This window comes from Allochromatium vinosum DSM 180 (assembly GCF_000025485.1).
GTDB lineage: Bacteria > Pseudomonadota > Gammaproteobacteria > Chromatiales > Chromatiaceae > Thermochromatium > Thermochromatium vinosum.
The window spans coordinates 1,942,623-1,997,123 of record NC_013851.1; the positions used below are offsets into that span (position 1 = coordinate 1,942,623).

The following is a 54,501-nucleotide window of genomic DNA, read 5'->3' on the forward strand; positions in this document are numbered from 1 at the left end:
GGTCGTCGACATGGATGCGATTGAACACCTGCCCCGGCTTGAGGATGCGCCGGGCGCGGCCGGATTCGAGCGCATCGATCACGCTGCGTCCTGCGGGACCATAGATACCCGGTAGCCGGAAGATGTGCGTCGGCGACGCCGTCCGCGCTCCGAGATCCAGCCAGACGCTCTCGGCCTCCAGGCGACGCTGATTCTCCAGCGTGGCCGGGTTGGGCGTGCGTGTCTCGTCGATCCAGTCGCCGCCGCAGTCGCCGTAGACACCTGTCGTGGAGAGATAGCCGATCCAGGCCAGAGACCCGCCGCGCGCCTCCAGAGTCTTTCCGTGCAGACGCCACGCCGGATCGCCATCCGCCTCGGGAGGGATGGAGACCAGCAGATGCGTCGCCCCGGCCAGGGCCTCCCTGACCTCCGGACTCGATTGGTGGCCGTCGAACACCAGGGCCTGGATGCCCTGCGTGCGCAGGGCCTGGGCCTTCCCGGCATCGCGGCAGGTGCCCGCCACGCGCCAGCCGTGCGCGATGGCCGCCTGCGCCAGACGGGTGCCTGTGTAGCCGAGACCGAAGCAGAACAGCGATGGAGTCGGCATGTTGCGAAGGCCTGTGCTCATTGATCGGTCGTGAGTGCGTCCCGCAGCGCCAGGAACCGCTCGACCTGCTTGGGAATGAGCCGGCGCTGTGCGTCGCGCCCGAGATAGACCTTGAACATGCAGTCACCCTGACGGTTGTAGAACTGCACCGAATGGGTGTCGCATTGGAACAGCTTGCGCGAGACGAACACGATGAGATCGCAGTTGGCGGCCTTGAGATGTCCGCCGACCGGCTGGCCGTGCAGGTTGTAGTAACCCTGAGACACATGCCCCCCTGGCAGCGGCCCCCGGACCTCCAGGATGACGTCGCCGGTGTTGATCACCAGGGTCAGCTCGCCCCAGCTCGAGAGCTCGAGCATCACGGCCTCGAAATGACCGCCATCGATCGAACGGGCCTCGCTCTCCGGCAGCCAGTAAATTACATCCCGTGTCTTCACCCCATGTTCCCTGGCGAGATCCTCCAGCACGGCGCCTGGATTGCTCTGTAGTGACGCACGGATGGCGTCGCTCTGTGTTTCGGTGAGTGTCATGCGGGGTTCCTCAGGCAAGTGCGGCGGGCCGTTCCACGGGAGCGGCGCCGTCGCGAAGACGTTGATCCAGCCATTCGAGCAGATTCTGGGTCAGGGTCACCTGCCAGAACCGGCCCGCCAGGGTGAGTTCGAGCCAGCGTCCGTCCCGTGTCAGCAATCCGGCGCCCTGCCATTGATCGAGCAGCGGTCCGGCGACCTGCTCCAGGTCGAGTCCGGTCGTCGTCGCAAGCCGGTCGGCGAGTGCCCACTGGTCCAGCCGGCCGCGCTCCAGACCGCCCTTGATGCCATCGAGCAACCCATGGTGGGGCGACAGACGCATGAGACCGCCGAGCAGCGGCCGGCCCGGACGCACGTACTCGGCATACTCGGCCACGTCGGCCAGGATGCGGTAGGAATGACCGCCCAGACAGCCGCCGGCGCCGGCGCCGAAGGCCAGACACTGGGCGCCGGCCTTGATCTCCAGGTTGTAGAGGTTGCGCTCGCGGGTGCTGCGGCGCCAATGACTCGACGACAGCGGCTCCCAGCGTGCCTCGTCCATCAACTCCGCCCCACGCGCATAGAAGGCGCCGTGCGACTCGACTGCCGCCGGCTCGAGCTTGCCGGCACGCGCCGCGATCGCCAGCGGTGTCTGTGGCATGAGCTTGAGCGCATAGAGGTCCAGGCCGTCCAGACCCAGACCGATGGCGGTGCGCACGTCCTCCTCCCAGACCTCGGGTGTCTGACCCGGCAGTCCATAGATGAGATCGACGATCACGGCACCCCGGTCGGCCGCCACCAGATCCTCGAGCCGCCGGAGCAGCGTCCCGCGCTCGGTCCTGCGACCCAGACGCCGGCGCACGTCCTGGTCGAAACTCTGCACGCCGATCGACAGACGATTGACTCCGGCGTCGAAGAGCGCCTGTGCTTTGTCCGGTTCCAGATCACGCGCCCGACCCTCGACCGTGATCTCGCAATCAGGCGCCAGCGGCAGATGCTCGCGTGCGGCCGTGATCACGCGTGCCAGTTCGCGGGTCGACAGCAGCGTCGGCGTGCCGCCGCCGACATAGACGGCCTGGATCGGTCCCTCGGCCTGATAGGGTCGGTCCCGGTCGCGCTTCAGATGCTCCACCAGCGCCTCCGCATAGACGGCTCCAGCCGACTCATGCCAGGTGTTCTGGTAGAAACCGCAGAAGAGGCAGTGACTCTCACAGAAGGGGATGTGCAGATAGGCGACCGACTTTCCCGAGCGTGCGGCGGACGTCATCTCGGTCCAGGTGCGCGACCACTCCGACTCAGGCACCGGCGACAGGCCCACGAAGGGATGGACGGCGCGGCGCCCGGCGAAGGCGTTGGCCAGGGGATCGGTTCCCTCTTGGGCGTGGAAAGCCTCAATGGGCTTCCAGGGGCGTGGTTCCATGGGACGGCTGGCGCTCATCTGTAGTCGAGACCCTTGTTTAATTGCTCCTGCGCTTGAAGCCTCTCATCCGACGCTGCGAGCACCTGCTGGAACTGCTCCTCGGTCAGGATGTCGCGGAAGCGTCGGAAGGCGTCGATGCGCAGGCTGGCAAGCTCGCGCTTGAGCACGCTCAATTCGTCGAGCTCGGCTTGCAGGGTCTGGCTGTCCTGGCCCTGCTTCAGCACCGCGCGTCGCACCTGGTTCTGCAACTCCCAGGCGCGCTGCATGCGCGGATGGATCTCAGGCGGAAAGACCGCGCCCAGTTCCCTTTCGAACCGCTCGCGCTGCTTCGGAGTGATACCGAACCGCTCCGGATTCTTACGCACCGCGGCCATGGGATGTGGCAACTCCACCAGTTCGCTGACCCTGAATCGAACCGCCGCCGGTTCCTCGGCCTGGAGCGGGGCGACTGGCAGGGTGGTGGTGAGAACGAGAAGAGTCGCAATCAGTGGCTTGCGCATGATGGAGTGAGCCCTGGGTAAGTGACTGGGAAGGCGGCACCAGGAGCAGCGATCGATCCGGCGCCAAGGGTGTCATTATCATACGATCATGCGAATCGATATCATTTGATATCGAATGACCTTCCCTACCTGGATCGAGGGCAGGTCTGAACGGCTATGACCGATATCGAAGCAAGGTGCTCAATTCGCCGATAGTCGAGTGCTCAGGTCTTCGCCCAGACGGTTAGGGCACGCGCGGCACGAACCAAAAAAACCGCCGAGCACCAAACCTATGACCAACAGCGGCGGAACGAAACCGGTCATCAGCGCCTGCCCCCAGTGCGCCCAGCGCTGGATGGCGGATGGCTGAAGACGTATTGAAGTCATGGAAAGCTCCTGTGTCATCGCGAGAGGGGCTGACGGCCGGATCAGGACTGCCAACCCTGATCGCCCTGCTGTTCGCGTAGGCGCTGCACATCGGCCAGGCAACGCCAATGACGCGCCAGCCGACGGTAGGCGCACAGCTGCTCGGCTTCACGACAATCGTCAGGGTGCAGGCACAGGGCTTCGATATAGCACAAGATGGTCTCGGCCAGCGCAACCGAGCGCTCGCGCACGTATTGATGGATGAGCTCGGCGAGCCGGCGGCGCAGTTGCGACGCCTCCAGGTGCGTGAGGTCACCGAGTTCCAGATGATGCATCATGGCAGACATGGCGTGTTTCTCCCGGGATGAACGGTTGATGAAACATCCGGCGTGGCGATCCGATCTGGAGTGGCTGGCGGACTCTAAGTGATAACGATTCTTATTTTAAATCAAAAATACACCCTGTCAATTTATTTTCCAGGACTGGGCCGCGGCCTTCGGAGCCTGGTGGAAGTGATTCCATCCTGTCGCTCCGAGATCCGCAGTTGCAGTCGCCATCGATCTGCTATAAATTAAGAATCATTCGCATTAAATATCGAAACCGGAGCCGTGGTCGGACAACGGCTCACGGCCACGGCCGCCGACCGTTCCAACCCAAACCGACCCGAGGAGCCAGACACCATGTTCATCGCCATGAACCGCTTTCGCATCAACCGGGGTTTCGAGTCCGACTTCGAGCGCCTCTGGCGCGAACGCGAGTCCTATCTCTCGGAACTCCAGGGTTTCATCGCCTTTCGGCTACTCAAGGGGCCGGACGACGGTCAATGTACCCTCTATGCCTCGCACACGAGCTGGGCGAGCCGCGCCAATTTCGAGGCCTGGACCCAGTCGGAGCACTTCCGCAAGGCGCACGCCCAGGCCAAAGCGCCCCAGGGCACCTATGCCGGACCTCCGGTGTTCGAGGGCTTCGAGGTCGTCCTGGAGGAACTGAAGGATGCGTCCTGAACCCCTGACGACACAGCCCAGTCCCTGGAACCTGCTGTTGCTCACGCTGATCCTGACACTGGCGCCGGGCGCAATCCCGGCCGCCGAGCGGCTGGTCTCGGTGGACGGTGCGCTCACCGAGATCGTCTATGCGCTCGGACAGGGCGCGCGGCTGGTGGGCGTGGACACCACCAGTCTCTATCCGCCCGAGACCCGGACACTGGCGAGCGTCGGCTACAAGCGCGCCCTCTCGGCCGAGGGTCTGCTGAGTCTGTCACCCGATCTGGTGCTGGCGACCGAGGACGCCGGACCGCCCGAGGTGCTGAATCAGATCCGTGCCGCCGGGGTCGAGGTGCGCCGGATCCCGGACCAGGCGACCCTCGACGGACTGCGCGCGAAGATCCGCGCGGTCGCGACGGTGCTCGATGCCCCCGAGGCGGGTGAGGCGCTGATCGCCCGCATCGAACTCCAGCTCGCACAGCTCGAACAGGCGCTCGGCCGGATCGAGGACCGGCCCAGGGTGCTCTTCCTCATGGTCGTCGGCTCCGGCATCGCCCATTCCGCCGGACGGGGCGCCCCTGTCGATACCCTGATCCGGCTCGCCGGCGGCGAGAACGTGCTGCACGAGACGGTCGAGGACTACAAGCCGCTGAGTCCGGAAGCCGCACTCGCCGCCGTACCGGACGTCATCCTGGTCTCCGACCACGGCCTGAAGGATCTGAACGGCATCGATGGCGTGCTCGGCCGCGCCGGTCTGGCCGCCACGCCCGCCGGTCAGGCCCGACGGGTGATCGCGCTCGACCGCACCCTGCTCTTCCACTTCGGCCCGCGGATCGCCGAGGCGGCCGGGGAGCTGGCGCGCCGGCTCGGTACCCTGAACGACAACCGGCTCGTGGAGACCCGTGAATAGCACCGCCCTCACCGCGACCGCGATCGCCGGCCTGCAGCGCCGCGCGCATCGGCAGCGCTGGACCCTGGCAGCACTGCTCGCGTTCATGCTCAGCGTCACGCTGCTGTCGATCGCGATCGGCCCGGTCACCATCCCGCCGAGCGAGGTGCTGCGGGTGATGGCCGCGAGCCTGGGCCTGCCGGTCGGCGAGGTCCAGCCCCAGCACGTCGCGGTCATCGAGACCATCCGTCTGCCGCGCACCCTGCTCGGGCTGCTGGTCGGAGCCGCGCTCGCCGTGGCCGGCGCGTCCATGCAGGGGCTCTTCCGCAACCCGCTGGCCGATCCGGGACTCATCGGGGTCTCGGCCGGCTCGGCGCTGGCGGCCGTCTCGATCATCGTGCTCGGCGGTCAGGGGCTGACCGTCCTCACCACGGCACTGGGCGCCTTCACCCTGCCGCTGGCGGCCTTCGGCGGCGGGCTGATCACCACCCTGGTGGTCTACCGGCTCGCCAGCCGCGACGGACAGACTTCGGTCACCACCCTGCTGCTCGCCGGCATCGCCATCAACGCCCTCTGCGGCGCCGGGACCGGACTTCTGACCTATCTGGCCGACGATCAGCAGTTGCGCAACCTCACCTTCTGGAGCCTGGGCAGCCTGGGCGGGGCGACCTGGAGCCAGGTCGGCAGTCTGGCCCTGCTGGTCACTCTGCCCCTCTTCGCGCTGCCGCTGCTGGCGCGCACGCTCAACGCCCTGCTGCTCGGTGAGGCCGAGGCAGGACATCTGGGGATTTCGGTCCAGCGCATGCAGCGTCTCATCGTCGCCCTGGCCGCCCTGGCGGTGGGCGCGGCGGTAGCGGTGAGCGGTCTGATCGGCTTCATCGGGCTGGTGGTGCCGCACCTGCTGCGCCTGGCCCTGGGCCCGGATCACCGGATTCTGCTGCCCGGCGCGGCCCTGCTCGGTGGCAGTCTGCTGCTGCTGGCCGATCTGCTCGCGCGCACTCTGGTGACGCCCGCCGAGCTGCCGATCGGCATCCTCACGGCCCTGCTCGGCGGACCCTTCTTCCTGGTTCTCCTGATGCGTCAGCGCGGGGTGGCGGCATGAGCCTGGACGTCGAGGATCTGCGGGTCCGGCGCGGCGGGCGCACCCTGATCGACGGAGTCAGTCTCCGCCTGCATCCGGGCGAGGTGCTGGTGATCCTGGGGGCGAACGGGGCGGGCAAATCGACCCTGTTGCGCTGTCTGAGCGGCGAGCTTCAGCCCGACGCGGGCGAGATCCGCCTCAATGGTCGTCCGCTGGCGCACTGGACGTCGGGCGACTGCGCCAGACGACGTGCCATCCTGCCGCAGCAGAGTGCCCTGAACTTCCCCTTCACCGCGCTCGAGGTCGCCGCCATGGGACGCCTCCCCCACGGTGGTCCGGGGCCGGGCGACGCCCGGATCGCGGCGGCGGCACTGGCGGCGGCCGAGGTGCAGCATCTGGCCGAGCGGCGCTATACCACGCTCTCCGGCGGCGAGCGCCAGCGGGTGCACCTGGCACGCATCCTGGCCCAGCTCTGGACGCCGCTGCCCAACGACGAGCCGCGCTATCTGCTGCTCGACGAGCCGACGGCGAGTCTCGACCTAGCCCATCAGCACGCCACCCTCGCCCTGGCGCGGCGCTGGACCGACAGGCACATCGGGGTGCTGGTGGTGCTGCATGATCTGAATCTGGCCGCCCAGTACGGCGACCGGATCGCACTCATGAAGGACGGGCGCCTGCTGGCCGTGGACCGCCCGCAGGTCGTCCTGAAGCCGACGCCGATCGAGCATGTCTTCGGTCTGCCGGTGCGGGTCATCCCGCATCCGGAACTGGACTGTCCGCTGGTGATCGCGCGTGAGCCGCGGCCGGCGGCGCCGGCCCGATCATCATGACCGCCTGAATCACTCAACAACGACAGCCAGCCAATCTCCGCCCACGCGGGGATCAGCGAGCGGCCCGGACGACGCTACAGAGGTACGCATCCATGTCCATCCGTTCGCCACGACACACAGCCGGACTCGGCCGGCTCCCGATCGGTCTGGCGCTGCTCGCGCCGGTCGGCTCGCTTCCGGCTCAGGAGACCACGGGTGTCAGTCTGCCCGCCATCGAGGTGACGGCCGCCCGAACCGAGCGCGACGCCTTCGAGATCCCCGAATCCGTGAGCCTGCTCGACCGCCCGGCGATCGAGCGTGAGCAGCCGACGAACCTTGGGGATCTGCTGGAGGATCTGCCCAATGTGGCCATCGGCGGCGGCCCGCGCGGACAGGGCCAGACGGTCAACATCCGCGGCCTCTCCGATGAGCGCATTCTGTTTCTGATCGATGGGGCACGGCAGAACTTCGCGCGCGGCCACAGCACCCGGATCTTCATCGAGCCGGATCTGCTCAGGCAGGTCGAGGTGCTGCGCGGGCCGGCCTCGGCCCTTTGGGGCAGCGGCGCCATGGGCGGCGTGGTGGCGCTCGGCACGCTGGACGCGGCCGATCTGCTGCGCGAGGATCAGACGTTCGGCGGGCGGGTCAGGCTCGGCTATCAGGGCGCCAGTGACCAGTGGCTGACCAATGCCGGGATCTATGGCGTCACGGCGGACGGGCGCTTGGACTATCTGGTCGATCTGGCCTATCGGGACGCGGGCGACGTGCGGCTCGGCGATGGAACCGATCTGACCCACTCGGGTTTCGAGCGCGTGTCCGGCCTGGCCAAGGGCACCTGGAGTCCGGACGGGATCAACAGTTTCGGCCTGTCCGTCATGGCCTTCGATCAGGACGGCGCCATCCCGTCCAACCCCCAGACCGAGGCGACCGACGACACTCTGGTCGACAACAGCACGCGACAGCAGAACCTGACCCTGAGCTATCGGCACGAGGATCCGGACCAGACCTATCTGCGCCCCTCCGCCCTCTTCTACCGCAACACCACGGACATCGAGGAACGGCGGCGATCCGACGGACGCCTGGACGAGACCCGTCTGGAGACGCTCGGACTCGACCTGCGCAACAGCACGAACCTCGGCGACCCGGAGCGTATCGGCCATGTCCTGACCTATGGCCTCGACTACTACCAGGACCAGGTAGACGGAGAGCGCAACGGCCGGCCGCGCGACACCTATCCGGACGGCGAAACCCGCGTCCTGGGTCTCTATCTCCAGGACGAGATCCGCCTCGCCAGACGCTGGACCCTGACGCCCGGTCTGCGCTGGGACAGCTTCCGCAGCCAGGCCGAGGCTGCGGGCCTGGAGACCAACGAGGACGAGGCCTTCTCCGCCAAGCTCGGTCTGGACGTGGCGGCGACCGACTGGCTGTCCTTCCAGGCGAGCTACAACGAAGCCTTCCGCGCCCCGAATGCAACCGAGCTGTTCGTCTCCGGTACCCACTTCACCTGCGGACGCACCTGCGCCAACCTCTTCGTCCCCAACCCGGATCTGAAGCCTGAAAAGGCCCACAACACCGAGATCGGCCTGCGCTTGCGCGAGCAGGATCTCTTCACGACGGGTGATGAGGGCCGCTTCCAGGTGCGCGCCTTCCGCAACGACGTGACCGACTTCATCGACCAGATCGTCAATTTCACGATGCGCCCCGTGGAGGGCAACAGCGGCAGCGGCGGCATCACCGGCTTCCGTAACGTGCGCGATGCGAAGCTGGAGGGCTTCGAGCTGGAAGCCGATTACGAGGCCAGGCACTGGTGGGCGGGCATCGCCTATGCCCGGACGCGCGGCGAGGACGACCGAACGGGCGAGCCACTCGCCAGCGTTCAGCCCGACACCTGGACCCTGAAGGCCGGGCTGCGCTTTCCGGCTCAGGGTGTGCGCGTCGGCTGGACCGGACGCTTTGTCGCGGCGCAGAACGCGGTACCCGAGGACGGCACCCCGTCCGACAGCTATGCGATCCACGATCTCTGGCTGACCTGGAAGCCAGCGGACAGACTCGCCGGACTCAGCCTGGAACTGGGTGTCGACAACCTGCTCGACGAGGATTACCAGCCCTACCTCTCGTCCCTCAAGGCGCCGGGACGCAACATCAAGGCGATGGTGAACTATCGGTTCTAGGGGCCGGCGGCAAAACGCATAGCCTCTGGTCAGACAACCTAGATACAATTTAAAATAAAACAAGAATCATTGTTATTAGCCAGTCCGCCCCCGTCGATCTTCCGGTGATAACCCCGGCGGAGCGTGAACAGCCATTCACCCTGACTGCTCAACCCTCGGGAGGTGCATGGCTCATGCCTCACAGCAACACACTATCGATTCGCGACCTCACCCAGACCCATTCCAGCGGTCTGCTTCCGTGCTGGTTCTCGATCGGCTCTCTGAGCTGGCTCGCGGTGGCGGCCCTCTGTGTTCAGGTCGTCCGGACGCTCGTCCTCGAAGCCGGTGAACCACCCGCTCAGGCGTTCATCACGGATGCCGACTGGCTGGAACAGACCGCTCCCGCCTCGGTCGAGAGCGGCTGGATCCATCTCAGGGTGCAGCCCGAGGAGCACACGCTCCAGGGCCTCATGATCCTGATTGGTACCCGAGCCGAAAACGGCCTCCTGCACGCCGTCCTGCCGCCGGGAGTCGAGCGCGTGAAGACGAGCGTCCAGTGCCGCGAGACGCCGAGCCGGATCGAGGGCAATCGTCTCGTCATCCAGGTGGGTGAGTGCCCCGTGCAGGGCTGCATCGTCGATATCGATTGGACGCTGGACATAGAGACCTGGAACCCGGACGCCTCGACGTCCTGGGTCGATTCCAACGGCTACCGGCTGCGCGCGGCGGATGTCATGCCGCGTCTGGGCCTGGACATCCATCGAATCGCCCACTCACCGGATCGGCCATATCCAGGTCAGGAGCCGATCCTTCCGCCCTCCAGCCCTGCACTGGAGAACAACTGGCGCTGGATCGTTCGCCTTGATGGCGTTGAGACCGAGCAGACGGTTCGCCGCGGCAAGATCCGCGCGCCACTGGATTTCGCGGATGCCTGGATGCCAAGGATCGAGCACGCCGAGTTGGAGGCACTCGAAACCCTTCGCGAGTCAGGCCGACAATGGCTCTCCAGCCTTTGAACGCGCAATCATTGGTGATCCACGCTCGAACTTATAATGAGAACGCCTTTTATGACGCATCCATCACTGAGTCAACATGCCTCGACAGGTGCTTTCCGCATGCACATGATTCATCGCGTCGGACGTCTATGCATGGCCTTCACGGCCATGACCGTTGCGCCATCAGCGCTGGCGGATCTCGTTCTGGCCCAGAAGAGCGGCTGTACCGTCTGTCATAGTGTGGAGGCCGCGATCGTCGGCCCAGCCTACAAAGACGTGGCCGCCAAGTACAGGGGCGACGCCGCCGCCCAGGATCGGCTCGTCGCCAAGGTGATGGCCGGCGGAGTCGGCAACTGGGGCCAGGTGCCGATGCCACCGAATGCGCATGTCCCGGCCGCCGACATCAAGGCGCTGGTGACCTGGATTCTCGGCCTCTGACATGCTCAGCCCGTCTTACTGCTGTGGGCTATATCCTGATCAGTGAGCACCTGCTGCGGCCAGTTGCTGGAGGCCTATGTCGCCAACCGCTCACGTCGCAAGATCCGCCGTATGCACGCGATCTGCATCGATCTCCATCAAGGAGGCATGGGTACTGGTCGATGGCACCATTGAGCACGGCACGGCCGAGCTGAGCGAGTGTGAGCGAGAAGGTCTAGCTGGCGCGCGTCGCGGCCCTGGTCAAGGACAGCGAGTATCTGGAACAGACCGTTGGCGCGACTGGCGCATAACGCGCCCTTGTGCCAAATAGAATGCAAAACAGTGCCAAAGCGTTTGCCAAGCTACAGCGGGTCGGGCAGACGGTCACGCTCGATCGCGGGACGGCGTACCCACAGGCGCGGGCGGCGCGGGTCTATCCGCTGTAATTGGCGTTAGTGCCAAATCATCCGCAAAATCGAGTAACGCGCTCTTGTGCCAAATAGAATGCAAAACAGTGCCAAAGCGTTTGCCAAGCTACACCTAGCCGAGTATGCGGCGCGGATCGAGTCGCGCGAGTCTGCCGCACATTTTCCGGCACACCTCAAGGTGATCGGTGGCGGAAAACGGGGCTAGGATCTTGATTTTATTGGAGCTGGCGGACGGATTCGAACCGACGACCTGCTGATTACAAATCACGAATTCGCTGTTACGCTCCCTTGCGATGGGTTACGATAGAGTGCGCTAGATTAGTGACTTAGGCGCGCTCGGTTTACGCTCCGTTGCCTTTCGATGCTACCTGATACCCGCTCTCGTGGTGACTCTATGGTGACTCAAGCCGACCGCCTGACTGGGTGACTCACCGGACAGAGGATCGGCGTATGGGACTGACAAAGAAGACAATCGACGCCCTGAGTTATCAGGGAGCCGGGAACGAGCGGTTCGTCGTCTGGGATGATGACCCGCCCGGATTCGGACTGAGGATCTACCCGAGCGGACGCAAGGCGTTCGTACTCTCCTACCGCTCCCAAGGCCGCAAGCGCCTGATGACCATCGGCACCTATGGCGTGCTGACTCTGGATCAGGCCCGCATCCAGGCCCGCGCCGAACTGGCCAAGGTCGAGACCCAGGGCGCCGACCCGCTCGCCGTGCGCCAGCGACAGGCCCAGGGCGAGACTTTCCGCGATCTCTGCCAGACCTACATGGAGCGCCACGGGCAAGCCAAGAAGAGCGGCACCGACGACCAGCGGCGCATCGATCGCCACCTGTTGCCCCTGTGGGGATCGCTCAAGGTTCCGGCCGTCACCCGCGCGGACGTGGCGGCGCTGCACTCCAAGATCGGCAAGGCCCACCCCTATGAGGCCAATCGCGTCCTGGCGCTGTTGTCGAAGATGTTCGATCTGGCGCGGCGCTGGGGCTTTGTGCCCGAGGGTCATCCCAACCCGGCCCGCGACATCGACCGCTTCAAGGAAGCCAAGCGGGATCGCTGGGTGACGCCCGAGGAACTGCCGCGTCTGGCCCAGGCGATCAATGAGGAACCCAATCAATCGGCTCGGTTCGGTCTGTGGCTGTATCTGCTGACCGGCGCGCGGAAGAGCGAGTTACTGCGTGCGCGCTGGGATGATGTGGATTGGACGCGCGCGGAACTGCGCATTCCAGACACCAAGGCCGGGCGCGTTCACTACATCCCCTTGAGTGCCGCCGCCCTGGCGCTGCTGCGCGAGATCCCGCGCGTAGCGGGCAACCCCCATATCCTGCCCGGCAAGCTGGACGGCGCGCATTTGGTCAACATCAATAAGCCATGGGATCGCGTTCGCCGGGCGGCCGGTGTCGAGGACGTGCGCGTCCATGACCTGCGTCGAACGGTCGGCTCCTGGCTGGCCCAGGCCGGGAACTCGCTGCACCTGATCGGGCGCGTTCTGAATCACTCCAACCAATCGACGACAGCCATCTATGCGCGCTTCGGCGAGGATTCAGTTCGCGCGGCCCTGGAGCAGCACGGCGCCCGGATCATCGGCGCGGCTGGACTGACCCCATCGGCGGACGTGACCGAGATCAAGACCCGCCGCACGGCTTGAAACACCCCACAGACGAGGATGCCGCCATGCCCGAGCTACACCCGCAATTTCTGACCGACTCGGACGGCAAGCCGATGTCGGTTCTGCTGCCCTTCGCCGAGTACGAGGCGCTGATGGAATACCTGGAGGATATGGAGGACATCGCAGACGCCCGCCAAGCGAGGGATGAGCCGACGATCCCTTGGGAAACGGTCAAGGCCGAAATGGGGCTGTGATGACCTATCGAGTCGAAATCAAGCGCCCGGCACGCAAGGCGCTACTGGCGCTGCCTCAAGCGTATCGGTCGCGGATCGCCGAGGCCATCGAGGCACTGGCCAACGATCCACGCCGATCGGGGACGCGCAAGCTGGCGGGGAGTGAGTCTCTGTACCGGCTGCGTGTCGGTGACTATCGCGTCATCTATGAGATCCAGGATGAGTGCCTGATCGTCGTGGTCGTCAAGGTCGGCCATCGGCGCGAGGTCTACCGCGAGCACTGACACCCCAAAACGAGCGAACCCCGAGCGACCGCACGCCGTCTCGGGGTTCTCGCCATCCACTGACACACCTGTTGGACCGATCAGATGGCTGATGACGAGTCTATCACCAAGCGCCGCCCACCGGGCAGACCGCGACTATACGAGGATGTGCTGTCTGATGCCGAGCGCGCACGGCGCTACCGGCAGAAGAAAAAAGCCAAGACTCAAAGCGCCGACGCCATCCCCCCTTTATCCGATGCCGAGCACCGCGCCATCAAGCGGCACGCCAAGGACCACGGACTCAGCGAGACCGCCCTAGTTGCCGCCATCGTGCGCCAAGCTCTTCAATCACCCTCTCTTTTGCGCCAAGCACTGAGCAATCAACAGGGGCTAAATCTATAGCCGCAAGTTTCGTGACACATGGAATGCGTCACGAAACCGGCCAAGGTCGCCGGATCACGGTCGTTTTTCACCCTCTGCCCGCTGACCATCCCGCCCCAAACCCGCCGTCAACCCAAAAAGTCCCTTTCCAGATCAGTCCCATAGCGTGCTCTAGCGCATAAGGATTTCCACTCAAGAATGTCGTGACACTACGATTCCAGCGTCTTTCAACACGTCAAGACGCGAGAATCGCCATGTCATTCGAAGAAGCTCAGTCCCCCATCACCCCGCTGGCGTATCGCCCCAGCGAGGCCGCCAAGCTGATCAATATCAGTCGTTCCCTGCTCTATCGCCTGATGGCCGAGGGTGAAATCCCGACTTTTATGGTTGCCGGCTGTCGCCTGATCAGTCGTCGCGCCATTGAGGAATACATCAGCACCCGCGAACAGACCGGCCAGCAGGCCGCGTAAGGGGGCATCGTGGCTGAAACCATTCGCCGCTTACTGACCGAGAAACAGGCCGCCGACAAGCTGGCGCTCAGTCAACGCACCCTGCAAGCCTGGAGGCGTACCGGCGAGGGACCGCCGTTTGTGAAGCTGGGAGGCACCGCTGTTCGCTACGTCGACAGCGACCTGGATGCCTGGATCAATGAACAGATCCGCCGTTCAACCAGTGATAGCGGTCACGAGGCCGCTTGACCGGAGTAGAGAGAGATGTCCGCAAGATCGAGGAAGATCCGCGCCGAACGGCGCGAGAAAATGGCCATGCGCTGGCCAGATACGAAGAAGCTCGCCGGGAGTAGGGGCCACGGCGAGCTTGCAAAGGATTCGAGAACCGGCTTAGTCTGTAAAAAGGACGACCCGCCTTTAGCAGAGGGGGCGTCGTCCCAGGGAGTTAGCAGCTCCCTGAGTTAAGGTCCGTCCGGTAAAGACACAGGACCAACGACGCCGAGCACGATTGTACCTAAGCCGGGGTGCGCCTGCACGCCTGCGCGCCCGTCCGCTCGCGTCCTCCCTCCTGTCTTGGCCGGTCGGTTTCTCATCACCCTGATCGAGAACCGATCCATGAAGCCTGAAACTTTCACCGCTGGCGAACAGCCCAGCACCAGCTACGAAACCCTCCTGAAGCCCTACGGCACACCGGCTGAAGTGCTGGCCCTGGTGCGCATGGGCGGGATGCTCTCCTTCAACGGCGACCGCCTGACCAACTTCGCGTGGTCCATCGCTGAGCTGGCCGAGCTGGGCGGCGCCTTCAACGACGCCATGCAATCGGCCGACTGCCCGGCCCATATCAACAGCGGGACGCTTGGCGCGCTCCTGGTCAGCATCCAGGCGTCCAGCCACGCCATACAGCGCATCCTGGACGAAGCCCTTGAGATCGGCGATCTGGCCGGGATTCGGCGGGGGAAGGCAATGAGAGCACGCCCCAAGGAGGGGGCGGTTCCCGCCGCTCCTGCTGCCGATCTCGCGTCCCGTCTGGCGTCTGCCGCTGCTCAAGCCGTCCGCAAGACCAACGTCCAGACCGGGACCATTCCAGGCCGCACGCGCTCTGGTGAGTTCCGCGTCCGGTTCGACGATGGTCGGGCGGCTGTCTACCGCATCCATCTTGAGCTTGTTCGGGAGGTCCGATGAACGCCCCAACTCCCCAGGGGGCCACGGCTCCCGTTGTCGATCCTGATCGGCTGCCAGCCGAGGTCCGTGCTTCGATCCAGGCCCAGGCGCCCGCGTTCGAGCTGGAGCCGCCTGAGCCGGATAAGGCACCCGACAAGGATCATATCCAGACCATGCTGGATCGCGGCTGGAAGAAATCAGCCGTCGCAAGAGAGATCAGCGTTCACCCGGCCCAGATTTCGAGGGTATTGAAGGGCGAGCAGTCGCTTTCGTCAGAGCCTCGTCGTCGTCTGCTGGAGCTGGTCACGGCTGGTTCCGCGCCGAATGACCCGCCAGTGCCCGATACCAGCGTCGAGCCGATCCGCTGCGCTGCAACCATGGATCTGTTCGAGTCGGCTGAGTCTCCAATTGGAGACCCGGCCCCGTTCGACCTCGCCGAGGCCATCGCCCAGGGCGCCGAGATCACCGCGCGGGCTGGCGAACTGGAGGCCGATTCGGATCTTCAGACCGATCTCGAACGGCTGGCCGAATATGAGCACCAGCACCAGCCGGTCGAGTTGGCGTGCTTCTCCCCCGACGAGGGGAAAACCGCCGATGCACCCCTCGCCGAGGTCCAGGCGCCCGAGTCGATTCGGGATCGACTTGGCGAAGAACCGGCCCGCTTCCCAATCGCGCTGGCCGATACCGTCACCGGCCCCATCACCCGCCGTCGCGAAGTGACCTGGAGCGAACTGGCCAAGCGGCTCAAGAGCGTCGAGGTCGGGGCCAAGGATGGTCCGCTGTGGCTCGCTGGCGACCATGCCCCCGGCCCGCGCGGCAATGAGCACGTCCGCTCAGTCTCCGTGCTGGCGCTGGATGTGGAGGCCAAGACCGCGCGGAACCCCGAGACCGGCATCAAGACCGTCATCGGCCCGGAGCCGCCCACGCTTCAGGAAATGGCCGCCGAGATCGAGCTGTGCGGTTGGCGCGCGATCCTGCACACGACGCACAGCCACCTGGACCCCGGCATCCAACCGCCCGGCGTGGCCCATCATCGATACCGGCTGGTGCTGGCATTGGATCGCCCGCTCCAGCCCGGCGAGCTGGATGTGTTCGGGCGCCATGTGGCCAGTGTGCTGGGGATCAGTGATTGCTTCGATCCTTCGACACTGAAGCCGAGCCAACCGCTCTATCTTCCCCGCGCTCCCCAAGAGCGGCTGATCTATTTCGGGCATGTCGCCATCGAGGGCGACCCGCTGCCCGTCGAGTCCCTGCTGAATGCGGCGCGCGCCGCACAGGACGCCCTCCGCGCCGCTGCCGGTAAACGCCAAGGCCCACAGACCGCCAGCGTCATCGATACCTTCAACGCGGCCCACGATGTCCGGGAGCTGCTGCGTCATCACGGGTACATCCCGAAGCGCGGAAACCGCTGGATGCACCCGGAATCCACCACCGGCATGGCTGGCGTGCGGCTGCTGCCCGAGTCCGACCCGCCGCGCGTCTTCTCCAGTCACGGCTGCTGTCCGCTCAATGATGGCCATGCACACGATGCCTTCTCGGTCTGGTGCATCCTGGCGCATGGTGGCGACACCAAGGCCGCTGTTCGAGAGGCCGCCCGGCTGCTGGGGGTGGAGGGCGAACGCCACACGCGCCAGACCACGGGCGAACGGGGCGAAAAGGGCGAAAACCCAAGCGGGGCGCGGGCTGGCGCCGAGGTGAATCGGGGCGAACGCGGGGCGAAAAGGGGCGAATCAAGGGCGAATCTGACCGACGATCAAAAGCGCGCGGCGCTGTCCCGAGCCGCCCGGCTGCTGGTGTCCGAAGTCTCGCCGATGGTCGAGTACCCCATTGACGCACTCGGGCCGCTCGCCGAGCCGACCCGCGCCCTGGCCGATGGCGTACAGATCCGTGAGGCGATGGCGGGGCAGTCGCTCCTGGCGGTTGCCGCGATGCTCGCGCAGTCGGTCGCCAACGTGCGGACCATCGAATCGGTCAAGCCGGTGTCGCTCTATCTGCTGACGATCGGCGAGAGCGGAGACGGCAAATCATCCGGCGATGCTGTCGCCCAATCAGCTATCCAGGCTCGCCAGCGTGCCGAGGCCCGTGAATACCTAGAGCAGGTCCGGGACGCCCAGGCCAAGGGCAAGAGCCGGACCAAAGACGAAGATCCCGAGGAACTGCCGCCCGAGCCGTACCGGATCGCCCGAGATGGCACCGTCGAGGGCATCCGCCGCTCATTCGCCCAAGGCGTGCCGAGCCAAGGCGTGTTTTCGTCTGAGGCCGCCGCGATGCTGTCGGGCTACGGCATGAACGCCGACAACCGCGCCAAGACCGCCGCCACCTTCAACGCCCTTTGGGACGATGGCGAGCTGTCGGTATCGCGAGGCACCACCGGACGCTTGCAGCTCTATGATCGGCGCCTGTCGATTCACTGGCTGCTGCAACCGGAGGCCGCTCACGAAGTCATGAGCGACCCCTTGCTGTCCGGCATCGGGTTCTGGCCGCGCTTCCTGATCGCCTGGCCCGAACCATCCGCACCGCGCGTGGCGCGTCCCTGGCGTGCCGACCAATGCCCCGAGATCGGCGCGTTCTGGCGGGCCTGCACCCGCCTGCTGGACCGCCCGATGGGGGACGACTGTTCAGACCTGCCTGTCCTGGATCTGACCGACGAGGCCATGCAGTTGGCCTGCGGGTACTTCGAGCGCCTGGAGCAGGCCGCCAAGGGCAAGCCCGCCCCGCTACGGGAGATCAAGCCCTATGCCGTGCGCTCGACCGAGCAAGCCTTGCGGGTCGCGGGTGTGCTGTCGGTCTTCGAGGGACTGGACCGCGTGGACGCTGCCGCCATGCGTAACGGGATCGCCCTGGCCGCCTATGCCCTGGAGACATGGCGCGGAGTGTTCGGGGACCGCGATGTCCGCACCGCCCGGCAACTGGCGTTGACGCTTTACCGCTGGCTCCTGGAGCAACCCGAAGCATCGGCGAGCCTGACCGCGATCTCTCGCATCGGCCCCAAGGCCACGCGCCCGAAGGATCGGCGAGATACCGCGCTGGCCGTGCTCGAACATGCGGGACTGGTGACGAGTGCCGGTTACACCTGGAGCGTGGAGGTGCCGGAATGAGCGTCCAGGCACTCATTGCCGATCTGCTGGTGCCCGTTTCGCCCCCGCCAAGGGCGAGCAAAGCGACAAGCACCCGAGGCGAACGGGGCGAAAAGGGCGAAAACCCGCGTCCTGTCTGGTCTGGCGCGAGGGCGAACATGGGCGAAAGTGGGGCGAATCCAGGACGCCATCGCGCAATGATTACACGATTACCACCGAGCCATTCGCCCCAAATTCGCCCCAAATTCGCCCCTATTCGCCCCTATTCGCCCCTGATTCGCCCGCATTCGCCCCGCCGCGAACCCGCGCCATTGCTGAAGATTCGCCCAATTCGCCCCGTTCGCCCAAGGTCCATGGCACTTTGCATTCGCCCGCCAGCATCAAGGACTTGGAGCGCCAAGGTGCTGAGAGTCACCGGAAGATCCAGGCCGCACTGCTGGACGCTCGCATCCGCGCCAGCGCCGAGACCATCGGCAACGCCCTGGAGTCGAGTCTGATCGAGGGATCGGAAGCCCTGGCCAAGATCCGGCCCGCCGCCGACCCGGCACCGTTGGCGACAGCCAGCTATGGCGAGGTGGTGGCCTGGATGGACTCGACCGGCGAGACCGACGCGCAGACCCGACGCGAGATCCTGGTCAGCTACGGCTTTGACCCTGACTTCCAGTATCCAGACTCGGGGCGCCGCACCTGTCGCCAGTGCGCGAACCTGGACGCCGATGGCGGATGTCGGGCCGCGCGTCGGGGGCAGATACCGAACACCAGCCGGTTCTACACCTACCCGCCCGGTATCGACGCGCCTCATCGCTGTGTGGGCTACCTGCCTGGACCGGATGACCTGGACAAGCGCCCTGGTCGCGAGCGGTTCGACTGGCCGACCGCCGAGACGGAGCCGGACACCGGCATCGAGACCACCGCCAAGGCTGTCTGTGCCCGCTGTGCCCACTGGACGCCAGACCGGATCAATCCCCCTGGTGGTCTCGGACACTGCACCATCGCCGCGCCTGCCTCCAAGCGCCCCGGCTCACTCTGGCCGTGGCCCGATGCCGAAATTCACTGCACCCGATTTCAGGAGATCACCCCATGCTGATCAGCAACATCTATGGCCGTCTGGCCGCCGATCCGACCGAGAAGACCACGAAGACCGGAAAGCCGATGGCCCTGGCGTCCGTGGCTGTGGATGTCACCGGCCAGCGCGCCGAGGATGGCGACTCGGAAACGCTGTGGGTCTCGCTGATGGCCTTCGGGCACCAGTGCGAGGCGCTGCTGAGAGCCGAGAAAGGGCAGATGGTCGCCGCCATCGGCAAGCTGACCCGGAGCCGCTACACCGGCCGGGATGACATCGAGCGCGAGTCCTGGACGCTGCTCGCCGAGAGCGTCGTCACCGCCAAGAGTGCGCGCCCTGGTACCCGTAAGCGCCAAGATCCGCCGCCGCCCGATCGGCGAGCGCCAGCGCGTGACTTTGATGATGCGATCGACTTCTGAGGCGTCGAGGGTCGGATTCTGAATCCGGCCCTTTCCCGTCACCCGTAACGGAAATCACCATGCACCCGACACCCAAACGCCGTGGCCGCCCATCGAGCGGGACCGCACTCTCTGGAGCCGAGCGCCAACGCCGATACCGCGAACGGCAGAAATCACGTCACAGTGACGCGAATTCACCCGCCTCGATTCCCGTCACCCGTAACGAAAAACCCGGCAACCCCGAACACCGTCGCCTGTTCGCCATCCCACACCCCAAGCCCAGCGACTCGACCGCCCTGGCCGTGCCGACACTGCCCGAGGCGCGCACCGTCACCGGGGATCGCGAAGTGGATGCCGTGCTCTGGCTGCGCGATCTCTGCAAGCTCGCGCGAGAGGTCGGCGTCCTGGACCGCGCGCTTGAGGCCGCGAGCCGGATCAAGACGCCGATGGAGGAACTGGAGCGGCGCTATACCGACTGGCTCAAGGGCCAGCTTGGAGCGCATCCGCTGGCCGTGGCGCTGTCGCGAATCGGCGAGATCGAGGGCCATGTCACCAAGGCCCGGCAGCGCATCCGGCTGCACGCCGAAGGGCTGGCCATCTTCGGCAGCTATGAGGCAGCCATGAGCGACACCGCGCCCGAGCGGATGCTGGCTGAGAGCGCCGTCCTGCCCGAGGACTTCGACGGCTGGTCGCGCCTTGGGATGGATGCCCTGGCCGAGGTCTTCGCCCGATCAGTCAACCCGGCCACGCTCGCCGAGTGCGCGTCCGAGCTGCGCTATTGGGACTGGCTCTACCAGATCCGTGCCCGGATGGTCGAGACCGAGCGCCCCGAAGCCTACGTTGGCGATGATGAACCCGTGGTGACGGCCCGCCGCGAGTATGTCGAGGGTTTGCTGACCGTGCTGATACCCGTCGATCGACAGGAAGCCATCCACCTCGCCGACGCGCTCAAGGCCGGACTGGTGGACATCGGCAGCACCGACGATGGCACCCGGCGCGCGGAGATCCTGGATCACCTGCTGAGAACCACACCATGATCCCGAGCATGACCGACGAACAGGAACAGGGATAGGGACGATCCCCGATCCTGTCGGGGATGGTCGATCGAGGCTGCATCAATCGTGGCGGGGTTCTATACTGCCCTTGCAGCCTAACCGCCGATGCCGGGACCGAAACCGCACCGGCTGGTAGCGGCGGGGTCCGGCCAAATAAGTCGCCCGTCGCACACATGGCTGCACCAGCGACCCGACCGCCTGCCGCACGACTGAAAGGGCACAGGCCGGTATCCGGTGCTTGGGGGTAAACAGCCCCTCACCGGGATTCGGGTCGCGAAGCCCCGCCACTGCGCGGGGTTTTCTTTGTCTGCTGATCCCGAGCGCGTGATCGCCCGCCTCAAACGCGACGCTGCCACCGACCCGAAGGCCGAGGCCCTGCTCGACACCCTGCGGGGTCACAGCGGATGTGACTCCTGTTCGTATCGTCTCTGATACTTGACGCCCTTTGTATCTGATACTAGGTTTGAGATGCCTTCAACCTGTATCGGATACAGCCATGCCCAAGCCGAACACCCGCATGACCGCCATGAGACAGCGCGCCCTGGAAGCCTTCAACAATGGCCCGGTACTGCAAGACCTATCCGGCTTCTCGACGACAGCACTTTGGGAAGTGGCCCGCGTGCAGCTCAAGCGCGGCAACCCCTATTCGCTGGCTGTGGTCCTGGTGGAACTACACCGCCGCTGCCCGCCAGTCGCGGGAGGGCGCCCGATCTCATTGGCTTACCATGTATCGGATACACCGGCACCCGTTCCAGCGTCTGTATCTGAGGCAGCACGCGACACCATGCCGGTTGTATCGGATACGCCCCCCTCTCGCCCTGGAGCCGAGCGCCCCGCCGCCCAAGGCCAAGGACTATCCGGGCTGGCTCAAGGCCAAGGCCGTGGCCATGCACCGCTCTGGTGAGACCCGAGAGACCATCCGCGCCATGCTCATCGAGCAGTTCGGGAGGGCGCCGGACATTACCAACTGGAGCAAGACGGTTCGCCGCTGGGAAGCGAGCAACCAGACCGCTCCTGGTTCGTGATGGCCCAAGTCTGGACCATCTCCACTGACCCAATCCCGTTGGGTCAGTCCTGGCGTTACGAATAACGCGCCCCACGGCGGGGCGCTGCTTATAGGCGGCCCCACGACCGCCAAGGGTGCCGTTTGAAACGCGGCCCTTGACCTTGACGCCCACCTTGACCCGGCCATCCCGCTCTCAAGCCCCACCTCCGTCCCGAATCCAGCCCCGGCCGTAAAACGGTTTCGGCGGGGTTTTCCGGGGGTTTTCCGGGGGTTTTGCCGGGGTTTTTCGGGGGTTTTCGCTGGTGCTGCCGATGTCGTGACAACAGCATCAGGCCATGCCCAACGATGCCCCGCCCGGATTCTTCACCTGCCTGCGCCAGCCCGGAGGACTGACGATCTCGGCGGCCACCTGCGCCCAGCTCTACCGGCGCGGGCTGGCCGCTGATCCAGGGGCGGCTGTTCACTGTCGTGGCTGCCCGATCGGGGCCGAGCACGCCGGGCGGGCGTTGCCGGACGCGGACGCGACGCGGAACCTCTCATGCTGCTGGTGCGGGAAATCGCTGGGTGAGGCCGGGCGCCTGGTGCTGGGGCAAACACTGTGCCGCTCCTGTCATGCCCGGCTCGGAGAGTACGCACGCCAGCGGTACCGCCGCCGTTCACCAACCGGCGTGGCGCACCGGCTGCACGTGTTCATTGTTCAAGTCGAGGAAACCGCCGATGACCCTGACCCTGGTTGCGCCCAGCCCTGAAGCCGCCATCGCCCTGGCCCGGCGCCTGTATCCCGATCGGTGCCTCGTCGGCGAGCCGGTCGCCGTCTCGCCAGCCGGACCCGAGGACGCGCGCCGCTTCACCGAGACGGTGAAGACGCTTACCCCCGTGCGTCGAACCCCGCATTCCTGGAGCCTTCAAGCCACACGCCACGCCACGCCGTCTATGAATCGGAGTCATTCATGAGTACCCAAGTCCCCAAGCCGAAACCCGTGATCCTGTTCTTCAAGCCGCCCCAGTCGGCGCGCACGAAGAAGACGCCCACGCCCCCACCCCCACACGGAACCCAACGCCATGGCAACCCCACCGCTGCTTGAGAAAGCCCGCACCCAGGCCGAAACCGCCCATCACCGGCTGTGCGAGGCGCTGCTGTCCGGCGAAGACACCACCGCCGCCCGTCGCGCCCTGATCGAAGCGGAGGCCCGGCTCGCCGAACTGAGCCGCGAGAGCACCCGCACCGGCCCGGACCCTGAGATCGAGGCCGCGATTCAGGCCGAAGCCGCCGCCCTGGTCGCTGAGACCGCCGAGGCGATCGCGGCGCGCGTCAATGCCTTCTCGCCCTATCCGCGCCCCGAGCCGGTCGAGCTGCCGCTCTCGCTGGCCGTCGCCCTGGTGCGCGCCCGGCACCAGCACGCCCTGGTCGAGGCCGATCTGACTGAGCACCGCGCCAAGGAGCAGCGCATCCAGACCCGGCTGGATGATCTCGCCGCCCGTCGCGCGGGGCTGATGGCCCGGCGCCTGGACGGCGATGAGCGCCCCGAGGACGCCGCCGAGCTGGCGCTCATCGAGGCCGACGCGCGCGCCCTGGAGCAGATGCTCGCCGCGCATCGCGCCACACGCCCGACCGAGCCGCGCCATGATCTGCATCACCGCGAAGCGCACTGGCGCCAGACCTGCAACGAGGCAGAGGGCCACGCCCTGCGCGCCCTGGCCGAGCGGTTGCAGCAACACACGATCACCCTGGCTGAGCGTCTGGTGGACTTCAACCGGGAGATCCGCGTCGCGCCTGGCGGCATCGGCTACCGGATGCGTGTCGAGGCGCGTTGGCGTGAGGCCGCCGGTCAAGGAGTCTGGTGAGATGAGCGTCCAGGCCACCATCACACTGGATCGGGGCGGACGCCCGCCGAGCATTCAGCGACAGGCCCGCGCGCTGCTGCGTCGGCATGGAGCGGTCTGGCTCAAGGAAGCTGAGCGGCAGGCCAGCTTGGGCGACCTGTCGGCGATGCGTTTGGTGGTGGATCTGGCCGTCTGGAATCCGAACGATGAAGCCCGCCAAGCCCCGCGTCCCCGTTGACGCTCTGACCCGTCGCGCCATTGCGGCGCGCTTGCAGCGACCGCCCAAGGCCGATGAACAGCGCTGGGTCGATGCGCTCTGCGCGTCCTACCGGAGGCACTTCGGCGAGGAACCCGACCGCGAGGAAGTCCGCCGCCTGTTTTGGGAGGTCAAGCTCGGTCTTGATGGCGACTGGCCGACACCGCGCGTCGAGGACGAACCGGAGCATCCCGGCTGGCTGGCGCTGTGTGCGGAGTCTGCCGTAGCAGGCCGATAGCAGGAGGGATCTGATATGGCGCGATTTCAACCCGGCCAGTCCGGCAACCCGCGCGGCCCCAAGCCGGGCAGCGGCCCGGTCCAGAAGCTGCGGAAGGCCATCGAGCAGGATGCGCCCGAGATCCTGGCCGCGATGGTCACTGCCGCCAAGGGAGGCGACACCGCCGCCGCCAAGCTCCTGTTGGACCGCATCGTCCCGCCCATCAAACCCGAGACCCGCCAACCGGCCGCCCCCGGCCCGACCGATCCCGGCGAGATCCTGCAAGCGGCCGCCGAGGGTCGACTCACCTTCGAGCAAGCCGAGCGGCTGATGAGTCTGGCCGTCGAGCGTGCCAAGGTCGCCGAGTTGGTGGAGATCCAGAAGCGGCTGCGGCGCATCGAGGGAATGCTGAAAAGCCCTGGCTGAACGGTCGGGTTTTCGCCCTTTCTGGCGGAAATTCTGCCGCGCGGTGACTCTATGGTGACTCAAACGAAAACGGCTTAGGCGAGAAACCGCCTAAGCCGCTGTTTTGTTTGGAGCTGGCGGACGGATTCGAACCGACGACCTGCTGATTACAAATCAGCTGCTCTACCAACTGAGCTACGCCAGCATGTGCGAGCGCGTAAATATAGCGCGAAAACGCCGTTCGCCTCAATGCTCGCTGCGAGTCTGATGGCGACAGCTACAGGCTGAAGCAGGCTCATTGAAGAATCAAATCCTTGCTTGGAACAATGTCAATGATGCAAACTCCATCGATCCCCAGGCCACTGTATCCTGCGATGGCCGGAGCGTGACGCACCTGGGTATGTCGATTGCCAAAAACAATTTCGGAGGACAGCATCATGAGTACCCATCAAGCGCAGATGCCGCTGTGTCAGCGGGCTTTTTCGCAACTGCTCATCATCGACGCGCAGGAACGGCTGGCCGCCGCGATGCCGCCGGATGAACTGGACAGGGTCGTCGACAACATCAATCGCCTGATCACGGCCGCCAAGATCCTGGATATTCCGGTGATCGCGACCCAGCACAATTCCCAGGGACTCGGCCCTATCATCGAGACCATCCGTGCCAATATGCCGAAGGTCCACGAGCCGACCGAGAAAACGGCGTTCTCCTGCTGCACCGCGCCCGGATTCGAGCGCAACATCTCCTCGCACCCGGATCGGCGTCAACTGGTCGTCGTCGGCATGGAGGCACATATCTGTATCGCGCAGACCGTCTCCGGCCTGCAGCGCTGGGGCTATCAGGTCTTCGTGCCGAACGATGCCATCATCTCGCGCAAGACCGCCCATAAGGAGAACGTGCTCGACCGGATGCGTTCTTGCGGCATCCAGGTCGTCTGTACCGAATCGGTCGGTTTCGAGTGGCTGGGTGATTCGACCGACGCACAGTTCCGTGATGTCTGGTCGCTGTTCAAATAGCGGCTAATCGCGCTCGCCCGTCACCTCAGCAGATTGATCGGACGCGGCGGGCGCGACGAGCCAGGGCGCGAGCGCCGTGAGCAGACGTTCCAGCGCGCCACGATTGAGCTCGACGACTTCACGGCCGCGCGCGCCCAGACAAGCACGACGCTCCGCATCGTCTAACAGGTCGATCAGACACTGACTCAAAGCCTCGGCATCCTTGACCTGTTCGGCGGCTCCAGCCTCGTACAACATCCGCGCAATGGCCGCGAAGTTGAATGTATGGGGTCCGAGGATGACCGGGATGCCCGAGGCCGCCGCCTCCAACGGATTGTGCCCGCCTCTCGGCACCAGACTGCCGCCGATGAAGGCCAGATCGCCGGCCGCCAGGAAGCACGTCAACTCACCCATGCTGTCGCCGAGACAGACGGATTCGCTCGGTGCGACCGCCCGCTCCTGGCTGCGACGCGCGAACTCCAGACCCTGACGCGCGATGAGCGCGGCTACGGCGTCGAAACGCTCGGGATGACGCGGCACCAGCACCAGCAGTGCATCGGGCCGATGCTCCAGCAGACGCCTGTGGGCCTGGAGCACCTGGATCTCCTCGCCCTCGTGGGTGCTGGCGGCGATCCAGACCGGACGCCCAGCGCCCCACAGACGGCGCATCTCAGCGGCGCGCGTCGCGAGATCCTCGGGCTGGACCAGATCGAACTTGAGGCTCCCCATGACCTGCACGCGCTCGCGCGGCGCGCCCAGGGCAACGAACCGTTCAGCGTCGGCCGATGCCTGGGCGGCGATGAGTGCGAAACGCGCCAGTGTCGGGCGTGTCAGGCGCGCCAACCGCGCATAACCGCGCGCCGAACGCTCCGACAGCCGCGCATTGACCAGGGCCACCGGAATACTGCGTCGTTCGAGCGCCGCGAGCATGTTGGGCCAGATTTCGGTTTCCATGACGATGACGAACCGGGGTGCAACACGCTCGATGAAGCGCGCCATCAGGCTCGGCAGATCGAAGGGAGTATAGAGATGGGCGACACGCTCACTGAAGAGCGCTCGCAGGCGCTCGGCGCCTGTGGGCGTGGTCGTCGTCACCAGGATCGTGCGCGCCGGCTCGGATTCCAGCAGACGCCGGATCAGGGGTTCGGCGGCCTGAACCTCGCCCACCGAGACAGCGTGAATCCAGATATCGGCCTTTGACGTTCGGGCCTCGCCCTCCCCTTTCCGGTTAGCGTCCCAGACCAGCCGCTCACCGATCCGCTGCCGATAGGCCGGCTGCGTGCGGCCGCGCCAGTAGAGCCGCGCCAGCACCAGCGGCAGCGCCAGGCGCCACAGCGCGGTATAGAGCCGAAGCGCCATGCCGCCGCTCATCCCCATCCCGTCAGAGGTGGCGGCGCCCGGCGGCGGCGCGCTCCATGACGTCCTTCATGTCACGCACCGCCCGGTCGAGTCCCGAAAAGAGGGCGCGCGCGATGATCGAGTGCCCGATGTTGAGTTCGCGCACGCCCGGAATCGCGGCGATCGCCTGGACGTTGTGGTAGTCGAGTCCATGGCCGGCATTGACCTGAAGTCCGAGCGACAGCCCCAGTGCGACGGCTGAACGAATCCGCTCCAACTGGGCCGCGCGCTCGACCGGATCGCGCGCGTCGGCATAGTGTCCGGTATGGATCTCGATCACCGGAGCGCCGATCGCGTGCGCAGCCTCGATCTGCACCGGATCGGCATCGATGAAGAGCGAGACCCGAATGCCGGCCTCGGCCAGCCGGGCGCAGAATTCGCGCATCGCGTCCTGACGACTGGCCACGTCCAGCCCGCCCTCGGTGGTCAACTCCTCGCGCCGCTCGGGCACCAGACAGCAATCGGCCGGCCGGATTCGGCAGGCGATGGCGGCCATCTCGGGGGTGACGGCCATCTCCAGATTCATCCGTGTTTGCAGGATGTCGCGCAACATCTCGACGTCGCGATCCTGGATATGACGCCGATCCTCGCGCAGATGGAGCGTGATGGCATCCGCGCCGGCCTGCTCGGCCACCAGCGCGGCCTGGATCGGCTCGGGATAACGGGTGCCGCGCGCCTGGCGCACGGTGGCCACATGGTCGATGTTGACGCCGAGCAGAATCTCGGATGGGATCGATGAGAGGGATGACATGGCTATTTCTCGTCAATGGGTTCTGCGGCGAACCAGCGTCGATAGAGTTCGCGACTCTTGAGCGGTCGATCGCCCAGATGGGGTTCCAGCACATGGCGCAACAGGGTGCGCGCCTCGCGTCGCTGTTCGCCGGCGAGCGGTTCGTCGTGCGCGAGCGCCAGCAGGGTCGCGCCCGAGACACGGGGTCCGCGCGCCGGCCCGGACGGATAGCACGGGCCACGCTCGCGCTCGTAGACATAGACGGCGTCGGCGGTCACAGGCGCACCATCGTCGACGACCCGATCGAGTCTCAGCCCATAGCCGAGTTCGGCGAGTAGCCGGCACTCGAAATGACGTAGCGGCGTCTCCAGATCGTCGGCCTCGGCCAGATGCGACAGCGTCGACTGGTAGAAGACGAACAGCGCATCATGGGGATCGTGACGCGCCAGCATCCGCAACAGCAGTTCGTTGAGATAGAAGCCCGCCAACAGTGACGCGCCCTGGAGCGCGAGCGGCGCACCGGCTTCCTCGACGACGGTCAGGGTCCGCACCTCGCCGCGCCCGGTCATCGCCAGCCACAGCGGCTGAAAGGGCTGCAAGAGCGCGCTCGCCGTCCGGCGCGGGCGTCGCGCGCCCTTGGCGATGGCCGCGCAACGACCCTGCCCCGCCCCCAGGATCTCCAGCAACAGGCTGGTATTGCCATACTCGCGCCGATGGAGCACGAAGGCCAGGAACAGGTCGTGACGAGACGACACGCGCGCCGCCGGGCGATCGAATCAGTCGTGGTAGCCGAGCGTGGAGAGCGCCGACTCGTCGCTCGACCAGCTCTTCTTGACCTTGACCCAGACCTCCAGATGCACCGGACAGTCGAACAGCTTCTGCATCTCCAGCCGCGCCTGGGTGGCCACGGCCTTGAGCGCCTCGCCGTGCTTGCCGATGATGATGCCCTTCTGACCCGGCCGCTCGACCCAGATCAGCGCATGGATCAGATAGCGGCCATCGGCCATCTCGAAGCGCTCGATCTCGACCGTGGTGCAATACGGCAATTCCTTGCCGTAACGCTGCATCAACTGCTCGCGCACCAGCTCGGCGGCGAAGAAACGCTCAGAACGGTCGGTGAGCTGATCCTCGGGGAAGACCGGCTCGCCCTCGGGCAGCGACTCGACGATCAGTCGCTCCAGGGTCTCGACCTGATCGCCCTTGGTCGCTGAGACCAGGACGACATGACGGAACGCATGACGCTCGCCGAGTGCTTGCAGATAGGGCAGCAGGGTCGACTTATCGGCGATCCGGTCGACCTTGTTGACGACCGCGATCACGGGCACGCCGGCCGCCGCGATCGCCTCTAGCGCCTTGGCGTCCTCTTCGGTCCAGCGTCCGGCCTCGACCACCAGCAGCGCCAGATCGGTATCGGCGACGGCGGCACGCGCGGCACGGTTGAGATAGCGATTCAGCGCACTGCCGCCGCGCTCGTGGATGCCGGGCGTGTCGACGAACAGGATCTGCCCCCCGGCGCGGGTCTTGATGCCCAGGATCGCGTGTCGGGTGGTCTGCGCCTTGTGCGAGGTGATGGCGAGCTTCTGACCCAGGATGCGGTTCAAGAGGGTCGACTTGCCGACATTGGGCCGGCCGATGATGGCCACAGTGCCGCAGCGACTCACGACGGAGGTGCTCGATTCGTTGGGGTTCGATTCAGCCATGCTGGATACGCTCCAGCATGGATTCGGCGGCGGCCTGCTCGGCACGACGCCGACTGGTCCCGGTTCCGCGTGTCGTCACATCGGCATCCTGGAGCTGACAGCTCACAATGAAGGTTTGATCGTGCTGGTCGCCGTCGATCGACAGCACCAGATATTCGGGCAGGGGGCGTTTGTAGGACTGAAGCCACTCCTGCAAGCGGGTCTTGGGATCTTTTCCGGCGCGCTCGGCATCGGTCTGTTCGAGCCGGGCGGCGAAGAGTTCGAGCACCACAGTACGCGTGCGTTCGAAGCCGGCATCCAGATAGACCGCGCCCAGCACGGCCTCCAGCGCGTCGGCCAGGATCGAGTCGCGCGCATGACCGCCGGTGCGCAGTTCCCCGGCCCCGAGCCGCAACGAGTCGCCGAGTTTCAGATCACGCGCCAGCCGCGCCAGCGACTCGCGCTTGACCAGCGAGGCGCGCATCCGGCTCAGCGTCCCCTCGTCGGCCTTGGGAAAGCGCTCCCAGAGCGCCTCGGCGATGACGAACCCGATCAGGGCATCGCCGAGGAATTCGAGCCGCTCGTTGTTGGATGAGCCGACGCTGCGATGCGTGAGGGCCTGGATCAGCAGTTCCTCTCGAGTGAAGCGGTGCCCGAGCGCCTGGGCGAGTCGACGTGGATCGGCGTTCACTCTGGACCGACTTCGATCTGATGGCTGAACGAGACGACCGCGTCGACGTTGAAGAACAGATGCACCCGTTCCTCATACGCCAGACTCACCTGGAAGCGCTCCCCGTCGATCCGCTCGACCTCGAAGTCGCTGCCCTTGATGTTTTCGATCGAGTTGATATAGAGACGCTTCTCGATGGAGGTCACGATTCCACGCACACCGCCCTCTTGGGTCGGATCGAGCTGTTGCGCAGTCTCCTCCATGATCGAACGCACGGTCCAGAAATTGAGATAGAGCGGGCCGACCTTGAGCGCGATGGTGCCAAAGAAGGACGCTAGGCCGATGAGGACGATCAGGAGCAGAAAGCCTGCTCCACGTTGACGTTTGGCCAATCCAGTTGTCATGGACATCTGCTGTGAACCTCGCGGTTTATTCGATTCCGTCCCACAGGCGCGACCAGGCGATGGGGAAGCCGTCACGTGCGCCATCCCAATGCATCCAGATCGCGAACGCCTTGCCGACCAGGTTCGCCTCTGGGACAAACCCCCAGCAACGACTGTCGTTGCTGTTGTCGCGGTTGTCGCCCATGACGAAATACTGCCCCTCGGGAACCTCGACCGGGCCGAATGCCAGTTTCTGGCAGCCGAAGGGCAGATCAGGCGCGGCCGGACGGGTCAGAATATGGTGTTCGACCGTGCCGAGACTTTCCAGCGCCTCGCGCGCGCCGGTCATCTCCTGGCCCGAGCCGACGCCGGTATAGGTGCCGACCGGCAACTGGCCGACCGGCTCGCCGTTGATGAAGATGGTCTTGTTGCGATAGCCGACCAGATCGCCCGGCACGCCGACGACACGCTTGATGTAGTCGGTGCGCGTGTCGAGCGGGAACTTGAACACCACCACATCGCCGCGCTGCGGCTCGCCAAGATCGAGGAACTTGACGTTGAGCACCGGCAACCGCAAACCATAGGAAAATTTGTTGACCAGAATGAAGTCGCCGGTCAAAAGAGTCGGCATCATCGAGTTCGACGGGATGCGGAACGGCTCGACCAGGAAGGAGCGCAGCACCAGCACCGCGAAGATGACGGGGAAAAAGGAGCGCGCGTACTCGACCAGCACCGGTTCCTTGGCGATGGGCCGGCCGTCCTCGGTCAGGGTCTTGCCGCCGGCGGCCGCGATCGCGGCACGGCGGCGCGGTGCAAACACCAGAACGTCGAGCAACCAGATGCCGCCGGTCAGGAACGAGGCTAGGACGAGAAAAGCCGGGAAGTCGAATGTCATTGTGAACCGCGTCTCCTTGAGCTAGGCGTGGTTTTTTAAGTCTGGAATCGGGTTGCCTGCCTCAGTCCTTGCCGCTCTGGAGCACGGCCAGGAAGGCTTCCTGCGGGATGTCGACCTTGCCGACCTGCTTCATGCGCTTCTTGCCTTCCTTCTGCTTCTCCAGCAGCTTGCGCTTGCGCGTGGCATCGCCGCCGTAGCACTTGGCGGTCACGTTCTTGCGTAGCGCCTTGACCGTGGAACGGGCGATGATCTTGGAGCCGATCGCCGCCTGGATCGCGACCTCGAACATCTGGCGCGGGATCAGATCCTTCATGCGCTCGGTGATGTCGCGCCCGCGATTCTGCGACAGCGAGCGATGGACGATCGACGAGAGCGAATCGACCTTGTCGCCATTGATGAGCACGTCGAGCTTGACCAGATCGGATGCCTGGAAGCGCTTGAACTCGTATTCGAACGAAGCAAACCCACGGCTGCACGACTTGAGCCGGTCGAAGAAGTCGAGCACGACCTCGCTCATCGGCAGTTCATAGGTCACCTGGACCTGGCCGCCGAGATACTGGATGTTTTTCTGGATCCCGCGTTTCTCGATACAGAGATTGATGACCGCGCCCAGATAGTCCTGCGGGGTGAGGATATGGGCCTCGATGATCGGCTCGCGCACCTCGCGGATTTGGGACGGTTCGGGCAGATCGGCCGGGTTGTCGATGCGCACCGTCTCGCCGTCGGCGCGCAGCACTTCGTAGACTACGGTCGGGGCGGTGGTGATGAGGTCGAGATTGTACTCGCGCTCCAGCCGCTCCTGGATGATCTCCATGTGCAGCATGCCGAGGAAGCCGCAGCGGAAACCGAAGCCGAGGGCCTGTGAGACCTCAGGCTCATAGTTCAGAGCGGCGTCGTTCAGGCGCAGCTTGCCGAGCGCCTCGCGCAGATCCTCGTAGTCGTCCGAGATCACGGTATAGAGTCCGGCGAAGACGCGCGGGCGCATCTCCTTGAAGCCGGGGAGCTTCTCGCCCGGACGATCCGGCAATGTGATGGTGTCGCCGACCGGCGCGCCGTCGATCTCCTTGATGCCGGCGATCATGTAGCCGACCTCGCCGGCGCGCAGCGTGTCGCGCTCGGTCTTCTTGGGCGTGAAGACGCCGACGTTGTCGACCTGATGGGTGCGTCCGGTCGAGACCATCAGCACCTTGTCGCGGCGGCGGATCTCGCCGTTCATCACCCGCACCAGCGATACCACGCCGACATAGGGGTCGAACCAGGAGTCGATGATGAGCGCCTGGAGCGGCGCGGCGACGTCGCCCTTGGGCGGCGGGATGCGCGCGACCAGGGCTTCGAGCAGATCCGGGATGCCGACGCCGGTCTTGGCGCTCACCCGCAGGGCGTCCTGCGCCTCCAGGCCGATGATCTCCTCGATCTCCTTGATCACGCGCTCCGGCTCGGCGGACGGCAGGTCGATCTTGTTCAGGACCGGCAGCACCTCCAGCCCCTGCTCGATGGCGGTGTAGCAGTTGGCCACACTCTGCGCCTCGACACCCTGAGCCGCATCGACCACCAGCAGCGCCCCTTCACAGGCCGCGAGCGAACGCGAGACCTCGTAGGAGAAGTCGACGTGACCTGGGGTGTCGATGAAGTTGAGCTGATAGGTCTCGCCGTCGCGCGCCTTGTAGTTGAGCGTCACGCTCTGGGCCTTGATGGTGATGCCGCGCTCGCGTTCGATATCCATCGAGTCCAGCACCTGACTGGACATCTCGCGCTCGGTCAGGGCGCCGCTGATCTGGATGAAGCGATCGGCGATCGTCGACTTGCCATGGTCGATGTGCGCGATGATCGAGAAATTGCGGATATGACTGAGGTCGGTCATCGATAACCTAACGGGGTGATCCAGAGGAAAAGGCGGGCGAGACCACGCGGGCGCGTGAGCTATCGAATCCGGCGCGGCGTGGAAAACAGCGCGCCATGATACCAGAGTGCGGCGTCCAGGCGTATCCGATCACGCGCCGCCGCCCTCCCCGGCCGGCGGCGCGTGCGTCGACGTTCAGGACTTGGGCAGCTTGAGTGCGTAGAACATCCGGGTGTCGCCGCGCTGCACCAGCACGGCGGTCGCGCGTCCAGGTTCGATGGCGCCCAGAATGCGCTCGAAGTCAGCGAGGTTGCCGACGGGCTGATTATCGAGCATCAGGATCACATCGCCCGCGTTCAGACCGGCGGATGCGGCCGGTCCCTGATCGACCGACTCGATCAGCACCCCGCCCTGCTCGATCTCGAACTGATGGCGCATCTCGGGCGTCAGATCACGCACCACCACACCGAGGCGGTTGGCTTCGGGCTTGTCGGTCGGCCCTGGCTCAGCGGCCAACTGATCGTCCTCGGGCAGTTCCTGGATCTTGATCGTCAGCTCGATCCGCTCGCCGCGACGCAGCACCACCAGGCCGGCACTCTCGCCCACGGGCGTGGCACCGACCAGGGGCGGCAGACTGCTGGAGGTCGGCACATCGCGTCCGTTGTAGGAGAGGATCACATCACCCGGTTGCAGACCGGCTGTTGCCGCCGGGCTGTCGGGCAGCACCTGGGCCACTAGGGCGCCGCGCGGCTGGGACATCCCAAACGATTCGGCCAGCTCGCGCGTCACGTCCTGGATCAGCACGCCCAGCCAGCCACGGCTGACGCGCCCCTTGGTCTTGAGCTGCTCGACCACGTCCATGGCCACCTCGATCGGGATGGCGAACGAGAGTCCCATGAAGCCGCCGGTGCGGCTGTAGATCTGGCTGTTGACCCCGACCACTTCGCCGTCGAGATTGAACAGCGGTCCGCCCGAGTTGCCGGGATTGATGGCCACATCGGTCTGGATGAAGGGCACATAGTTCTCGCTTGGCAGACTGCGGCCCTTGGCGCTGACGATCCCGGCGGTGGCCGAGGACTCGAAGCCGAAGGGCGAGCCGATGGCCAGCACCCATTCGCCGACCTGGAGATCCTTGCCCGAGCCGATACGTGCCGCCGGCAGCCCCTCGGCCTCGACCTTGAGCAGGGCGATGTCACTGCGCTTGTCGGTGCCGATCAGCCTGGCGACGAACTCACGCCGGTCGCTGGTGCGCACGATGATCTCCTCGGCGCCCTCGACCACGTGCGAGTTGGTGAGCACATAGCCGTCACCGGAGACGAAGAAGCCCGAACCGAGTGAGCGCGCTTGCAGGCTCTCGTCGGGGATCGGCCCCTCCTCGTCGAAGAAGTGCCGGAACAGATCCTCGAGCGGACTGCCCTCGGGCAGATTCGGGATCGAATACGGCTGAAGGCGTTGGGTGATGGAGGACGACTGCTTGGTGCTGATGTTGACCACGGCCGGTCCGTTCTCGGCGACCAGCCGGGTGAAATCGGGAAGATCCCGCCCGAGCGCCGGGCCAACGGCCAGCAGGCAGCCCAGGAGGACGGCCCGGGTGAGTGACGGTGTGGAGAGTGGGCGCATTAGAACTCCGATCGATGGATGTCGATCCTCTGATGGGCGTCGGACAGCGTGACAGAGAGTCGAGCGTCCAGACGCCTCAGGATCACGGGTTGACGTTCGGGGCGTCGAGTCAACGTCACACTGTAGCCGCGCAGCCACCAGAACGCCAGCGCCAGCCCGATCAGCGCGCCCAGGACACTGGCGACATCGGGATACGCACCACCGAAGCGCTCGCCGAGGGTAGCCCCGAGGATCAACGCCAGGATCGGCACCAGATAGGCCGCCGCCGCCGTGCGCAGCAATCCCTGCTCACTGAGCCCGACGACGACCTCGTCGCCGACCTGGGCGCCGATCGGATTGCGCGCCAGCAGCTCCACTGGATGGCGCCCGAAGACCCGCTCCAGCAGCGAGGTGCCACAGGCATTGTTGACGCTGCACTGACCGCAGGCACTACGCCGCTCGGCCGTGACACGGGCCTGATCGCCGACGAGGGCGATGATGCGACCACGTTCTTCGATCATGGTGTCGGGACTCTCACTGAGTGGGCGGGGCGGCGCGGTGGACGCTGGCGATGGCGGCCTGGACCGTGACCAGGGGCACTTCGCCGACGGCGGTGATCTGATGCTCGTCGAACCGGCGACCGGCGGCATGGACCGAGCCGATGTTGGCGCCGCCCTCGAGTCCGTCGTCGCTCGCCGGCTCGATATAGATGGAGTAGGACGAGAGCCGGTCGGTGAAGAGGAAGTGCTCGACGCGCGAACCATCGGCCTGATCGATCTGATGCTGCATGACCAGTTCGAACCCGGCTGGCATCGGCTCGAAACGCCACTGACTGCTCGGGCGTGTGGCCGGCGCGCCGCGAACCGATCGAACCGGGTCGGGCGGCGTTTCGGAACCGGGAGCCGCCGGTGCATTGAGCTTGATCGAGGTGAACATGAGCTGTTCGAGCGGTTCCTGATGGCGGTCGATCAGATCGGACTTGAGCGGGAGCGCCGTCTCGCGGTCGATGTGGAATCTGTAGCCATAGCGCAGATCGTCCCTAGGCAGGATGCCGACGACCTCGGTCTCGCGTCCGGCGATGCGCGCGCGCCCCAGATACTCGACACTGTAATGGTCCTGCAGCGCCCCCGGATCGATCCCCTCAGTGTCGAGAAAGCGCCCACCCTGACGCTCGACCGAGATCGGCTGTCCGTCGGTCAGGACACAGTTGACACGGTCCTTGCCGCTGGCCACCGCCCGGATCGGTCCGCTGAGCGCGATCAGACGCTCCTCGACCTGTCCGTCCGCGATGCGGTGATCGAGGCTCAGGGTTTCGAGCTGGTTCTGATGCAGATAGACCAGGGTGCCTTCATAGCTCAACGAGCGCACGGCCTCGGTCATGCGCGCGAGCAGCACCTTGGGTGAGAGGCGGCTCTCGGCGGTATCCGGAGAGGCCGTCGCCTCGGCGACAACAGCCTGGAACGGCAGCAGACAGCACAGCCCCAGGGCCAGCCAATACGACGCCAGGCGCCAGTCAACGACCCGGTTCATAACCGACGAGCATTGCATAGGGCAGCAATCCCTTGGCCCCGGTCGCCGGGGCCGTTGCTTGGTGGGTGACGAGATAACGATCGAGCTTGCTGGCCAGCCCGGGGTGTTCCAGATGCCAGCGCTGGAGCGGAATGGTCTGACGCTCGACCAGCCGGGCGGCCACGGGCCCGACCGCCGTCTGAGTCACAGGGTCGCCCACGAAGACGGGTGTCGCCAGGACGGTGACCAGCAGCACCGAAGCGGCGAGTGCCAAACCGGTATAGCGGCCCGTCCAGCGGCGCGGCGCAGGCTTCTGACGCGGCGGACAGAGAATGGTCGGCTCGGCGGCCAGGGCGTTGCGCACGCGGTCGGCCAGGGCGCGGGCGTTCGGGTCGATCGCCTCGCCACGGATGGCCTGGCCGATGAGCGTGTAGCGTTCCCAGCACTCGCGCAGCTCGGTGTCGGCGGCCAATGCATCGAGCAGGGCCGGCACCTGCGCCGGTGCCAGTTCGCCATCCTGTAAAGCGGAGAGTCGTTGTCTAGGCTCGTCGGTCATCGTCGTTGTGCCTGAGCTGAGGGTTCTGACTTAAGGAACTCGCCAGTAGCGGCGAGTCCCACCTGGACTCAGCCATCGAGCAATGGTCTGAGTCGCTTGTCGATGGCCTCGCGCGCGCGGAAGATCCGCGACCGGACGGTGCCGATGGGGCAGTTCATGGCCGTCGCGATCTCTTCGTAGCTCAGGCCCTCCAACTCCCGGAGCACGATAGCCGTGCGCAGATCGTCCGGCAGATCGTCGAGCGCACGCTGGACCGTGGTGGCGATCTCGTCGCTCAACAGATGACGCTCCGGAGTCGCGTGCTCGCGCAGCCGGCCGCCCATGTCCATCTGTTCGGCCACCTCGGCCTCGATGTCGGCGCCCGGCGGACGCCGCCCCTGAGCCACCAGATGGTTCTTGACGGTGTTGACCGCGATCCGGTAGAGCCAGGTATAGAAGGCGCTCTCGCCGCGAAAGCCGGGCAGCGCGCGATACGCCTTGATGAAGGCCTCCTGGGTCACGTCCATGACCTCGGCCGAGTCGCGCACATAGCGAGAGATCAGATTAGACACTTTCTGCTGATACTTGAGCACCAGCAGATCGAAGGCGCGCTTGTCACCCGACTGGGCACGGTCGACCAATTCGTGATCGGTGTGTCGTTCAGTCATCGGGACACACCGTCCGCCAAGCCTGCCATCGGTTCCGTTGGCATGGACAATTCACCGCCTGGGAAGTTCGTGGCCATGATCGCGGATGGCCGGTATTTTTCAGGGTAAGACACGGATACTTGATCCAGATCACCAAATCGACGAGCTTACAGCGAATCCACCGTCATCACGAGTGCACCTCCATGCCTGACACCTGTCATCGCCACGACGTCCTGATCCTCGGCAGCGGCGCTGCCGGGCTGAGTCTCGCCCTGCGGCTTCCCGATACCTTATCGGTTGCCGTCGTCTCCAAACGCGAGTTGCGCGAGGGCAGTACGCTCTATGCCCAGGGCGGCATCTCGGCGGTCCTCGACGCGGGCGACTCCATCGAATCGCACGTCCAGGACACGCTCAAGGCCGGTGCCGGACTGTGCGATCGCTCCGTGGTGCGCCACGTCGTCGAGCGCGGCCCGGACAACATCCGCTGGCTGCTCGATCAAGGGGTCGAGTTCACACGCGACACCGAGCATGGGGCCACCGGCGGCTATCATCTCACACGCGAGGGCGGTCACACACATCGGCGCGTGATCCATGCCGCCGATGCCACCGGGCGCGCGATCGCCACCACGCTCGAAGGCCAGGTGCGCGATCGCGCCAATGTGACGCTCTACGAGCAGCATATCGCGGTGGATCTCATCACGGCCCGGCATCTGCCGGGGTATGACGAACATCGCTGTCTGGGCGCCTATATCCTCGATCTCGGCAGCGGACGGGTCGAGACCTTCCTCGCCCGCTTCGTGGTGCTGGCCACCGGCGGGGCCAACAAGGTCTATCTCTACACCAGCAACCCGGACGTCTCCACCGGCGACGGCATCGCCATGGCCTGGCGTGCCGGCTGTCGGGTCGCCAACATGGAGTTCATGCAGTTCCATCCGACCTGTCTCTACCATCCGCAGGCGCGCTCCTTCCTCGTCACCGAGGCGCTGCGCGGCGAGGGCGCACGGCTGCTGCTGCCGGACGGCGAGCGCTTCATGCCGCGCTTCGATCCGCGCGCCGAGCTGGCCCCGCGCGACATCGTGGCGCGCGCCATCGACCATGAGATGAAGCGCCTTGGCAGTGAATGCGTCTATCTCGACATCTCGCACCGACCGGCCGATTTCGTCATCGAGCACTTTCCGACCATCCATGCGCGCTGTCTGGAGCTGGGCATCGACATCACCCGCGAGCCGATCCCGGTGGTGCCGGCGGCGCACTATACCTGCGGCGGGGTCATGGTTGATCGTCAGGCACGCACCGATCTGCCCGGACTCTATGCCAGCGGTGAGACCGCCTACACCGGGCTGCACGGGGCCAATCGCATGGCCAGCAACTCGCTCCTGGAATGTCTGGTGTACTCGGAGGCGGCCGCCGCCGACATCGTTCGCCTGGCGGCCGAGGTGCCGCCACCGCCGGAGGTGCCGAACTGGGACGAGAGCCGCGTCACCGAGCCGGATGAGGAAGTGGTCGTCACCCACAACTGGGACGAGCTGCGACGCTTCATGTGGGACTATGTCGGCATCGTGCGCACCAACAAGCGGCTGCGGCGCGCCAAGCGCCGCGCCGACCTGTTGGCGCAGGAGGTGATCGAGTACTACAGCAATTTCCGGGTCAGCAACGATCTGATCGAACTGCGCAATCTGCTGGAGGTCGCGGATCTCATCATCCAGTCGGCCCTGCGCCGGCGCGAGAGCCGCGGGCTGCATTACACCCTCGACCATCCCCTCAAGGACACCAGCCAGCGCGAGCCGACCATCCTCATCCCGGATGCCTATCAACCCAGGTCACACCTGGAGTGACACTCGGTCTCACAACACCTTGGTCACGAGCTTGACGGCCAGATCCTGCGGATCGCTCTCGATGCGGAAGCCGAGCGACTTCATCAGCGCCAGCATGCGCGAGTTGGCCGTCAACACCTCGCCGTCCATGAGGCGGAACCCGCGTAAGCGCGCGTTCTGCATCAGCGAGCGCATCAGGCGCGCACCGATGCCCAGGTTGCGATGGTTGTCCGAGACCACGATGGCGAACTCGCAGCTCTCGCCGCCCGGACGACTCATGTAGCGCGCCACCCCGACCTCGATCTCCACGCCGTTCTCTTCCAGCACGCCGATCAGGGCCATCTCGCGGTCGTAGTCGATCTGGGTGAAGCGCACCAGCATCTCGGGCGTGAGTTCCTTGATCGCCTGCATGAAGCGGAAATACTTGGTCTGCTCCGAGAGTCCGCGCACGAACGCCTGCTCCATCTCGGCGTCCTCGGGCCGGATCGGGCGGATGACCAGATCCCGGCCGTCGGGCAGTTGCACGCGCTCGATCAGATGGCTCGGATAGGGATGGATGGCCATGTGACCATAGGTCGGCTGTTGCGGCGGACGGTAGTCGACCTTGATGCGGACATCCACGGCGATCACCTCCTTGTCGTTGCCGATCAGGGGGTTGATGTCCATGCTGATGATCTCGGGCAGTTCGCAGACCATCTCCGAGACGCGCTGGAGGATGCGCGCGAGCGCCACCCGATTCATCGGCGGCATGTGCTGGAAGGCGCCCATCAGTCGCGCCACCCGCGTGTGATCGATCATGGTCTCGATGATGAAGGCGTTGAGCGGCGGCAACCCCAGTGCCCGGTCGCCCAGCACCTCGACCTTGGTACCGCCGGCACCGAACAGGATCACCGGACCGAAGATCTTGTCGCGGAAGACGCCGATCATCAGCTCACGCGCCGCGCGCGTGGAGACCATGCGCTCGACCGTGATGCCGTCGAAACGCGCATCCGGGCGCAGCCGCTTGGCGCGCTCCATGATCTCGGTGAAGGTCCGTCGAACCGACTGAGCGTCGTCGATGTTGAGCTTGACGCCATCGACGTCCGACTTGTGCTCCAGATCGGGCGAGTTGATCTTCATCACCACCGGGAAGCCCAGCGCCTGAGCTGCCATCAGCGCCTCGTTCGGGGTGCGGGCCAGGATCGCCTGCATGGTCGGGATGCGGAAGGCCGAGAGGATGGCCTTGGCCTCGATGGTGCCGAGCACCTTGCGCCCCTCGGACATGACCCCCTCGATGATCAGACGCGCCCCCTCGACATCGGGCGGATCTTCATAGGAGAGCGGTGCCGGCGACTGCATCAGCAGCTTCTGGTTGCGCTGATGGATGGCCAGGAAGGAGAAGGCTTCGACCGCCGCCTCCGGGCTGTCGAACTGAGGCACGTCGTGTTCGGAGAGCAACGCCTGGGCCTCCAGCACCCGCTTGCCGCCCATCCAGCAGGCCAGTACCGGCTTGCGGCTGCCCTTGGCCGCCTCGATGACCTGCTGGGCCGTGGCCACCGGATCGCCGAACACCAGCGGGGCCAGGATGCAGAGCACGCCGTCGACCTCCGGGTCGGCCAGGCAGGCTTCGAGTGCGACCCGATAGCGCTCGGGCGGCGCGTCACCGATGATGTCGATCGGGTTGCCGTGCGACCAGTAGTCGGGCAATGCCTGTTCGAGTTTCTGGCGCGTGGACTCGGTGAATTGCGCCAGCGTCAGGCCTAGTTCCACCGTGCGGTCGGCTGCCAGCACGCCCGGTCCGCCGCCATTGGTGATGATGGCGATGCGATCCCCCGCCAGCCGGCGCCGGGTGCCGAACACCTGCGCGGCGGCGAAGAGCTGATCCAGATTGGCCACCTGAACCACGCCGGCGCGGTCGGTGACGGCGCGGAAGACCTCGGCTGAGCCGACGAAGCCGCCAGTGTGCGACTTGATGGCGCGGGTGCCGGCCGGATGGCGTCCGGCCTTGACGATGACCACCGGCTTGAGCCGCGCCGCCGCGCGCAGACCGCTCATGAAGTGGCGGGCGTGACGAATGCCCTCGACATAGAGCAGGATGCACTGGGTCTGGGTGTCGAGCGCCAGATAGTCGAGGATGTCGCCGAAGTCCACATCCGCCGCCGCCCCGATCGAGACCACCGCCGAGAAACCCACGCCGCGCGACTCCGACCAGTCGATCATGGCGGTACAGATGGCGCCCGACTGCGAGACCAGGGCCACATTGCCCCGGCGCGGCAGATCCTCGCCGACGCTGGCGTTCAGGCCGTGCTGCGGACGCATCACGCCCAGACAGTTCGGTCCCATGACACGGATGCGGTTGCGCCGCGCCGCCTCGACCATCTTCTCCTGGAGTGCGATGCCGCGCTCACCGTGCTCACCGAATCCGGCCGAGTGCACCACGGCGGCCTTGACGCCATAGCTGCCGCACTGATCGAGGATGGCCGGCACACACTCGCCCGGCGTGGCGATCAGGGCCAGATCGATCTGTTTGTCCAGCTCGTTCAGGTTGCTGTAGCAGGGCTGGCCCGCCACCTCGGTATATTTGGGATTGATGGCGTAACACTGGCCTTTGTAACCGCCGGCGAGCAGGTTGCGAAAGACCAGTCCGCCGATCGAGCCGTCGTTGTCACTGGCACCGAAGACGGCCACGGCCCCCGGCGTGAAGAGTTGGTCGATATCCGTCAAACGCATGAGATCCGCACTCCGAGCCGAAAAAGGGTTTAATCTGTGGCATGGCCACCGCACGGCGGCCACGAGTTTGGCCGCAAGCCAGTTGAAGAAAAGAATTGCTTCCTACCCCCATGGGTCAAGCGTGGCGATCGAGTCTTGAGGACAGCTTTCTATGAACCTCGCCTTCATCTCACATCCGTCTTGTCGCGAGCATCGGATGGGAGCCCATCACCCCGAATGCCCCGAACGGCTCTATGCGATCCAGGACCGGCTGATCGCCTCCGGCATGGAGATGTTACTCACCCATTATGACGCACCCAAGGCCGACGTCGAGTCTATCGCGCGCGCACACGATCGTGACTACATCGAGACCATCATGGCCGCCTCGCCCCAGGTCGAGGACGTGCTGACCTGGATCGATGGCGACACCGCCATGAACAGTCATACGCTGGAGGCCGCGTTGCACGCGGCGGGCGCGGCGATTCTGGGCGTCGATCTGGTGATGGGTGAACGGCATCATGCCGCGTTTTGTGCCGTGCGTCCGCCGGGGCATCATGCCGGACGCGCCAAGGGGAGCGGGTTCTGCATCTTCAACAATGTCGCTATCGGCGCGCTGCATGCCCTGGAGCATCATGGGCTGGAACGGGTAGCCATCATCGACTTCGACGTCCATCATGGGGATGGCACCGAGGAGATCGTGATCGGGGATGAGCGAATCCTGTTCTGCTCCAGCTTCCAGCATCCCTTCTATCCGGGCACGGGGGCGGATACCGACGCGCCCAACGTCATCAATCTGCCCCTGCCGCGTCTGACCGATGGGGCCGCCTTCAAGGCGGCGATCGAGCAGGCCTGGTTGCCGCGACTGGATGACTTCAAGCCGCAGCTGATCATGATTTCCGCCGGCTTCGACGGACACATCGAGGACGACATGGCGCACTTCAATCTGCACACCTCCGACTACGGCTGGATCACGCGCGAGATCCACCAACTGGCGAAACGGCATAGCCAGGATCGGGTCGTTTCCTGCCTGGAGGGCGGCTATACGCTCTCGGCGCTCGGGCGTTGTGTGAACACCCATATCGATGAGTTGATCGGGCATGCCTGAACGACATGGTCAGCGCGTGAAGTCCTAAAACCAGGGGTGAGCGTCGGGTGTGTCGCATGACTTGATGTGAGCGACGGCTTCGGATATTATTTTCGGCTCCTTAGCCGATGTAGCTCAGTTGGTAGAGCAACGCATTCGTAATGCGTGGGTCAGCGGTTCAAATCCGCTCATCGGCTCCATAAATTCAAAGACTTACGATCGCATGGATGCGCGTCGAGTCGCCTCAAATCGCCTAAAAAGCGTCCTGTAGTGGGCGGATTCAACCGGTCGTCGCAACGCGGGTTCATGATTCCGAAGATAGTAGTTCTTTGAGAGCTTCAGCAGGCGTTTTCCAGCCCAATGTTTTACGGGGTCTGGTGTTGAGGGTGGTCGCCACAGCATCAAGCTCATGCGCGGAGTACCGGCTGATGTCAGTCCCCTTAGGAAAGTATTGGCGCAGTAGGCCATTGGTGTTCTCGTTGGTCCCACGCTGCCAAGGACTGCGTGGGTCACAGAAGTAGATCGCCAGGCCGGTATCAATCCGTAGCTGCGCGTGTTGCGCCAGTTCCGCGCCTTGATCCCAGGTCAGCGACTTACAGAGCTGTTCGGGCAGCGTCGCGATCTTTGTGGCGATGGCATCGCGGACGGCTTCAGCCCCATGACCGGCCAGTGCTGGCCCGTTCTTGGCTCGGGCACCGGAGCCGTGATCCGGCATGGGCGGCAAGTGCAGCAGTAGCGTGAACCGGCTCGTGCGTTCGACCAAGGTTCCAATCGCCGAACTATTCAGACCAATGATCAGGTCGCCCTCCCAATGGCCGGGAACGGCACGGTCGGCGACCTCTGCCGGGCGCTGGCTGATCAGCACATCGGGCGAGATGAAGTGTTTGCCTCGTTGCCGTCTCCTGGCTCGTGGCACCCGCAGCGTCCGGCCGCTACGCAGAAACGCCGACAACTCACGGCGCAGTGCACCGCGTCCTTGAATGTAGAGGGCCTGATAGATTGCCTCGTGAGAGATCCTCATGGTCTCATCATCCGGAAAGTCGACCCGCAGTCGACGACTGATCTGCTCTGGGCTCCAGCTGATGCCCCATCGTCGGTCGGCTCGGCGTCCATGCCGCCGGCCCTTCCAGGCGACGTTAGGGCCTGGGATAGGTCTGCCGTCAACATCAGTCACCGTACCGGCGAGACGTGATTGCACATAGGCCTGCAGCCGGTCATTCTTGACGAGCTTGGCCGCCTTGGGTCGTTTGGCGGCCCGCTCCGCTTTCCACTGCGCGACTGTGGCCCGATACTCCAGCATGCCACCCCGGGTGGCCGCATTGCGTCGCAACTCGCGCGAGACTGTCGACGGCGACCGCCCCAGACACCGGGCGATCTCGCAAACCCCAGTCCCCTGAGCGCGCAACAGCGCCAATTCCTCGCGCTCTGAGAATGACAGATAGCGCCCTGAGTGCTGCGCCAAGTGAGCCGGTATCATGCCTCCTGCTTCGCGAAACCACCGCGATCCCACCGGCGGCGATACACCACACACCAAGGCGGCGTCCTCACTCGATAGTCCCTCAGCAATGCGCTGCCAGAACGCGCGCTTGGCATCCCGCTGATTGACGCTCGGTCCGCCAGGCGAACGCATCGCTGCGCGTCCTGTCTGCTCAGCACCCCAGCCATGTGATCGTCCCATGCAATACCTCCAATATCGAGATGTTGCGACGACCGGTTGAATCCGCCCTGGGCTCCCCGATCGCTGTGATGGATCAACGCGCCCTGGCGGGCGGGGCGACGGGCGGCCAAGGCTTGTTGCAGGGCCTCCAGGACGAACTCTGTGCGCATCGAATTGGAGACGTTCCAGCCCACGATACACCGGGCAAACACGTCGATGACGAAGGCGACATAGACAAAGCCTTGCCAGGTCGAGACATAGGTAAAGTCAGACACCCACAGCGCATTGGGTCGCGGCGCCTGAAATTGCCGGTTGACCAGATCGTCTGGACAGGCGCCGGCCAGGTCGCGGCGTGTCGTTTTGACCGCCTGCCCACGCACCACGCCTTTCAACCCCATCTGGCGCATCAGGCGTGCCACCGTACAGCGGGCCACGACCAGGCCTTCACGGCGCAGCTGCCGCCAGACCTTGCGCACGCCATAGACCTGAAAGTGCTCGTCCCAGACCCGCTGGATCTGCTCCATCACGACCGCATCGCGCTGATCACGCGCCGAGCGCTGCGCCGGATCCGCCTGCCGAGCCGCCTGTCGGTAGTACGTCGATGGGGCGATCGGCAGCACCTTGCAGATCGGCTCGACCCCGTAGGCCTCGCGATGGTCGTCGATGAAGGCCTTCATTGCTTCAAGGGGCGGTCGAGCTCCGCCTGGGCAAAATACGCTGAGGCCTTGCGCAGAATCTCATTGGCTTGCCGAAGCTCCCGGTTCTCGCGCTCCAGCTCCTTGAGGCGCTCACGCTCGGGCGTGGTCAGCCCCTCGCGCTGACCCGCGTCCTTCTCTGCTTGGCGCACCCAGCGGCGCAGCGTCTCGGCTGTGCAGCCGATCTTGCCGGCAATCGAGACCATCGCCGCCCATTCGCTTTCATGCTCCCCCTGATGCTCACGCACCATCCGAACGGCACGCGCGCGCATTTCGGGGGAATACGTCGTTGCTGTCTTCATGGCTCCATACTCTCAAGGTTGGAGCCTCCGAGAAACCCGGGGCGGTTCAGACCGGCGGCGCGGTGGATCTGGCGTTGATGCAGAACCAGGAACGCGTCGACATGGGATCGGGCGTCAACGCGCTTGAGGAACGCTCACACCTACTGTCCGAACGGATTCCGCCGCTCGCCCAGGCACATCGCCGATTGCTCCTGCTGGCGATGCTCCAGGCCGGTTTTGCGCCCATGCCCTCGGAATGGTGGCACTATTCCTATGGCGATGGCTATTGGGCGGCGTATGCGCAGCAACCCCAGGCGATCTACGGTCAGGTTTGAGCAGGTCGTTCAAACTGGCTTGGCCACCATGACCCCGACGGCGACCAGCAGCAGCACGGTCGCCGCCACACCCCACACGGCCCAGCGCCGCCCCGCCCGCCAGTAGCTCGCCGGAATCTCCCCGCTTTCAGCGAAGGCCCGCGCCTGCCGACCCTGGCGGATCTGCGCCGGGACCAGCACGCCGGCCCAGAGCGCGCCCGAGAGGGCCAGCAACCCCTGTCCCCAGACCAACCAGCCGACGTTCAGGACATCGAGGCCCGCGACGAGCGCCGCCCCGTAGCCGCCGAGCGCGAGCAGCACCACACCGCCGACGGTGAACCAAACGTCCGTGATGACCACCAGCCGTTGGGCGAAGGCCAACACACGCGGATCGCGGGTCCGGTGGGCGGCGAGTTTCCAGATCAGGGTGACGATCGCGTTGCCGACCAGCAGCACGACGCCGATGAGATGGAGTGTTTTCAAACCGGCGTAGAGCATGGCAGCAAGTCCGTGTGGCAATCAGGAGACCGTGCGCCCATATCCGCACTCAGATCCCAAAAAACCGCCCGATATACCGACTGGAGACAGCGATGTCTACGACACGACTCGATACCGATACCTTGACGACCGCCCTCACCGACCTCAACGCCTTGGGCCAGGGCGGCTGGTCGCTCTCCGGCGGCCAGTTGTGCAAAACCTTCGTCTTCACGGACTTCGTACGCGCCTTCGGCTTCATGACCCAGGTGGCCCTGATCGCCGAGTCCATGAACCATCATCCCGACTGGAGCAACGTCTACGGACAGGTGCGCGTGGCACTGAGCACGCATGAGAGCGGCGGGATCACCGAGCGCGATATTGCGCTTGCGCGGCAGATGGAGCGGTTGGTGGCGATCGCTGAAATGCACGTCACTCAGTGACCGTAGACGTCGGCCAGACCGTCCAACTCCTTCGCGCGTTCGGCCGTTTCCCGCAACACGCAGTCGGCGGCCATCACACGATGGAGCGTCCCACCTTCGGGGTCGAGGTAGAAGTCGCAGTTCGCATCCCGATACTGAATCCACAACCGCTGCGCCGACTGAAGCGCTTTCCGGCGTTCAGCCGACAGCTGGCCCCAAGCAATCGCGGCGCTCACCCATGCCCATGCGCGACGCTGTCGGCACAGGGAGCCGCGCCCGTCAGCCGACCGGCCAGATAGGCTTGCAGCGCCTCGCCGACCGTTCCGCCGGCTCCGGTTGCGGTCTCGATACCGGCTTCATGGAAAAAGGCGATGGCGCGTCCGCCCATGCCGCCGCTGATCATCACCTGAGCGCCTTGCTGATGGATGAAAGCGGGAATCTGCCCCGGTTCATGCGCTTCAGCGAAGGGATTGGCTACTACTTCAGAGGTCCGCACGCCCCCCTGCTCCAGCTCGGCCAGCACGAAATAGGGGGCGTGCCCGAAATGCTGGGCGACGGGACTGTCGAGTCCCTGGTTGGTTTCAGCGGTTACGGCAATCTTCATGCGGTCAACTCCAAGTGAATGATATCGTCGATCAAGCCGATCCGGCCGTGTGGCCGAGAGGCGCTTGTAAAGTCGTCCAGAGTGCGGCGAGCGCCCGGCTCACCGGTGCCTCCGGACGATGGGCCGTCACCGGCCGTCCGGCGGCCAGCGCCTCGGCCAGGCTCAGGTCGAACGGCAACCGGGCGATCGTGGCCACACCCAACGCCGCACCCAGTTCCTCGATGGCACGCGTGCCCTCAGGATAGAGATCGGCCTTGTTGATACAGATCCGTGCCGGTACCCGGAAATGTCGTACCGTCGCCAGGGCGCGCTCCAGATCCTCGCGCCCCGAGACTGTCGGCTCAGTCACCAGCAACGCCAGACTGGCCCCGGACACGGCGGCGATCACCGGACAGCCGATGCCCGGCGGGCCATCGACGAGGAGACCCGCACAGCCCTCCGCTTCGGCCTGAGCGCGCGCCCGGCGCTTGACGGCTGTCACCAGCTTGCCCGAGTTCTCCTGGCCCGGATTCAGATGGGCATGGTGCAGCGGACCATAGGGCGTCTCGGAACGCCGACAGGTACCGACCGTCTGCGGCACCAATGACAGCGCCTCACTGGGACAGCGATCGAGACAGGCCCCGCAACCTTCGCAGGCGATCGGATCGACCTGCCAGCGCCCATCGATCTGCGCCAGCGCCTCGTAACGGCAGGCGGCTTCACAGGCGCCGCAGTCGCTACAGGTGTCGCGGTCGATGACCGCCACCGCGCCGCTGACGAAGGGCTCGGCCACTGTGGCGCGGGCCTCCAGCAGTAGCGCCAGATTGGCGGCGTCCACATCGGCATCGGCCAACAGCCAGCGCCCCGGCTGGGCCAGGGCCGCCTGATGGGCCAGCGCCGCAGTGACACTGGTCTTGCCGGTGCCGCCCTTGCCGCTGAGTATCACGATCTCCTTCATGCTCCGCTCACCTCGCACCGCAGACGCTCCAACAGATGGCGTATCGCGGGGCGATACTCGGGCGCGGCCGCCAGCAGCGACTGGCCGCGCGCCAGCGCCTCGGCCAGCCGCCGCTCCAGCGGAAGGCGGAGCGCGATCGGCAGCCCCTGCTCGGCGCAATAGGCGTCGATCGGGGCCTGGCCGATGCCGTCGCGATTGATCACTACCCAGGCCGGTAGCCCCAGCTCCTGGACGATGCCCACCACCTGCCGCAGATCATGCAGACCAAAGGCGGTCGGCTCAGTCACCAGGATCACCGCATCGGCCCCGCGCAGGGTCTCGACCACGGGGCAGGAGGCACCGGGCGGGGCGTCGCGGATCTCGATCCAGGGCGACGGACGTGCGGATACGGATACAGACGCGGACTCGGTCGTAGGCGGCCAGTGCTTCAGGGCTCGCAACACCGGCAGCCCCATCGGCTGACCGATGCGCAGCAGGCCCTGCGCCAGATCGATGCCCTCGGGCGTCCAGCCGGCTTCGATCCGACCGACCGTCAGCGGCTCTTCGTGAATGGCCTGTTCGGGACAGATCCAGGTGCAGCGTCCGCAGCCATGGCAGAGATCATCGAACACCAGCACGGCGCCGCCAACGACGGCCAGGGCATTGAACCGACAGACCTCGGCACAGCGCCCGCAGGCGGTGCAACGCTCGGCGTCCACGCGCGGCACGGGGCGCGTGACCTCCGCCCCGCTCGACCACTGCGGATGCAGAAACAGCGCCGCGTTCGGCGCTTCCACGTCGCAGTCGAGCACGCGCACCGCCTGGGTTTCCGCCGCGACCTGGGCCAGTGCGGTCGCGAGCGTCGTCTTACCCGTGCCGCCCTTGCCGCTGGCTACCACCACACGCATCGGCGTCAGCCTCCGTGATGACCGTCGTGGCTGGCCGCCTCGGCCGCGCGCAGGGCGCCGGCGCGAAACTGGTCTAGCAACTGACGCCCGATCAGGGCGTCCTGCCCTTCGGGGGCCAGTAAGGTGCGGAGGCCGGCGGCGTGCAGCGTGGTCCAGGCTTTCGGCCCATAGGCGCCGCTGACCACGGCTTGCGCGCCCTGAGAGGCAAGGAACTGCGCCGCGCGCACGCCGGCACCGCCGTCAGCCTCCAGCGCCGGATTGGGGAGACATGTCCACTCGCCGCTTTCGCTGTCGACCAGGACGAAGAACGGCGCACGCCCAAAACGGGCATCGAAGGCGGCCTCGAGCGTGTCACCGGCCATCGAGATCGCCAGTTTCATCGCGCCGACTCCGACAGGACACCACGCTCCAACTGTTCCAGCTGCACGCGCAACTGGGCGATCTCTTCACTCAACGGCCTGGCGGCCGCTGAAACACCGAATTCCGAACGCCCCAGGCGACCGAAACCCTGACCGGCCATGGCGCGTCGACCACGGCCACAGGGACCGCGTCCACGTCCTTGACCCTGACCCCGTCCGGCTCCACGCGGACCTGTTCCATCTTGCATCGGCATTGTTGGACTCCTCGTCGGTGGCGGATGGGCCGTGAACGCCGGTGATTGCATCAGCCCGACGGCCTCTATCCACCTGAATCAATTCGCGTCGCGGTGTCCGACATCGGATCGGAACCACCCGGACTCCGGGACCGCGATAGGATCGCCATCCGTGTTGGAAGTATCCGTCTATTCCCGATCGATTTACCCTGACATTTCGCAATGCCAGTCGCACATATGTGCATTTCAATAGACGCCACATCCAACCCCTGTCGATCCACCCAGGAGCCTCTGTTCATGCCCAGACACCGCCGCACACGCCGGATTGGCTTCGATCCCGGCGAACTCTGCTTCAAACCCTGCGGACGACGCGGACGTCAGCTCGAAACCCTCACGCTGCGCCCGGATGAGCTCGAAGCCCTGCGTCTGATGGATCTCGAAGGGCTGTACCAGGAGGAAGCCGCCGAACGGCTGGGGGTGTCGCGCACCACGCTGTCGCGCACGCTGGCGCGGGCGCGGCAGACCGTCGCCGCCGCCTTGATCGGCGGCCGGCGGCTCGTGCTCGAACCGCCGTCTCCGCCGTCAGTCGTCGAACAGAACCAGGAGTAGACAGTCCAGTCTCCGATCGTCGGCAAGCGCATATCGGCGCCGTCTCGACTAGACTGCGACTGGAATCCGTTGTGGCCTGGTCAAGGCCGCACGGTCGACATCCACTCCGATGAGGACTCCGTCATGTTCAAGTTCGATGTGATTCGGATCGCGACCATCGCCGCCCTCGGCGCGCTGTCGGTCCAGTGGGGAACGGTCCGGGCCGACCAGTCACCGCCGACGGGAGTGGCAGCAAAGCTGGAGGTCAAGGTGTTGGAGGCTCCGCAGCAGACAGGTTACGAAGCGCTCTACCGGATGGAGGTCATTTCTGTGTTGCAATCCAGCATCCGGGTGAAGCCGGGCGACATCATCCGCGTGCGCTCCCGTCTCGCCGGCCCGGATACGCCGGATCAGAGCCTCAAGCCGCGCGGCTGGATCGGAACCGCTTATCTGAACCCGGACCCCCGAGCCATCGGACCGGAGGCGCGTTTCCAGTTCGTCGGGGCAGCCAACGGTGACAGTTTCGCAGAGCTTCCGCCCACGCCCCCTTCGGTGCGGTGGATCGAATATCCGCGCGAGGGCACTGAATGAACGCCGAGATCGTCGGGCAATGCTGGAACTGCCGGGCCGCTCTGAGCCAATCGGACTACGGGCGCGAGGCCGACTGCCTGGCGTGCGGCAAGCCGCCCCATGTCGGCCGCAACTGCCGCCACTATGCCACCGGCCGCCCCAACGATTGCCTGGCCCCCCTGGCCGAGCGCGCGCTCGACAAGACGCGGAGTGGTGGCATCAGGGATGAGCACCGCGCCGATCAGCAGATCGGCGTCCGGCACCTCGCGTGCGGATGTGGCGCGGTCGGCGTGCAGCACGCGATGGCCATGTTGGGTCAGCTCCATTGCCGCCCGACATCCGTAGCGGTCAAGGCGGTGCCGAATGGCGCGATGATCGTCCGGGCCAGGCAAGCAAGAAGCGTCCCGCGTTGGCGAGCTGGCGCCGAAGCAGCGTCCAATTCTCCTGGCGCCGCTGTGCCACCTGACACCGCAGCAACCGCGCACGCTGGGCACGATCCATCTGCTCCAGGAGCGCGGCCCAGAGCGTATCCTCCACGTTGTAGAACCGCCCCTCGGCCAGACAAACAGGTATGACATGGGCGATGGGTACGTCGAGGTCGGTCGCCAGGGCGGCGACCGCCGCCTGGATACTCATCGCCTTGAGACAGGTCGTGTCGGTGAGATCGTAGGGCGGTCGCCACTCGCGCAGTGGACGCAATTGATCGATATGCGTGACGACCACCAGCACGGGCGGCGGACGCCGATCGATCCGCGCGGCCAGCGCCGTGCGCAGAGCTTGCAGTGTCCGGCGCTCGGATTGACGATCCGGTCGGTGCGCCGCACTCACCCAGAGAATGGCGTCAGCCACGTTGGCTGCATCGTGCAGGGTCTGGTAGCTCAGCCGCTCAGCACCTAGCGAATCCAGAATCAGCGCCTGATCGAGACCGTCGTGCTCCAACCGATAGGGCGTGAGCGCCCGCGTGGTGTCCGGCAGGATGTCGACCGCCGCGCGCGGATGCCCGAAGAGTGCGTTGATGAGGCTCGACTTACCGGCGTTCGAACGTCCGAGCACCAGAAAACGCATTGGCTCCTGTTCCAGATGCTCGCGGGGTGCGCGTTCGATCTCGACGGCACGCTCCAGGTCGCGTCGCGAATCCCGGGTCAGCCGCTCGACCGGCTCGGCGTCGTTCAGCGGCAGGCGCCCGCTGTAGAGTTCGATGGCGTAGCGCCCGACCTGGCGCACATATTCCTGGAGCAGCCAGCGATAGAGATCCTCGCGTGCCGCCGCAAAGCCGCGCTGGCGCAGCTGACCCAGGGCTTCGTTCAACAGAGCGCCGACCGGGTTGAGGACCAGATGACCAGCGCGATAGAGACTCAGCACCCGCTCGGCAAACCCCCGCCAGCGATAGGCGCGCGCCAGCGTGCCGATGGTCAGACGATGACTCAGCGGGACGTGCTCGGTGATACTTCGTCGCAGATCGCGGCTCGCGCGCTCGATGATGAGCAGGGCGTGCGGGACACGCAGTTCGAGCAGGGGGGTCTCGACCTCGGGATGGAAATGACCGGCGACCCGCTCCAGGGTACGCAGGGCGAGCACCCCAAGCCGCATCTCTTCGTCGAGCGGCCAATCGGCCGGGTCGAGCGTCTCGGCCAGCTCCTCGACCTGGGTCCAGGCCCCGTCGGCGGATGGCGGCCAGGCCGGGTCCGGTCCCGTGTGTTCCAGATCGAGCGCGGCACGCTCGCGTCGCCTGAGCCAGAACTGCACGCCGAATCCGAGCAGTCCGCAGAGGATGATGGTGGCGAACCAGTAGAGCGCCGCGTCGTGCTGGTGCAGCCAGACGAATCCCAGCGGCAGGAGCGCGACGAAGGGCACCAGCCACAGCAGCAGCGAGACCAGCCACCAGGGATCGATTCGATTCATCTTGCGTCCCCCTCCCCCCGTCATGAGCGTGCGCGCACCAAAGCGCTCAACTCGATTCGCGCAGCAGCTTGGCGCCCTGGGTGATCTGATCGGCGAACACTCGCCGCAGCGCCCGTGCCTCCGTGCTCAGCGCGAGATTGCGCCGGCGCAGATAATAGGCCGCCGCCTTGCCGAGCGCGAAGGTCGTCGCGCCACTGGCGCTCGCGCCCCAGACCGCGCCCAGCGTCTGCCCGAGATAAGGCACCAGCTTGATCAGAGTTCGACCGGCCATCCGTGTCCCATAGGCGATTCCGACGCCGGTTCCCAGCAACCCCAGGAATTCGAGGATGGTGCGGCGATCCCAGGTCTGCGCGTGGAGGGCGGCCAGACTCTGGAGCATCTTGGCCTGGATCGCGGGCACACCGGCCAGGTCGACCAGCGGCAAGGCTCCGACTCCAGCTGCGGCCAGCGCATAGCCGACGATGTGCGGATGTGCCGCCTGCTCGAACAGATCCATAACCTCGGAGTCGCGCCCGAGCAGATGGCGCAGCGGCAGGGCGGACAGCGTGTCGATCGCTTTCCACAGCGCCTCCAAACCGTAGTCGGCGGGCGCGTAACCATCCTCCGGTAGCGTGAGATCCACTGGAACCCAGCGTACCGGGGCACGTCCGGGGAGATCGCCCGCTTGGTCACGCTGCACCCTGAGCGCGCGCGCCAGATCGGCCGGCAGGCCCGCCGGCGAGGGTTCGGCGTCGAATGGATAGGGGTGCGGGTGCTCGAAGTCGGGCGGATAACCTTCGTGCAGTGCGGTCTGAACGATCACCAGCGGCCATTCGGGATGACGCTGGCGTACCGTGCGCACCACGCCCAGGACCACCTCCTGATCCAGATCACACGCCCGCATGACCGCCAGCAGCAGATGGGCCTGGGACTCGCCGAACCGGATGTCGTCTTCCGGGTCGTAATCGACCTCACCCAGACCGCGCGTATCCAGAAAGCGGACCACGGGGGCCGTGGCCGGAAAGTCGTAGATCCGCGCGGTCCGGGTGCAGGGTTGGAAGCCGTTGCCGATTTCGGCGGCCGGACTGCCGGTCAGGGCACGGATGATCGAGGTCTTGCCCGACTGGGTCTTGCCGATGAGCCAGATCAGCGGCACGGGGGCGCGCTCGCGCGCCGAGGCGAGGGCCGATTCCAGTCGGCGGTCGTCCACGCGCGGATTCAGCAGTGCCTCGCTCAGTCGCCGCCAGCGTCCCGTCCTCTCCATCGCCTCGCCCCCGTTGGTCAGATTCAGAAGACCTTGACGACCTCCAGACCGATCAGATGCGCATCCATGCTGTACTCTCCGCTCAGCGCGGTCGAGCCGTTCAGGTCGCCGCCCCTGTAGTTTCTGGAGCCACGATAGTCACGATCCAGGGCGCGAACGTACATGTAGGCCGCCTCCAGTGACAGTCCGTTGCCAAGTGATCGGGCCAGACCCAGGCCGAAGAGATGACGGTCGTTGTCGGGCACGCGGGCGCTGAAGTGATCGTCGCCCTGTCCGGTCTCATCATAGGTGTAACCGACACTCAGCCGAGTCCGATCGTCGAGTCGATAGGTCGCGCCGAGTCGATAGGCATTGGCGTCGTCCC

At 65.6% G+C, this 54,501-nt stretch carries 61 protein-coding genes, 2 tRNA genes, 2 pseudogenes and 1 other annotated feature (2 of these 66 running past the window's edge); of the genes and pseudogenes, 32 read left to right on the forward strand and 33 right to left on the reverse strand.

Annotated features, from left to right (window positions below):
* The 5 genes from ALVIN_RS08340 to ALVIN_RS08360 all read right to left on the reverse strand — a co-directional run.
* A protein-coding gene (locus tag ALVIN_RS08340; protein ID WP_223295190.1) for an SDR family oxidoreductase crosses the window boundary here: on the reverse strand, window positions 1–607 show its 5' portion. The gene continues 299 nt to the left of window position 1, outside the view; only the first 607 of its 906 coding nucleotides appear in the window; it begins with the start codon at window positions 605–607; its stop codon lies off the left edge, out of view.
* Window positions 604–1,116, reverse strand: a complete 513-nt coding sequence (gene hutX, locus ALVIN_RS08345; protein WP_012970889.1) for a heme utilization cystosolic carrier protein HutX — start codon at window positions 1,114–1,116, stop codon at window positions 604–606. Before hutX ends, ALVIN_RS08340 begins: the two co-directional genes overlap by 4 nt.
* A gap of 10 nt (window positions 1,117–1,126) precedes the next feature.
* A complete protein-coding gene (gene hutW, locus ALVIN_RS08350) occupies window positions 1,127–2,530 on the reverse strand; it encodes a heme anaerobic degradation radical SAM methyltransferase ChuW/HutW (RefSeq protein ID WP_012970890.1) in 1,404 nt (467 codons plus the stop codon).
* The gene (locus tag ALVIN_RS08355; RefSeq protein ID WP_012970891.1) at window positions 2,527–3,012 is read right to left on the reverse strand and encodes a periplasmic heavy metal sensor; all 486 of its coding nucleotides are present in this window, start codon (window positions 3,010–3,012) and stop codon (window positions 2,527–2,529) included. The genes hutW and ALVIN_RS08355 overlap by 4 nt, the downstream gene beginning before the upstream one ends.
* Before the next feature lie 407 nt (window positions 3,013–3,419).
* Window positions 3,420–3,704, reverse strand: coding sequence for a hypothetical protein (locus tag ALVIN_RS08360; protein WP_012970893.1), 285 nt, complete (start codon window positions 3,702–3,704; stop codon window positions 3,420–3,422).
* A gap of 333 nt (window positions 3,705–4,037) precedes the next feature.
* Here ALVIN_RS08360 and ALVIN_RS08365 point away from each other — a divergent pair, with 333 nt between their 5' ends.
* The 24 genes from ALVIN_RS08365 (at window position 4,038) to ALVIN_RS08475 (ending at window position 24,526) form a co-directional block, all read left to right on the forward strand.
* On the forward strand, window positions 4,038–4,361 hold the full coding sequence (locus ALVIN_RS08365) for an antibiotic biosynthesis monooxygenase family protein (protein ID WP_012970894.1): 324 nt from the start codon (window positions 4,038–4,040) through the stop codon (window positions 4,359–4,361).
* A complete protein-coding gene (locus ALVIN_RS08370; RefSeq protein WP_012970895.1) occupies window positions 4,351–5,250 on the forward strand; it encodes a heme/hemin ABC transporter substrate-binding protein in 900 nt (299 codons plus the stop codon). The genes ALVIN_RS08365 and ALVIN_RS08370 overlap by 11 nt, the downstream gene beginning before the upstream one ends.
* Entirely contained in the window at window positions 5,243–6,331 is a 1,089-nt protein-coding gene (locus ALVIN_RS08375) for a FecCD family ABC transporter permease (protein WP_012970896.1), read from the forward strand. Before ALVIN_RS08370 ends, ALVIN_RS08375 begins: the two co-directional genes overlap by 8 nt.
* Entirely contained in the window at window positions 6,328–7,140 is an 813-nt protein-coding gene (locus ALVIN_RS08380; RefSeq protein WP_012970897.1) for a heme ABC transporter ATP-binding protein, read from the forward strand. The genes ALVIN_RS08375 and ALVIN_RS08380 overlap by 4 nt, the downstream gene beginning before the upstream one ends.
* 92 nt (window positions 7,141–7,232) lie before the next feature.
* On the forward strand, window positions 7,233–9,290 hold the full coding sequence (locus ALVIN_RS08385) for a TonB-dependent hemoglobin/transferrin/lactoferrin family receptor (RefSeq protein WP_012970898.1): 2,058 nt from the start codon (window positions 7,233–7,235) through the stop codon (window positions 9,288–9,290).
* 173 nt (window positions 9,291–9,463) lie between these two features.
* Complete coding sequence (locus ALVIN_RS08390; RefSeq protein WP_012970899.1) at window positions 9,464–10,285, forward strand: hypothetical protein; 822 nt, start codon at window positions 9,464–9,466, stop codon at window positions 10,283–10,285.
* A 99-nt stretch (window positions 10,286–10,384) separates the two neighbouring features.
* On the forward strand, window positions 10,385–10,702 hold the full coding sequence (locus tag ALVIN_RS08395; protein ID WP_223295191.1) for a c-type cytochrome: 318 nt from the start codon (window positions 10,385–10,387) through the stop codon (window positions 10,700–10,702).
* An 857-nt stretch (window positions 10,703–11,559) separates the two neighbouring features.
* Window positions 11,560–12,756: a tyrosine-type recombinase/integrase gene (locus tag ALVIN_RS08400; protein ID WP_012970901.1), complete on the forward strand. Its 1,197-nt coding sequence runs from the start codon at window positions 11,560–11,562 to the stop codon at window positions 12,754–12,756.
* Between the two features lie 26 nt (window positions 12,757–12,782).
* Window positions 12,783–12,971: a type II toxin-antitoxin system Phd/YefM family antitoxin gene (locus ALVIN_RS08405; protein ID WP_012970902.1), complete on the forward strand. Its 189-nt coding sequence runs from the start codon at window positions 12,783–12,785 to the stop codon at window positions 12,969–12,971.
* Window positions 12,971–13,234 carry a type II toxin-antitoxin system RelE family toxin gene (locus ALVIN_RS08410; RefSeq protein ID WP_012970903.1) on the forward strand — a complete coding sequence of 88 codons (264 nt, stop codon included), beginning with the start codon at window positions 12,971–12,973 and terminating at the stop codon, window positions 13,232–13,234. The genes ALVIN_RS08405 and ALVIN_RS08410 overlap by 1 nt, the downstream gene beginning before the upstream one ends.
* Window positions 13,235–13,318: 84 nt before the next feature.
* Window positions 13,319–13,615, forward strand: a complete 297-nt coding sequence (locus ALVIN_RS08415; RefSeq protein WP_012970904.1) for a hypothetical protein — start codon at window positions 13,319–13,321, stop codon at window positions 13,613–13,615.
* Window positions 13,616–13,848: 233 nt separating this feature from the next.
* Window positions 13,849–14,064 carry a helix-turn-helix domain-containing protein gene (locus tag ALVIN_RS08420; protein ID WP_012970905.1) on the forward strand — a complete coding sequence of 72 codons (216 nt, stop codon included), beginning with the start codon at window positions 13,849–13,851 and terminating at the stop codon, window positions 14,062–14,064.
* Between the two features lie 9 nt (window positions 14,065–14,073).
* Entirely contained in the window at window positions 14,074–14,292 is a 219-nt protein-coding gene (locus ALVIN_RS08425) for a helix-turn-helix transcriptional regulator (RefSeq protein ID WP_012970906.1), read from the forward strand.
* A gap of 366 nt (window positions 14,293–14,658) precedes the next feature.
* Window positions 14,659–15,225 (forward strand): hypothetical protein, encoded by a 567-nt coding sequence (locus ALVIN_RS17990; protein WP_012970907.1) that lies wholly within the window; start codon window positions 14,659–14,661, stop codon window positions 15,223–15,225.
* Window positions 15,222–18,302, forward strand: a complete 3,081-nt coding sequence (locus ALVIN_RS08435) for a DUF3987 domain-containing protein (protein ID WP_012970908.1) — start codon at window positions 15,222–15,224, stop codon at window positions 18,300–18,302. The genes ALVIN_RS17990 and ALVIN_RS08435 overlap by 4 nt, the downstream gene beginning before the upstream one ends.
* 340 nt (window positions 18,303–18,642) lie before the next feature.
* Complete coding sequence (locus tag ALVIN_RS08440) at window positions 18,643–19,368, forward strand: hypothetical protein (protein WP_012970909.1); 726 nt, start codon at window positions 18,643–18,645, stop codon at window positions 19,366–19,368.
* Complete coding sequence (locus tag ALVIN_RS08445; protein WP_012970910.1) at window positions 19,362–19,763, forward strand: single-stranded DNA-binding protein; 402 nt, start codon at window positions 19,362–19,364, stop codon at window positions 19,761–19,763. The genes ALVIN_RS08440 and ALVIN_RS08445 overlap by 7 nt, the downstream gene beginning before the upstream one ends.
* Before the next feature lie 59 nt (window positions 19,764–19,822).
* A complete protein-coding gene (locus tag ALVIN_RS08450) occupies window positions 19,823–20,779 on the forward strand; it encodes a hypothetical protein (RefSeq protein WP_012970911.1) in 957 nt (318 codons plus the stop codon).
* Window positions 20,780–21,588: 809 nt separating this feature from the next.
* Entirely contained in the window at window positions 21,589–21,822 is a 234-nt protein-coding gene (locus tag ALVIN_RS08455) for a hypothetical protein (RefSeq protein ID WP_148217479.1), read from the forward strand.
* 698 nt (window positions 21,823–22,520) lie between these two features.
* Window positions 22,521–22,757, forward strand: coding sequence for a hypothetical protein (locus ALVIN_RS17560; protein WP_012970913.1), 237 nt, complete (start codon window positions 22,521–22,523; stop codon window positions 22,755–22,757).
* A gap of 108 nt (window positions 22,758–22,865) precedes the next feature.
* Window positions 22,866–23,648 (forward strand): hypothetical protein, encoded by a 783-nt coding sequence (locus ALVIN_RS08460; protein ID WP_012970915.1) that lies wholly within the window; start codon window positions 22,866–22,868, stop codon window positions 23,646–23,648.
* A 1-nt stretch (window position 23,649) separates the two neighbouring features.
* Complete coding sequence (locus tag ALVIN_RS08465; protein WP_012970916.1) at window positions 23,650–23,865, forward strand: hypothetical protein; 216 nt, start codon at window positions 23,650–23,652, stop codon at window positions 23,863–23,865.
* Window positions 23,834–24,121, forward strand: coding sequence for a hypothetical protein (locus ALVIN_RS08470; protein ID WP_012970917.1), 288 nt, complete (start codon window positions 23,834–23,836; stop codon window positions 24,119–24,121). Before ALVIN_RS08465 ends, ALVIN_RS08470 begins: the two co-directional genes overlap by 32 nt.
* A gap of 15 nt (window positions 24,122–24,136) precedes the next feature.
* Window positions 24,137–24,526: a DUF5681 domain-containing protein gene (locus tag ALVIN_RS08475; protein ID WP_012970918.1), complete on the forward strand. Its 390-nt coding sequence runs from the start codon at window positions 24,137–24,139 to the stop codon at window positions 24,524–24,526.
* Window positions 24,527–24,634: 108 nt separating this feature from the next.
* Here ALVIN_RS08475 and ALVIN_RS08480 read toward each other — a convergent pair.
* Window positions 24,635–24,710: transfer RNA gene (locus tag ALVIN_RS08480), tRNA-Thr, on the reverse strand.
* Window positions 24,711–24,942: 232 nt separating this feature from the next.
* Between ALVIN_RS08480 and ALVIN_RS08485 the strand changes: the two genes are divergently transcribed.
* Window positions 24,943–25,521 (forward strand): isochorismatase family protein, encoded by a 579-nt coding sequence (locus ALVIN_RS08485; RefSeq protein WP_012970919.1) that lies wholly within the window; start codon window positions 24,943–24,945, stop codon window positions 25,519–25,521.
* Window positions 25,522–25,524: 3 nt separating this feature from the next.
* On the opposite strand, the gene waaA is transcribed toward ALVIN_RS08485, so the two are convergent.
* The 13 genes from waaA to rpoE form a co-directional block, all read right to left on the reverse strand.
* Window positions 25,525–26,859: a lipid IV(A) 3-deoxy-D-manno-octulosonic acid transferase gene (waaA, locus tag ALVIN_RS08490; protein WP_148217480.1), complete on the reverse strand. Its 1,335-nt coding sequence runs from the start codon at window positions 26,857–26,859 to the stop codon at window positions 25,525–25,527.
* Between the two features lie 22 nt (window positions 26,860–26,881).
* Window positions 26,882–27,649 carry a pyridoxine 5'-phosphate synthase gene (gene pdxJ / locus ALVIN_RS08495; protein WP_012970921.1) on the reverse strand — a complete coding sequence of 256 codons (768 nt, stop codon included), beginning with the start codon at window positions 27,647–27,649 and terminating at the stop codon, window positions 26,882–26,884.
* A gap of 2 nt (window positions 27,650–27,651) precedes the next feature.
* Complete coding sequence (gene recO, locus ALVIN_RS08500) at window positions 27,652–28,383, reverse strand: DNA repair protein RecO (RefSeq protein ID WP_012970922.1); 732 nt, start codon at window positions 28,381–28,383, stop codon at window positions 27,652–27,654.
* A 21-nt stretch (window positions 28,384–28,404) separates the two neighbouring features.
* Window positions 28,405–29,328 carry a GTPase Era gene (gene era, locus ALVIN_RS08505; protein ID WP_012970923.1) on the reverse strand — a complete coding sequence of 308 codons (924 nt, stop codon included), beginning with the start codon at window positions 29,326–29,328 and terminating at the stop codon, window positions 28,405–28,407.
* Complete coding sequence (gene rnc / locus ALVIN_RS08510; protein WP_012970924.1) at window positions 29,321–29,998, reverse strand: ribonuclease III; 678 nt, start codon at window positions 29,996–29,998, stop codon at window positions 29,321–29,323. The genes era and rnc overlap by 8 nt, the downstream gene beginning before the upstream one ends.
* The gene (locus tag ALVIN_RS08515) at window positions 29,995–30,387 is read right to left on the reverse strand and encodes a DUF4845 domain-containing protein (RefSeq protein ID WP_012970925.1); all 393 of its coding nucleotides are present in this window, start codon (window positions 30,385–30,387) and stop codon (window positions 29,995–29,997) included. Before ALVIN_RS08515 ends, rnc begins: the two co-directional genes overlap by 4 nt.
* Before the next feature lie 19 nt (window positions 30,388–30,406).
* Window positions 30,407–31,255, reverse strand: coding sequence for a signal peptidase I (gene lepB / locus ALVIN_RS08520; protein ID WP_012970926.1), 849 nt, complete (start codon window positions 31,253–31,255; stop codon window positions 30,407–30,409).
* Between the two features lie 61 nt (window positions 31,256–31,316).
* On the reverse strand, window positions 31,317–33,116 hold the full coding sequence (gene lepA / locus ALVIN_RS08525) for a translation elongation factor 4 (protein WP_012970927.1): 1,800 nt from the start codon (window positions 33,114–33,116) through the stop codon (window positions 31,317–31,319).
* A gap of 174 nt (window positions 33,117–33,290) precedes the next feature.
* Window positions 33,291–34,715, reverse strand: coding sequence for a DegQ family serine endoprotease (locus tag ALVIN_RS08530; RefSeq protein ID WP_012970928.1), 1,425 nt, complete (start codon window positions 34,713–34,715; stop codon window positions 33,291–33,293).
* Complete coding sequence (locus ALVIN_RS08535; RefSeq protein ID WP_012970929.1) at window positions 34,715–35,215, reverse strand: SoxR reducing system RseC family protein; 501 nt, start codon at window positions 35,213–35,215, stop codon at window positions 34,715–34,717. Before ALVIN_RS08535 ends, ALVIN_RS08530 begins: the two co-directional genes overlap by 1 nt.
* Before the next feature lie 13 nt (window positions 35,216–35,228).
* A complete protein-coding gene (locus ALVIN_RS08540; protein ID WP_012970930.1) occupies window positions 35,229–36,224 on the reverse strand; it encodes a MucB/RseB C-terminal domain-containing protein in 996 nt (331 codons plus the stop codon).
* Window positions 36,208–36,759: a sigma-E factor negative regulatory protein gene (locus tag ALVIN_RS16610; RefSeq protein WP_012970931.1), complete on the reverse strand. Its 552-nt coding sequence runs from the start codon at window positions 36,757–36,759 to the stop codon at window positions 36,208–36,210. Before ALVIN_RS16610 ends, ALVIN_RS08540 begins: the two co-directional genes overlap by 17 nt.
* Before the next feature lie 68 nt (window positions 36,760–36,827).
* Complete coding sequence (gene rpoE, locus ALVIN_RS08550) at window positions 36,828–37,406, reverse strand: RNA polymerase sigma factor RpoE (protein WP_012970932.1); 579 nt, start codon at window positions 37,404–37,406, stop codon at window positions 36,828–36,830.
* 182 nt (window positions 37,407–37,588) lie between these two features.
* Here rpoE and nadB point away from each other — a divergent pair, with 182 nt between their 5' ends.
* On the forward strand, window positions 37,589–39,220 hold the full coding sequence (nadB, locus tag ALVIN_RS08555; protein ID WP_012970933.1) for an L-aspartate oxidase: 1,632 nt from the start codon (window positions 37,589–37,591) through the stop codon (window positions 39,218–39,220).
* A 9-nt stretch (window positions 39,221–39,229) separates the two neighbouring features.
* Here nadB and ALVIN_RS08560 read toward each other — a convergent pair whose 3' ends face one another.
* On the reverse strand, window positions 39,230–41,908 hold the full coding sequence (locus ALVIN_RS08560; RefSeq protein WP_012970934.1) for a bifunctional acetate--CoA ligase family protein/GNAT family N-acetyltransferase: 2,679 nt from the start codon (window positions 41,906–41,908) through the stop codon (window positions 39,230–39,232).
* Window positions 41,909–42,059: 151 nt separating this feature from the next.
* Between ALVIN_RS08560 and ALVIN_RS08565 the strand changes: the two genes are divergently transcribed.
* Both ALVIN_RS08565 and ALVIN_RS08570 read left to right on the forward strand, forming a co-directional pair.
* The gene (locus tag ALVIN_RS08565) at window positions 42,060–42,992 is read left to right on the forward strand and encodes a histone deacetylase family protein (RefSeq protein WP_012970935.1); all 933 of its coding nucleotides are present in this window, start codon (window positions 42,060–42,062) and stop codon (window positions 42,990–42,992) included.
* A 103-nt stretch (window positions 42,993–43,095) separates the two neighbouring features.
* A tRNA-Thr gene (locus ALVIN_RS08570) sits at window positions 43,096–43,171 on the forward strand.
* A gap of 104 nt (window positions 43,172–43,275) precedes the next feature.
* On the opposite strand, the gene ALVIN_RS08575 is transcribed toward ALVIN_RS08570, so the two are convergent.
* Together ALVIN_RS08575 and ALVIN_RS17060 are read right to left on the reverse strand one after the other, a co-directional pair.
* Complete coding sequence (locus tag ALVIN_RS08575; RefSeq protein WP_012970936.1) at window positions 43,276–44,649, reverse strand: IS30 family transposase; 1,374 nt, start codon at window positions 44,647–44,649, stop codon at window positions 43,276–43,278.
* 2 nt (window positions 44,650–44,651) lie between these two features.
* Window positions 44,652–45,625: pseudogene (locus ALVIN_RS17060) on the reverse strand (IS3 family transposase); the annotation flags it as partial.
* Window positions 45,231–45,347: a sequence feature (AL1L pseudoknot), on the reverse strand. It overlaps the preceding pseudogene by 117 nt.
* On the opposite strand from ALVIN_RS17060, the gene ALVIN_RS08590 reads away from it, so the two are divergent.
* Window positions 45,613–45,939, forward strand: a complete 327-nt coding sequence (locus tag ALVIN_RS08590; protein ID WP_263053320.1) for a M15 family metallopeptidase — start codon at window positions 45,613–45,615, stop codon at window positions 45,937–45,939. The pseudogene ALVIN_RS17060 and the gene ALVIN_RS08590 overlap by 13 nt on opposite strands.
* A gap of 9 nt (window positions 45,940–45,948) precedes the next feature.
* On the opposite strand, the gene ALVIN_RS08595 is transcribed toward ALVIN_RS08590, so the two are convergent.
* Window positions 45,949–46,416, reverse strand: coding sequence for a DUF2269 family protein (locus tag ALVIN_RS08595; RefSeq protein WP_012970939.1), 468 nt, complete (start codon window positions 46,414–46,416; stop codon window positions 45,949–45,951).
* Between the two features lie 92 nt (window positions 46,417–46,508).
* Here ALVIN_RS08595 and ALVIN_RS08600 point away from each other — a divergent pair, with 92 nt between their 5' ends.
* On the forward strand, window positions 46,509–46,835 hold the full coding sequence (locus ALVIN_RS08600; protein ID WP_012970940.1) for a 4a-hydroxytetrahydrobiopterin dehydratase: 327 nt from the start codon (window positions 46,509–46,511) through the stop codon (window positions 46,833–46,835).
* On the opposite strand, the gene ALVIN_RS08605 is transcribed toward ALVIN_RS08600, so the two are convergent.
* Genes ALVIN_RS08605 through ALVIN_RS17565 form a run of 6 tightly spaced genes read right to left on the reverse strand, consistent with a single transcriptional unit; the run spans window position 46,829 to window position 49,849 of the window.
* Window positions 46,829–47,050 (reverse strand): lysozyme inhibitor LprI family protein, encoded by a 222-nt coding sequence (locus tag ALVIN_RS08605; RefSeq protein WP_223295192.1) that lies wholly within the window; start codon window positions 47,048–47,050, stop codon window positions 46,829–46,831. The two genes, ALVIN_RS08600 and ALVIN_RS08605, sit on opposite strands and share 7 nt — an antisense overlap.
* Window positions 47,047–47,418: a NifB/NifX family molybdenum-iron cluster-binding protein gene (locus tag ALVIN_RS08610; RefSeq protein ID WP_012970941.1), complete on the reverse strand. Its 372-nt coding sequence runs from the start codon at window positions 47,416–47,418 to the stop codon at window positions 47,047–47,049. The genes ALVIN_RS08605 and ALVIN_RS08610 overlap by 4 nt, the downstream gene beginning before the upstream one ends.
* A 31-nt stretch (window positions 47,419–47,449) precedes the next feature.
* Window positions 47,450–48,355 (reverse strand): nucleotide-binding protein, encoded by a 906-nt coding sequence (locus ALVIN_RS08615; RefSeq protein ID WP_012970942.1) that lies wholly within the window; start codon window positions 48,353–48,355, stop codon window positions 47,450–47,452.
* The gene (locus ALVIN_RS08620; RefSeq protein ID WP_012970943.1) at window positions 48,352–49,242 is read right to left on the reverse strand and encodes an ATP-binding protein; all 891 of its coding nucleotides are present in this window, start codon (window positions 49,240–49,242) and stop codon (window positions 48,352–48,354) included. Before ALVIN_RS08620 ends, ALVIN_RS08615 begins: the two co-directional genes overlap by 4 nt.
* Before the next feature lie 5 nt (window positions 49,243–49,247).
* Window positions 49,248–49,622, reverse strand: a complete 375-nt coding sequence (locus ALVIN_RS08625) for a NifB/NifX family molybdenum-iron cluster-binding protein (protein WP_012970944.1) — start codon at window positions 49,620–49,622, stop codon at window positions 49,248–49,250.
* Window positions 49,619–49,849, reverse strand: a complete 231-nt coding sequence (locus ALVIN_RS17565; protein WP_148217482.1) for a cytoplasmic protein — start codon at window positions 49,847–49,849, stop codon at window positions 49,619–49,621. Before ALVIN_RS17565 ends, ALVIN_RS08625 begins: the two co-directional genes overlap by 4 nt.
* Window positions 49,850–50,131: 282 nt before the next feature.
* On the opposite strand from ALVIN_RS17565, the gene ALVIN_RS08630 reads away from it, so the two are divergent.
* Complete coding sequence (locus ALVIN_RS08630; protein ID WP_012970946.1) at window positions 50,132–50,443, forward strand: DUF134 domain-containing protein; 312 nt, start codon at window positions 50,132–50,134, stop codon at window positions 50,441–50,443.
* A 123-nt stretch (window positions 50,444–50,566) separates the two neighbouring features.
* Window positions 50,567–51,013: a hypothetical protein gene (locus ALVIN_RS08635; RefSeq protein ID WP_012970947.1), complete on the forward strand. Its 447-nt coding sequence runs from the start codon at window positions 50,567–50,569 to the stop codon at window positions 51,011–51,013.
* Window positions 51,014–51,234: 221 nt separating this feature from the next.
* Here ALVIN_RS08635 and ALVIN_RS18295 read toward each other — a convergent pair.
* The 4 genes and pseudogenes from ALVIN_RS18295 to ALVIN_RS08650 all read right to left on the reverse strand — a co-directional run.
* A pseudogene (locus ALVIN_RS18295) lies at window positions 51,235–51,318 on the reverse strand (hypothetical protein); the annotation flags it as partial.
* 22 nt (window positions 51,319–51,340) lie between these two features.
* A complete protein-coding gene (locus ALVIN_RS08640; protein WP_012970948.1) occupies window positions 51,341–52,894 on the reverse strand; it encodes a GTPase family protein in 1,554 nt (517 codons plus the stop codon).
* A gap of 46 nt (window positions 52,895–52,940) precedes the next feature.
* On the reverse strand, window positions 52,941–54,137 hold the full coding sequence (locus ALVIN_RS08645) for a YcjF family protein (RefSeq protein WP_012970949.1): 1,197 nt from the start codon (window positions 54,135–54,137) through the stop codon (window positions 52,941–52,943).
* 23 nt (window positions 54,138–54,160) lie between these two features.
* Window positions 54,161–54,501: the end of an OmpP1/FadL family transporter gene (locus ALVIN_RS08650; RefSeq protein WP_012970950.1), read on the reverse strand. 934 nt of this gene lie beyond the right edge of the window; only the last 341 of its 1,275 coding nucleotides appear in the window; the start codon falls outside the window, past its right edge — the gene reads right to left on this strand; it ends in the stop codon at window positions 54,161–54,163.

Bases quoted from the DNA above. Each gene is read 5' to 3' on its own strand.
- hutX (WP_012970889.1), bottom strand. From the start codon at position 1,116: ATGACACTCACCGAAACACAGAGCGACGCCATCCGTGCGTCACTACAG.
- hutW (WP_012970890.1), bottom strand. From the start codon at position 2,530: ATGAGCGCCAGCCGTCCCATGGAACCACGCCCCTGGAAGCCCATTGAG.
- ALVIN_RS08355 (WP_012970891.1), bottom strand. From the start codon at position 3,012: ATGCGCAAGCCACTGATTGCGACTCTTCTCGTTCTCACCACCACCCTG.
- ALVIN_RS08360 (WP_012970893.1), bottom strand. From the start codon at position 3,704: ATGTCTGCCATGATGCATCATCTGGAACTCGGTGACCTCACGCACCTG.
- ALVIN_RS08365 (WP_012970894.1), top strand. From the start codon at position 4,038: ATGTTCATCGCCATGAACCGCTTTCGCATCAACCGGGGTTTCGAGTCC.
- ALVIN_RS08370 (WP_012970895.1), top strand. From the start codon at position 4,351: ATGCGTCCTGAACCCCTGACGACACAGCCCAGTCCCTGGAACCTGCTG.
- ALVIN_RS08380 (WP_012970897.1), top strand. From the start codon at position 6,328: ATGAGCCTGGACGTCGAGGATCTGCGGGTCCGGCGCGGCGGGCGCACC.
- ALVIN_RS08385 (WP_012970898.1), top strand. From the start codon at position 7,233: ATGTCCATCCGTTCGCCACGACACACAGCCGGACTCGGCCGGCTCCCG.
- ALVIN_RS08390 (WP_012970899.1), top strand. From the start codon at position 9,464: ATGCCTCACAGCAACACACTATCGATTCGCGACCTCACCCAGACCCAT.
- ALVIN_RS08395 (WP_223295191.1), top strand. From the start codon at position 10,385: ATGCACATGATTCATCGCGTCGGACGTCTATGCATGGCCTTCACGGCC.
- ALVIN_RS08400 (WP_012970901.1), top strand. From the start codon at position 11,560: ATGGGACTGACAAAGAAGACAATCGACGCCCTGAGTTATCAGGGAGCC.
- ALVIN_RS08405 (WP_012970902.1), top strand. From the start codon at position 12,783: ATGCCCGAGCTACACCCGCAATTTCTGACCGACTCGGACGGCAAGCCG.
- ALVIN_RS08410 (WP_012970903.1), top strand. From the start codon at position 12,971: ATGACCTATCGAGTCGAAATCAAGCGCCCGGCACGCAAGGCGCTACTG.
- ALVIN_RS08415 (WP_012970904.1), top strand. From the start codon at position 13,319: ATGGCTGATGACGAGTCTATCACCAAGCGCCGCCCACCGGGCAGACCG.
- ALVIN_RS08420 (WP_012970905.1), top strand. From the start codon at position 13,849: ATGTCATTCGAAGAAGCTCAGTCCCCCATCACCCCGCTGGCGTATCGC.
- ALVIN_RS17990 (WP_012970907.1), top strand. From the start codon at position 14,659: ATGAAGCCTGAAACTTTCACCGCTGGCGAACAGCCCAGCACCAGCTAC.
- ALVIN_RS08435 (WP_012970908.1), top strand. From the start codon at position 15,222: ATGAACGCCCCAACTCCCCAGGGGGCCACGGCTCCCGTTGTCGATCCT.
- ALVIN_RS08445 (WP_012970910.1), top strand. From the start codon at position 19,362: ATGCTGATCAGCAACATCTATGGCCGTCTGGCCGCCGATCCGACCGAG.
- ALVIN_RS08450 (WP_012970911.1), top strand. From the start codon at position 19,823: ATGCACCCGACACCCAAACGCCGTGGCCGCCCATCGAGCGGGACCGCA.
- ALVIN_RS17560 (WP_012970913.1), top strand. From the start codon at position 22,521: ATGACCCTGACCCTGGTTGCGCCCAGCCCTGAAGCCGCCATCGCCCTG.
- ALVIN_RS08460 (WP_012970915.1), top strand. From the start codon at position 22,866: ATGGCAACCCCACCGCTGCTTGAGAAAGCCCGCACCCAGGCCGAAACC.
- ALVIN_RS08465 (WP_012970916.1), top strand. From the start codon at position 23,650: ATGAGCGTCCAGGCCACCATCACACTGGATCGGGGCGGACGCCCGCCG.
- ALVIN_RS08470 (WP_012970917.1), top strand. From the start codon at position 23,834: ATGAAGCCCGCCAAGCCCCGCGTCCCCGTTGACGCTCTGACCCGTCGC.
- ALVIN_RS08475 (WP_012970918.1), top strand. From the start codon at position 24,137: ATGGCGCGATTTCAACCCGGCCAGTCCGGCAACCCGCGCGGCCCCAAG.
- ALVIN_RS08485 (WP_012970919.1), top strand. From the start codon at position 24,943: ATGAGTACCCATCAAGCGCAGATGCCGCTGTGTCAGCGGGCTTTTTCG.
- waaA (WP_148217480.1), bottom strand. From the start codon at position 26,859: ATGGCGCTTCGGCTCTATACCGCGCTGTGGCGCCTGGCGCTGCCGCTG.
- pdxJ (WP_012970921.1), bottom strand. From the start codon at position 27,649: ATGTCATCCCTCTCATCGATCCCATCCGAGATTCTGCTCGGCGTCAAC.
- era (WP_012970923.1), bottom strand. From the start codon at position 29,328: ATGGCTGAATCGAACCCCAACGAATCGAGCACCTCCGTCGTGAGTCGC.
- ALVIN_RS08515 (WP_012970925.1), bottom strand. From the start codon at position 30,387: ATGTCCATGACAACTGGATTGGCCAAACGTCAACGTGGAGCAGGCTTT.
- lepB (WP_012970926.1), bottom strand. From the start codon at position 31,255: ATGACATTCGACTTCCCGGCTTTTCTCGTCCTAGCCTCGTTCCTGACC.
- lepA (WP_012970927.1), bottom strand. From the start codon at position 33,116: ATGACCGACCTCAGTCATATCCGCAATTTCTCGATCATCGCGCACATC.
- ALVIN_RS08530 (WP_012970928.1), bottom strand. From the start codon at position 34,715: ATGCGCCCACTCTCCACACCGTCACTCACCCGGGCCGTCCTCCTGGGC.
- ALVIN_RS08535 (WP_012970929.1), bottom strand. From the start codon at position 35,215: ATGATCGAAGAACGTGGTCGCATCATCGCCCTCGTCGGCGATCAGGCC.
- ALVIN_RS08540 (WP_012970930.1), bottom strand. From the start codon at position 36,224: ATGAACCGGGTCGTTGACTGGCGCCTGGCGTCGTATTGGCTGGCCCTG.
- ALVIN_RS16610 (WP_012970931.1), bottom strand. From the start codon at position 36,759: ATGACCGACGAGCCTAGACAACGACTCTCCGCTTTACAGGATGGCGAA.
- rpoE (WP_012970932.1), bottom strand. From the start codon at position 37,406: ATGACTGAACGACACACCGATCACGAATTGGTCGACCGTGCCCAGTCG.
- nadB (WP_012970933.1), top strand. From the start codon at position 37,589: ATGCCTGACACCTGTCATCGCCACGACGTCCTGATCCTCGGCAGCGGC.
- ALVIN_RS08560 (WP_012970934.1), bottom strand. From the start codon at position 41,908: ATGCGTTTGACGGATATCGACCAACTCTTCACGCCGGGGGCCGTGGCC.
- ALVIN_RS08565 (WP_012970935.1), top strand. From the start codon at position 42,060: ATGAACCTCGCCTTCATCTCACATCCGTCTTGTCGCGAGCATCGGATG.
- ALVIN_RS08575 (WP_012970936.1), bottom strand. From the start codon at position 44,649: ATGGGACGATCACATGGCTGGGGTGCTGAGCAGACAGGACGCGCAGCG.
- ALVIN_RS08595 (WP_012970939.1), bottom strand. From the start codon at position 46,416: ATGCTCTACGCCGGTTTGAAAACACTCCATCTCATCGGCGTCGTGCTG.
- ALVIN_RS08600 (WP_012970940.1), top strand. From the start codon at position 46,509: ATGTCTACGACACGACTCGATACCGATACCTTGACGACCGCCCTCACC.
- ALVIN_RS08610 (WP_012970941.1), bottom strand. From the start codon at position 47,418: ATGAAGATTGCCGTAACCGCTGAAACCAACCAGGGACTCGACAGTCCC.
- ALVIN_RS08615 (WP_012970942.1), bottom strand. From the start codon at position 48,355: ATGAAGGAGATCGTGATACTCAGCGGCAAGGGCGGCACCGGCAAGACC.
- ALVIN_RS08620 (WP_012970943.1), bottom strand. From the start codon at position 49,242: ATGCGTGTGGTGGTAGCCAGCGGCAAGGGCGGCACGGGTAAGACGACG.
- ALVIN_RS08625 (WP_012970944.1), bottom strand. From the start codon at position 49,622: ATGAAACTGGCGATCTCGATGGCCGGTGACACGCTCGAGGCCGCCTTC.
- ALVIN_RS17565 (WP_148217482.1), bottom strand. From the start codon at position 49,849: ATGCAAGATGGAACAGGTCCGCGTGGAGCCGGACGGGGTCAGGGTCAA.
- ALVIN_RS08630 (WP_012970946.1), top strand. From the start codon at position 50,132: ATGCCCAGACACCGCCGCACACGCCGGATTGGCTTCGATCCCGGCGAA.
- ALVIN_RS08635 (WP_012970947.1), top strand. From the start codon at position 50,567: ATGTTCAAGTTCGATGTGATTCGGATCGCGACCATCGCCGCCCTCGGC.
- ALVIN_RS08640 (WP_012970948.1), bottom strand. From the start codon at position 52,894: ATGAATCGAATCGATCCCTGGTGGCTGGTCTCGCTGCTGCTGTGGCTG.
- ALVIN_RS08645 (WP_012970949.1), bottom strand. From the start codon at position 54,137: ATGGAGAGGACGGGACGCTGGCGGCGACTGAGCGAGGCACTGCTGAAT.